Source organism: Segatella hominis (genome assembly GCF_004535825.1).
GTDB classification, from domain to species: domain Bacteria; phylum Bacteroidota; class Bacteroidia; order Bacteroidales; family Bacteroidaceae; genus Prevotella; species Prevotella hominis.
Genome location: NZ_SGVY01000029.1, coordinates 1 through 47,699, shown reverse-complemented (window position 1 = coordinate 47,699; position 47,699 = coordinate 1). Strand labels below are relative to the sequence as shown.

Genomic DNA, 47,699 nt, shown 5'->3' with positions numbered 1-47,699 from the left:
AGTTTTGCTTGTCTTCTTTTCGCAACACTAAGGTAAGTGAAAATTCTGACATGGCAAAATCCTGGGCAACTTTTTGTTGCTCAGGCACTTATAAATAATGTTAAACTATAGTGTTGCGGAATTAAGGAACAAATTGCGAATTTTTGAGTTATTATAAAAGAAACAAAACAAAATTAATAGTGAAATGAAGAAATTAATCATCTTTTCGCTCATGCTTTTCATGGTCTCATCAGTAGCCATGGCTCAATCTTCCAGCATGACCGACGACCAAGTGATGCAATTTGTGGTAAAGGAGCACGGCTCTGGAACCTCGAATGCACAAATCGTCACCAAGTTGATGCAACGCGGTGTTGATATTTCACAGATTCGACGTGTACGCACTCGCTATGAAAAGGAAGCCAAACAAGGCGGCCTTGCCAGCGCTACAGGAAAAGTCTCATCAAACGGCTCGCGCCTACGTACCAACAATGGTAAAACCCGTGAAGATTATGGGAAAGAGGCAGATAAAGAGGCCAGCAACTATAGCAACTATAGAATCAAAGGCCAGCGCGACTACTCCTATAATCATACATACGACAATCATGATGAAGAGTACATGGATATGCAGAATGAAATGTATGGCATCTATCCTGACTCTACACAGATGCTCCGCCATTTGCTGGCTGAACAGAAGTACAATCGCAAGAAGGTCTTCGGTCGCGACATCTTTAATAATAAGGAGTTGAGCTTTGAGCCTAATATGAATATCGCAACCCCACAGAACTATCGCTTGGGTCCTGGTGATGCTGTCATCATCGACATCTATGGTGCATCCCAGAAAACCATCGAGAGTACTGTTTCTCCAGATGGAACTGTTACCATCGAGGGGTATGGTCCGGTGAATGTCAGCGGCCTCACCGTTGCTCAGGCTAATGCAAGATTGCGCGGTACATTAGGTAGCAGATATTCTTCCAGCCATATCAAGTTGACAGTAGGCCAGACCAAGACCATTATGGTCAATGTGATGGGTGAGGTAAAGGCTCCTGGAACCTATACCCTCTCAGCCTTCGCTACCGTTTTCCATGCCCTCTACATGGCTGGAGGAACCAACGATCTGGGTACACTCCGTAATATTAAGGTATATAGAAACAACAGGTTGGTTACTGTAGTTGATATCTACGACTACATCCTCAATGGTAAGTTGACAGGCAATGTACGACTTGCAGACAATGATGTGATCGTAGTGGGTCCATACGACTGTCTGGTCAACATTACGGGTAAGGTAAAACGCCCGATGTTCTATGAGATGAAAAAGAACGAGAGCATCAATTCCCTGCTCAAGTATGCCGGCAATTTCACTGGTGATGCTTATAAGAAATCGGTACGTGTGAACAGAAAAACAGGAAGAGAATATGCTGTATTCAATGTTGACGAATTCGACTTTGTCAGTTTCCACATTGCTGATGGCGATTCTGTAAGCGTTGACTCCATCTTGCCAAGATATGCCAATACGGTAGAAATAAAGGGTGCTGTATTCCGTCCTGGTATGTACAATATCGGCGAACAGATCAACAGCGTTCGTTCTCTGGTAGAACATGCAGAGGGTCTTACTGAAGATGCATTCACCAATAGAGCGGTCATGCACAGAATGAAACCAGACCGTACATTGGAAGTTATCAGTATGGATATCGCAGGTATCATGAGCGGAAAGGTGGCAGATATTCCTTTGAAGGAAAATGATGTGCTCTTCATCCCTACCCGACAGGATAAACTGATAGAGCGAACCATCACAATCCGCGGCGAGGTACAGTATCCAGGAACCTACAAATATGCCGATAATGAAACCATTGAAGACTTCGTTCTTCAGGCTGGTGGTCTGACCGACAAGGCATCCACCGTGAATGTCAACGTAAGCCGCCGTGTTTCTGATGCCAAGGCATTGCAACCAGACAGTTTGATTGCCCAGACATTCACCCTCTCCCTGAAGGACGGTTTTGTCATTGATGGAACTCCTGGCTTTGTTCTGATGCCTTTCGACGAAGTTTCCATCCGCAAGAGTCCTGCATACAACGAACAGGAAAATGTGAGCATCGAGGGTGAGGTTATGTTTGCTGGTGCTTACACACTCACCAAGCGTAATTCCCGCATCAGCGACCTGTTCTACAAGGCAGGTGGAGCTACCAATGAGGCATATATCAAGGGAGCTCGCTTGATTCGTAGAGCCAACAGTGCAGAGAAAGCCCGTATGGAAGCGGTTCTGAAGATGCAGCGTGAGCAACAGCAGAAGAATCTCCTCCAGTTGGCAGCAAGCAGTAACAGCGGCAATCTCCAACAGGTTGCTGAAGGAGCCAAGAATGCAGAATTGGAGAAATTCAATGTTCCAGATGAATATCCTGTAGGAATCGACCTGGCTGCTGCGCTCAAGAATCCTGGTTGCGATGATGACCTGGTACTGCGTGAAGGAGACCGACTGGTCGTTCCACAATATACAGGAACCGTAAAAATCAATGGTGCTGTAATGTATGCCAATACTGTTGCCTATGAAAAGGGCAAACGAGCAAGCTACTACATAGACCAGGCTGGCGGTTTTGCTTCTGATGCCATCAAGAGTAAGTCGTACATCATCTATATGAATGGTAAGGTTGCCAAGGTTGGCCATGGTGCTAAAGTTCAACCTGGTTGCGAAATTGTTGTTCCTGCCAAGTTGAAGCGCAAGATGAGTATTGCAGAAACGATGAGCCTCGGTACAAGTATGTCGAGCATCGCAGCCATGATTGCCACAATTGCTAATTTGAGCAAGTAATATTCCAATGCAAATAACACCATCTATTGAAAAATAGCACCGCTTATTTGTTTGAAATTATTTAATTTATATTTAATAAAACTCCCCAGATTCGTCAGGAATCTGGGGAGTTTCTTTTTTATAATTATGTATGAATCTTATTCTGCAAAATCATTTTGCAAAGAGCAATAAAAAGGCGAGAAGTCAGGAGACCTCTCGCCGGAAATATAAAAATCTACTAATTAATCCAAGTTCAAGCTCTTCTTGATAGCCTCGATCTTCTCCATAGCAGCTGCTGTACAACGGTTATAGCAACCTGCGCACTTGAATGAAGGATCCTTTACCTCGATATAGAACTTAATCTTAGGCTCTGTACCAGAAGGGCGAACACTCACCTTGGTGTTATCATCACAGAACCACTGGAGTACATTGCTTGTTGTTGGCATGTCAAGTTTCTCTACACTGCCATCAGCATGCTTAGCCTCCAAGCTCTGGTAGTCCTTCCAAGTTACTATCTTGCTGCCACCCAACTCCTGTGGAGGGTTAGCACGGAAATCAGTCATCATCTGCTTGATTTCATCAGCACCCGTTTTACCAGGACGAACTACGTTTACAGTGAATTCCTTGCTGAAACCATACTCTGCATAGATCTGCATCAAGAGATCGTAGAGAGTCTTGCCCTGATCCTTAGCCCAAGCAGCGATTTCGCAAATGAGGCAGATAGAAGCAGGAGCATCCTTATCACGTACCTTATCGTATGGCAAGAAACCGAAACTCTCCTCACCACCACCGATATACTGCTGCTTGCCCTCAGAGATAGCAATCTCGCGTGCAATCCACTTGAAACCAGTGTAGCAGTCACGCAACTCTACGTTGTTCTTCTTAGCAATCTCAGCAATTACCTCTGTTGTAACGATGGTCTTCACGAGGAAGTCTGTTGGCTTCAACTTGCCCAACTTCTTCTTGTTCTCAATGATATAGTAGCAGAACATCATGGCGGTCTGGTTACCATTGATGATCATCCATTCGCCCTTGTCATCGCGGCAAACGATAGCAAGACGGTCAGCATCTGGGTCGGTAGCTACTACGAGGTCAGCATTCAACTTAGTACCGAGCTTCATACCAAGGGTCATAGCCTCAGCATTTTCTGGGTTAGGAGAAACAACGGTTGGGAAATTGCCATCTACAACCATCTGCTCAGGAACTACATTGATATTCTGGAAGCCCCATGAACGCAAGCAGAGAGGAACGATGACACGACCAGTACCATGCATAGCTGAGTAAACAATGTCGAGGTCCTTCTGACGATTGATGACATCCTGGTCGATCATGGCAGAATGAACAGCAGTCATATAGTCATAATCCATCTCACCACCGATAATCTTAATCAAATCCCAGTTAGCCTCAAACTTCACCTGATCGATAGTAACCTTGTTCACCTCCTCAATGATACCCGTATCATGTGGAGCCAAAACCTGAGCACCATCACTCCAGTAAGCTTTGTAACCATTGTACTCCTTAGGATTGTGAGAAGCAGTTACGTTCACACCAGCCTTAGCACCGAGCTCGCGGATAGCGAAAGAAATCTCTGGTGTAGGACGGAGGCTTTCAAAGAGATAAGCCTTGATACCGTTGGCAGAGAAGATAGCTGCAACAGTCTCTGCAAAGAGACGAGAATTGTTACGGCAGTCGTGACCTACCACTACAGAGAGGTTCTCCTCACCTGGGAAAGCCTTGAGGATGTAGTTGGCAAAGCCTTGAGTAGCCATACCTACAATATACTTGTTCATACGGTTGGTTCCTGCGCCCATGATACCGCGCAAACCACCTGTACCAAACTCCAAGTTCTGATAGAAAGCATCTACAAGAGCTGATTTGTCTTCAGCCTCGAGCATTGCCTTTACTTCATTACGTGTTTCTTCATCAAAAGCGGGAGTGAGCCACTGCTGTGCTCTTTCTTCACACTGCTTGATTAATTCTGCGTTATTAGCCATAGTCTGATTATATATATGTTATTAATAATTTGAGTACAAAGATATATAAATTATTTCATAAACCCAACAAGTTTGGAGTTTTTTTTGTATTTTTGCACTTTGAAACGGAAATGAAAATAGAATAAGGCTGATATTTTGCAATATTGTATTAGTTTTATGGTAATAATTTAAGATTAAAAAAATATGGAAATATATTATACGGGCGTTATCATCGCCATTTCCACCTTTGTAATAATAGGTATCTTTCATCCTATCGTGATGAAGACGGAATATTATACGGGCATCCGGTTCTGGTGGATATTCCTCGTTGCCGGCATTCTCTGCATCGGTGCAGCCTTTCTGATTGCCGATGTACTCTTCTCTGCCATTTTAGGCGTGATAGGTGCCTCCTGTCTGTGGAGCATCGGTGAACTCTTCGAACAGAGAGAGCGATGCGAGAAAGGCTGGTTCCCGAAAAATCCGAAACGGATTGGAAAGGGATATTACAGGGACGAGGAGAAAGTGAGGAGGAAAGAGTGAAGAATGAAGAGTGAAGAATAAAGAACGATCATGAAGACAGAACTGATATTGGTCGGAAAGACCGTAAACAAGCATTTTATTGCGGGCATCAAGGACTATGCTGAGCGCATCACCCACTATATGCCCTTCAATATTACAACTATTCCTGAGCTCAAGAATACGAAAAGCCTCAGCGAACAGCAACAGAAGGAAAAAGAGGGGGAAATGATTCTAAAACTCCTGCAGCCTTCAGATACCGTTGTATTGATGGACGAACATGGTCAGGAATTCCGCAGCATCGAATTTGCTAAGTGGATAGAACGTAAGCAGGCTACTGCCAGAAGACTTGTCTTCATCATTGGTGGTCCTTATGGTTTCTCGCAGGCTGTTTATGACCGTGCAAACGAGAAGATTTCCCTCTCCAAGATGACTTTCTCGCATCAGATGGTGCGCCTCATCTTCACGGAAGCGCTCTATCGTGCCTGTACTATTATAAAAGGTGAACCTTATCATCATGAGTAAAGGTAAAAAAGTAAAAAGGTAAAAAGGTAAAAAGTAAAAAATGGCAAAAGATAAATATATTGAGATAAAAGGAGCCAGGGCTAACAATCTCAAAAACATAAATGTCAAGATACCTCAAGGTAAATTTGTTGCCATCACGGGTGTCTCTGGTTCTGGTAAGTCATCGTTGGCTTTCGACACACTCTATGCCGAAGGTCAGCGCCGTTATGTGGAATCTCTATCTTCATACGCCCGACAGTTTTTGGGTCGAATGAGCAAACCAGAATGTGACTTCATCAAGGGATTGCCACCAGCCATCGCCATCGAACAGAAAGTTATTTCCCGTAACCCACGTTCCACCGTGGGCACCAGTACTGAAATTTACGAATATCTCAGATTGCTCTATGCACGCATAGGAAAAACTATCTCTCCTATCAGCGGACAGGAGGTAAAACGCCATACCACAGAAGATATCTTATCTTGTACCCGACAATATTCCAAGGGAACCAAGTTTGTTATCCTTTCCCCTCTTCACATCGCTGAGGGACGGAGCCTCAGCAAGCAGTTGGAGATGTATATCCAGGAAGGATATGCACGCATCTTGGTGAGAAACGAGTTCGAACGCATCGAAGACTTTCTGGATAAAGCCAATAGCGGCGAAATGCTTTCGCCTGAAGTAAGCATGAAGGATCTTCTTGAAGCCTCTGACGAAAAACTCAAGAAGCTGATGACTGAAACGGGGATGGAAATCTTTCTCGTGATAGACCGTTCTTCCGTAAGTGAAGAAAAAGATGATATCAGCCGTCTCATGGATTCTGCGGAAACGGCATTCTACGAGGGAGATGGCGCCTGCCGCCTCCTGTTCTTGCCAAGCAAGATTGCCTATGATTTTTCTACCCGTTTCGAAGCTGATGGTATGACCTTCGAGGAACCGTCAGACAATATGTTTTCCTTCAATTCTCCCTTAGGTGCCTGTCCTACCTGCGAGGGTTACGGAAGTGTAATCGGAATCGACGAAAAACTCGTCATCCCTAATACTTCCCTGAGTGTTTATGATGGTTGTGTAGTTTGCTGGCGAGGCGAGAAGATGGGTATGTGGCTCAAGGAATTTATCCGCAGAGCAGAACCCTATAATTTTCCTATCTTCAAACCATACTTCGAACTCTCTCAAAAAGAGAAAGATTGGCTGTGGCATGGTCTTCCTTCCGAGAAGGATCGTGAGCCACACGACAGGGTGAGCATTGACGAATTCTTCAGAATGGTGAAGGAAAACCAATATAAGATACAGTACCGCGTGATGCTCAGCAGATTCCGCGGCAAGACGATTTGTCCAGATTGCCACGGCACTCGCTTAAAGAAAGAAGCCAACTACGTGAAGATTGGCGGCAAAAGTATTACTGAACTCGTGGAGATGTCTATCACCAATCTCAAGATCTGGTTTACCAAACTGGAACTGACCGAACACGAGAAATGCGTGAGCAAAAGACTTTTTGCCGAGATTACCAACCGTCTGCAGTTCCTGCTGGATGTGGGACTCGGTTATCTCACGCTCAATCGTCTTTCCAACTCCCTTTCAGGAGGTGAAAGCCAGCGCATCAACCTGACCACCAACTTAGGTTCTTCACTTGTAGGAAGTGTCTATATTCTCGACGAGCCAAGCATCGGTCTTCACAGCAGAGATACAGCACGACTCATCAAGGTGCTGAGAGAATTGCAGCAATTAGGAAATACGGTAGTCGTCGTAGAGCATGACGAGGAAATCATGCGGGCTGCCGACTACCTGATAGATATCGGTCCGGATGCTGGTCGTCTGGGCGGTCAACTGGTTTATGCAGGTCCTGCTTCTGAGTATTCTACTACCGACAAGGAAGCCCAGCAGAAGCTCTTGGAGAAATACCCTGATAGTTACACCATCAAGTATCTCACCCATCATGAAAAGATAGAAACACCAACAAGCCATCGTGCCTGGAACCGTTTCATCGAAATCAAGGGTGCCAGAATGAATAACCTGAGAGGCATCGACGTCAAGTTGCCACTCAATGTTTTTACGGTGGTGACAGGTGTCTCTGGTTCCGGCAAGAGTTCACTCATCAAGGGAATCCTCTTCCCTGCCATGCGCCGCCATTTAGACTTGGTGGCAGATGCACCAGGTGAGCACTTAGGCTTAGAAGGCGATGTCAACGCCATCAAGCATGTGGAGTTTGTGGATCAGAACCCTATCGGTAAAAGTTCCCGCAGCAACCCTGCCACCTATCTGAAGGCATACGATGCCATCCGTTCGCTCTTTGCCAACCAACCGTTGTCAAAACAGATGGGATTCACTCCTGCCTATTTCTCCTTCAATGCTGAGGGAGGAAGATGTGAAGAGTGCAAGGGAGCAGGTTATGTAACAATCGAAATGCAATTCATGGCAGACCTGGTTTTGCAATGCGAAGCATGCAAAGGCAAACGATTCAAGCACGATATCCTTGAGGTACAATACGGAGGTAAGAATATTAATGATGTGCTCAACATGACCGTGAACGAAGCTATCGAATTCTTTGCAGACGAGAAGAACCAGCACAATAATGGTGACTTCGATTCCTGCCGCGTCATCGTCAGCCGTTTACGCCCTCTGCAGGAAGTCGGATTAGGCTATATCAAGCTCGGACAGAATTCAAGTACGCTTTCTGGTGGAGAAAACCAGCGTGTCAAACTTGCCTTCTTCATCGGTAAGGAAGATCAGGAACCTACCCTCTTCATCTTCGACGAGCCTACCACCGGTCTGCACTTCCATGATATCAAGCGACTGCTTCATGCTTTCAATGCACTCATTGAGAGAGGGCACTCACTGGTTGTCATCGAGCATAATCTTGATGTCATCAAATGCGCCGACTATATCATCGACCTCGGTCCTGAAGGAGGTGACAAGGGTGGCAACCTGGTTGTTGCCGGTACGCCAGAGGAAGTGATGCAATGCAAGAAGAGTCTTACAGGACAATTTCTGGCTCAATTGCTTGATAAAGAATAGAATATCGCATGATTAAGTATAAAATATTGTAAAAAAGTAGCAGAATACTAAACTTTATGCGTAACTTTGCATCCAAATATGCAAATAAAAAGTTGAATATAAATAAAATCAAAGATATGAAAAGATTTATCTTAGCGCTGACAATGCTTGTTGCCATGGTAGCAACAGCAAGCGCACAGGCAGAAATCAAGTTTGATAAAGTGGTACACAACTTTGGCAACTTCAGCGAGAAGTCTCCTGTACAGAAGACTACTTTCACTTTCACAAACGTAGGCAATAAGCCATTGATTATCAATCAGGCCATCGCCAGTTGCGGCTGCACTATTCCAGCCTATACCAAGCAGCCTATCGCACCAGGTCATAAAGGTCAGATTACTGTAACATACAATGGCAAGGGTATGTTCCCTGGTCATTTCAAGAAGTCTATCACCGTTCGCAGCAATGGCAACGTTGAGATGACACGCCTTTACATCGAGGGTGTCATGGTGGAAGAACAGAAATAAATCTGATTGCACTGAAACTAAAAAATGATATTTTATTTTTCTGGTACAGGAAATACCCGCTGGGCTGCCATCAAATTGGCAACAGCTACACATGAGCGACTGATTGATATTGCCGAAGAAATGAGGCTCATCAAAAAATCAGGCGCCCAATATACTGAGCCGTTCATCTTAGAAAAAGATGAACGGCTTGGTTTCGTTTTCCCCGTTCATGGTTGGAGGGTTCCAAGACTTGTCAGGGAATTTATAGCTAAACTTCAGGTCAATCTACCAACTGAAGAAGTACACCCCAACCATGAATCGCCAGTTCCAAGCCCCGTTTACGCCTATGCTGTCTGTACGGCTGGTGACAGTATCGGACTGACCATAGAGAATCTCAACGAAACGATTGCCTCCAATTCTTCCTTATCGAATATCGGAGTGCATGAGGTAGCCTCTTCCTTCTCTCTCATCATGCCTGAGTCATACGTAGGATTACCTTTCATGGATGTCGATCCGAAGGAAAAGGAGATTCGGAAAAAGGAGAAGTCAGCATTGGAACTGGAAGAAATCAGCGAGGAGATTTTCAATCGTAAGGAAGGTATCTGCAGATTGGTAAAAGGTCCTATTCCATGGTTTTTCACCAAGGTTGTGGGTGGTTTCTTTGAAAAAGTTCTCATTACAGACAAGCGCTTTCACGTCACAGCAGACAAATGTGTGAAATGTGGCATCTGCGCCCATGTCTGTCCCGTTGGAGATATTGATGGCGGTAAAGGGAAAATGCCTGTATGGCTGCATCATGACGACTGCCTCACATGTTTCAATTGTTACCACCATTGTCCGCACCATGCCATCGAGTTTGGTCACCAGACCCAGAAGAAGGGACAATATTATTTCAAATAAAGAATTCTATCAAACAAATAAAGTTATCATTTAGCATTCAAATAAAGCATCAATCAAACGAAATTAGCATTAATAATTAAAAATCATTATATGAAGAAGATTTTACTTAGCATTGCATTTGCTCTGATGGGCATCGCAAGCGGCTTTGCTGCAAAAGCATACTCTGGCATTATCACTGTTACCCAAAGCGACGGAACAGAATTGAACGTCAGAATATATGGTGACGAACATTTCAATTGGCTCACCACAGAGGACGGAGTTCTTCTTGTACAAGAAGGAAACAACTACTATATTGCAGAAACTACCTCATACGGCACATTGAAAGCTACAAAATTTATTGCCCACAATGCTAACAAACGTGTGCCTGCCGAAATCAAAGCCATCAAAAAGCAAAACCATTCCCGCTTTAGAAGTTATGCCATTGAACAAGCATCAACAGCAAAAGCGATGGGCACAGGAAACAACGGAGTGAAGTATTTTCCACACAGTGGCAGTCCAAAGGCATTGGTTATTTTGGTTGAGTTTTCTGACACACCCTTCCAAAGTGGAGAGAAAGCCAAGAATGTATTTGAGCACTTCCTCAAAGGCAATGTTGAGGACGACTTACCCGATGGATATGAAGCATATACAGGTTCATACAAGAATAAGAACTTACGCAACAAAGGAAGTGTTTCTGACTATTTTTACGACATGAGTAAGGGCTCATACACTCCACAGTTTGATGTCGTAGGTCCTTATAAACTCAATCATTCTTCTCTTTACTATGGACAAGGTGACAAAGACAACACCTATGCCCTTGTCAGCGATGCCTGTAAAGCAGCCGATAAAGATGTTGACTTTTCACGATATGATGCAGACGGTGACGGAATGGTAGATCTCGTGTATATCATATACGCAGGCTATCCTGCCAGCATGTCGGGCAATCCAAATGACATTTGGCCAAAGTCTGGACCTGGTGATGGCGGTTTCGGAACCTATGACGGCAAAAAGGTCTGCAGATATGGAGTTCATGCAGAACTCAACTTTGGACGGGAATTGAACCAAAAGAACGGTTTCTTACTTAGCGGAATCGGACTGTTCTGCCATGAATTCTCTCACACGCTCGGTCTGCCCGATCTTTACCCTACTGTTGACGCATCAAAAGTAGATAACCAAAACCCAGAAATGTGGGATTTGATGGACGGAGGAGAATATACTTTTAATGGCGGCTACTGCCCTACTCCTTATTCACCTTGGGAAATGGATGCCATGGGATGGGCTACACCTGTAGAATTAGGAGATGAAGCCAAACAGGTTACATTAAATTCCTACTATAAAGAGAGAACTGCTTACAAGATTAATGGAGAAAATGACGAATACCTTCTTATCCAAAATATCCAAAAAGGCGGATGGTGGTATGGGATTGCACATGTTTACAACACAGGTATGCTGATTTGGCGAATTGACTATGGCACTAAAGATGTCAACCTTTTTGACAATCCCAATAACAACATAGGCAAACCAAAAGTCATGATTGTTCCTGCTGATGGTTATGTAATCTCTGACTACAACCATGGTGATGGCAAAAAATGGACAGACGCTCAATACAAGGCAAGTCTCCAAGCCGATCCATTCCCAGGTACTAAAAATGTGACTGAACTTTTGAGTGTCGAACTCAACAACAGCACATTGAAAAAGCCTTTCTACAACATCAAGGAGACCGACGGCGTCATTACCTTCGATTATCTCAAGGACTTTGCTACAGGTATCGACAGCCCTGTCATCCAGCAGAATCAGGAGAAGGATACACGTATCTTCACCCTCGATGGTCGCTACTTGGGCACAGATGTTAGTCAGCTCACCAAGGGAGTTTACATCATCGGAAAGAAGAAGGTTATCATCAAGTAAGACACATAATTCTTTACAATACATTTCAAATGCGAATTCGCTATCCAGCGAATTCGCATTTTTTGTTTACCCCACTTTCATTTTTCCCTGCCCACGGAAAAATTTGCGCTTGGGCAAGGAGAAATTTTTCCTTGCCCAAACTCTATTTCCTCACTCAGTTTATAAGAAGGCAAATCTGCAGAAAGCCTACGAATTATTTTAACAGAGTTTATTTTTCATTCCTATACACAAAAACTTTCTACTGAAAAAAAATAGCAGAATCTTTTGGCTACTTGCTCAAATTATATTATCTTTGCATTCAATATGAGAATAGATATTATCACTGTATTACCGGAAATGCTGGAGGGATTCTTCAATGAGTCTATCCTGGCACGTGCACAGAAGAAGGGTCTCGCAGAGATTCATCTCCATAACTTGCGTGATTATACATTAGATAAATGGAAACGAGTAGATGACTATCCATACGGAGGAAGTGCCGGCATGGTGATGCAATGCGAACCTATCGACCGCTGCATTACAGCCCTGAAGGCAGAACGCGAATATGATGACGTCATCTATGTTTCTCCAGACGGAGAGACTTTCAACCAGAAGATTGCCAATGAGATGTCGATGCAAGGCAACCTCATCATCCTCTGCGGTCACTACAAGGGAATTGACCAAAGAGTGAGAGACCATCTCATCACCCGTGAGATTTCTGTAGGCGACTACGTATTGACAGGTGGCGAACTTGCTGCAGCCATTATCTCTGATGCAGTAATCCGTTTGGTTCCAGGAGTCATCAGCGATGAACAAAGCGCTCTCTCCGACTGTTTTCAGGACGACATTCTTGCAGCCCCTATCTATACCCGACCAGCAGACTATAAGGGTTGGAAAGTTCCTGAGATACTGCTGAGCGGAAATGAGGCTAAAATTCGCCAATGGGAATTCGACCAGGCCATGGAAAGAACCAGACGCCTGCGCCCTGATTTATTGGAAGAATAAAGATGCATTGGAATAAATCATAAAGTTGAGTCTTTGAGATAAAAAACAAATAAGTCATTTAGCATGACTGTCTGAAAGAGACAGCATGACTAAATGACTTATTTTTATTTGAAATTCTGGCAGAATCTCTCTCCCAAAGTGAAGCCTTCTTCGTATAACCGTTCCAATTTGAGAGTATCTTTCTCAATACGTCCCACCTCAAGCGGACGAAGCGGGCGAATACATGTGATCTTACCCGCAGCCTCCAGGTCATCTACAAGTTGGATCTGTTCATTATATACCTTATGACGATGACTCAGAGCAACACGAAGACGAGGATAGTTCGTATATAAATAAGGTATCTTGCGATCCTTCCCATAATCACGCCACCCTTTGTTGCGGGTCAGTATCACCACATTATGCTCATATCCCATATCGATGGCGTGCTGAACAGGAATACTGTCGGCAATACCACCATCCAGCATTGGGATACCATCCACATTCACAATCTTGCTGACATAAGGCAAGCTGCTTGAAGCTCTGACGACATCCAGAGCACGCTGCTTATCATGAGTTTCAGAAAGATACATGGCATGCCCCGTCAGACAATTGGTCGTTACCATCTCAAAACCTTCCGCATGCTGGAAAAAAGTATCAAAATCGAAAGGCAACAACTGGTTGGGAAATTTATCATAAAGCAACCGGCGGTCGAAGATGCAACCTTGAGTAACCAGATGCCGAAGACCGATATATTCATACCGATCCAAGTAATCGATATTGGAAATACGGGCACGACGGGGTTGGCGACTGATATACGACATACCATTGCAAGCACCTGCAGAAACAGCCACCGTATATGGGAAATACAAATCGTGTTTCATGAAGGCATCCAGTACCCCGCTTGTAAACACACCTCTCATTCCGCCTCCTTCCAAGACCAGTCCCGTTTTTCTTTCCATCTTCATACCATTTACCTGTTTTTTTATTCATTTTTGCACAAAAAGCGGGCTTTTATTATTAATTATTTATAAATTCTCACTTTTTATACGATTTTGCTTGCAAAGATAAGCATTTTTTGGGAAATAATCACTAACTTTGCACCAAAATATAACAAAAAACTAAAAATATGTTTAGTAAGGACACTTACATTCAGCGCCGCCAAGAGCTTAAGAAGCTTGTAGGTGAAGGCGTAATTTTGATTTTCGGAAATAACAATTCACCTTGTAATTTCCCTAACAATGGATACTATCCATTCCGTCAAGACTCTACTTTCCTCTATTATTTCGGACAGCAGCGCGATGGTCTGGTAGGTGTAATCGACATTGACAACGACATCGAGACATTGATCGGTGACGATATAGATATTGAAGATATCGTATGGTATGGCAGCGTGGAAAGCGTACACGACTTGGCAGAACAGGTTGGTGTCCACAACTCTGCACCTATGAAATCTCTGAAGACTATCTGCAATGATGCCATGTCTAAGAAGCGCAAGATTCATTTCCTGCCTCCTTACCGCTTTGACATCAAGCTCCAGATATTCGATCTCCTCGGCATCCATCCTAACCAGCAAAAGGAAGAGGCCTCTATGGATCTCATCAAGGCTGTGATAAAGATGCGCTCTACCAAGACTCCTGAGGAAATCGAGGAACTGGAACGTGCTGCAGTTATTGGTTACAAGATGCATACCACTGCCATGAAGTTGACTCGTCCAGGAGTAACAGAGAAATTTGTAGGCGGACAAGTTGACGGAATTGCCAACTCTTATGGAGCAATGGTCAGTTTCCCTACTATCTTCAGTCAGCATGGTGAGATTATGCACGGCAATCCTTCCATGAGCATTCTGGAAGCTGGCAGACTGGCTCTTTGCGATGCCGGTGCCGAGACCATCAACAACTATTGCTCTGACAATACACGTACCATGCCTGTAAGCGGCAAGTTTACCCAGCGCCAGTTGGAAATCTACTCTATCGTTGAGGCTTGCCACGACTATGCACTCGAAGTTGCCAAGCCTGGTGTGAAATACGCAGATGTTCACTTTGCAGTATGCCGTCTGATGTTTGACAAGCTCAAGGAGTTAGGACTTGCCAAGGGTGATACAGAAGAGGCTGTCAAGGCTGGTGCTCATGCCATGTTCCTGCCTCACGGATTAGGTCACATGATGGGAATGGACGTACACGATATGGAGAATTTCGACCAGATCAATGTAGGATTCGATGAGGAAGTTCGTCCTAACCTGGAACAGTTCGGTACCAACTGCCTGCGCATGGGTCGCCGTCTCGAAGAAGGTTTCGTCGTAACAGATGAACCGGGAATCTACTTTATCCCTGCCCTCATCGACGACTGGAAGGCTTCAGGTCATTGCGCAGAGTTTCTCAACTTCGACAAGTTGGAAACCTACAAGGACTTCGGAGGTATCCGTATCGAGGACGATTTACTCATCACCAAAGACGGTTGCAGATTCTTGGGCAAAGACCGCATCCCTTATCATCCAAAGGATGTAGAGGACTACATGGCAGCCAACAGATAAGCAATTCCCTTGAAGAGAGATAAAAGAAAGAACAACATTATTAATATAAAGAGAAATTTTAATGAAGAAAACATTGATCGCAGCAGCATTGATGGCATTGGTTGCCACAGGTGCAAGCGCAAAGACCGCTACTGATTCAGCAGCTATCGCAAAGAACAAGCCAGTATTTACAGTGGTAAAGGAAAACCCTATCACCAGCATCAAGGATCAGAACCGCAGTGGTACGTGCTGGGCTTATTCTACTCTCAGCTATTTTGAGAGCGAGATTTTGAAGAAGACAGGCAAGACATACGACTTGAGCGAGATGTTCGTTGCCAACAAAACATACATGGACCGCGCCACAATGGCTGTCAGAATGCACGGTGACGTGAGCTTCTCACAGGGTGGTAGCGCATACGATGTACTGTATGCTTTGAAGCACTATGGTATCGTACCAGAGAATGCAATGCCAGCACCAGGTACATTGACAGGTGACTCACTTGCCAACTTCGGTGAGTTCTTCGATGTAATGACACCATACGTAGAAGCTGTTGCCAAGAGCAATGCTAAGAAAATTTCTTCTGCTTGGAAGAGCGGTCTTCAGGGCATCATCGACTCTTACATCGGTAAGACTCCAGAGAAGTTTACCTATCAGGGCAAGCAATATACTCCACAGTCATTCTGCGAGAGCCTCGGTTTGAATCTCGATGACTATGTTACCATCACCAGCTATACCCACCACCCAATGTGGAGTCAGTTTGCTGTTGAGGTACAGGACAACTGGCGCTGGCCTATGAGCTACAACGTTCCAATGGAAGACATCTGCAAGATTATCGACAACGCAGTCAACAACGGTTATACTATAGCTTGGGGTGGCGACGTAACAGAGGATGGTTTCACTCGCAAAGGTCTCGGTATCGCTTACGATGTAAAGAAGGTTCGTTCTATGGCAGGCACCGATGCAGACCACTGGTTCAAGCTTTCAAAAGACGAGAAGAAAGAGAAGTTCGACTCACTGGGTGTCAACGCTCCTGAGGTTGTACCAACACAGCAGATGCGTCAGGAAGCTTTCGATAACTGGGAGACTACCGATGACCACGGTATGCACATCTATGGTATCGCAAAGGACCAGAATGGTAAGGAGTACTACATGGTGAAGAACTCATGGGGTGAGTATGGCGATTACAAGGGAACCTGGTACATGACCAAGGCATTCGTAGCATACAAGACTATGGACTTCATGGTAAACAAGAATGCCATCCCTAAGGATATCCGCAAAAAACTCGGAATCTAAGGATAACAGGAAGAAAAGAAACTTAGATAAATATTTTAAAAAAGGCAGCAATCCATCAGGTTTGCTGCCTTTTTTTGCATAATTCATGCTTTTTCTGCTATTTTCAAGTTAAAACATTTCTATTTGTCGTTTTATTTTTGTAACTTTGACGGCAGAAATAAAAAATAATTAAGATGCATTTTAAATGGAATTATGAAGCACCTACACCAGAGCAAGAAAAAGCAGCAAAGGAACTGGGCGAAAAGCTAAGCATCAGCCCAATCTTAGGACAGCTTCTCATCCAAAGAGGCATTACGACAGAATCGGCAGCCAAACGGTTTTTCAGACCCCAGCTTGCCGACCTGATCAATCCATTCCTCATGAAGGATATGGACATAGCCGTTGACCGCCTCAATGATGCGATGGGACGCAAGGAGCGCATCCTTGTCTATGGCGATTACGACGTAGATGGATGCACTGCCGTAGCTTTGGTCTATAAGTTCCTGCAGCAATTCTATTCCAACATCGATTACTATATCCCCGACAGATATGACGAGGGATACGGAGTCAGCAAAAAAGGAATAGACTTTGCCAACAAGACAGGTGTAAAACTAATCATCATCCTTGACTGTGGCATCAAAGCCATCAAGGAAATAGAATATGCCAAGTCTCTTGGCATAGATTTCATCATTTGTGATCACCACGTACCAGACGAGGTGATGCCTCCTGCTGTGGCTATTCTCAACCCTAAACGTCCTGACGATACCTTTCCGTTCAAGCACCTTTGCGGATGTGGCGTAGGCTTTAAATTCATGCAGGCTTTCGCCAAGAACAACAACATTCCGTTCTCCAGACTCATCCCGCTGCTCGACTTCTGTGCCGTAAGCATCGCAGCCGACATCGTACCTGTTGAGGAAGAAAACCGTATCCTCGCGTTCCATGGTCTCAAGCTGCTCAATACCAATCCAAGTATCGGCTTGCGTTCCATCATTGATATCTGCGGACTCAATGGTAGAGAAATCTCAATGAGCGACATCGTATTCAAGATCGGTCCACGCATCAATGCTTCAGGAAGAATGGAAAACGGCAAATTGAGCGTTGACCTGCTGGTAGAAAGAGATTTTGCTACTGCCATCCGCATGGCAAAACACATCAATGAATACAACGAACAACGTAAGGACATCGACAAGCAGATGACGGAGGAAGCCAATGGCATTGTGTCAAGACTTGAAAGCCAGAAGCACAACTCCAGTATTGTGCTCTACGATGAGGGATGGAAAAAAGGAGTCATCGGCATTGTTGCCTCAAGACTCACGGAAATCTATTTCCGCCCTACCGTCGTTCTGACCAAAGATGGTGACATGGCAACAGGCTCCGCACGCAGTGTAACGGGCTTTGATGTCTATTCTGCCATCAAGAGTTGCCGCGATATTCTCATGAATTTCGGTGGACATACATACGCTGCCGGACTTACCCTCAAATGGGATAAGGTAAAAGAATTCAGAGAAAGATTCCAGAAATATGTAGAGGAGCATATCGCTCCTGAACAGACAGAAGCCTTGCTTCATATTGATGCGGAGATTGATTTCAAAGACATCACCAAACACCTGTACAGCGACCTGAAACGGTTTGCACCTTTTGGACCAGGCAATCAAAAACCGATATTCTGCACAACCAAAGTGTATGACTATGGTACAAGCAAAGTGGTAGGAAGGGAACAGGAGCACATCAAGCTGGAACTTGTGGACTCAAAGTCGAGCAGCGTGGTCAACGGCATTGCCTTCGGACAAAGTGCTGCAGCACGATACATCAAGAGCAAACGGAGTTTCGACATTGTATATACCATAGAAGACAATATCTTCAAGAAGAACCAGGTACAACTGCAAATTGAGGATATCCGTCCGAACAACAGTGAGAAATAGGAAAACTCCTGATTTCTGACTCCATCAGACCCAAATGACTAAATGACAGATAAATTTCAAGAGATATTGCGAACATACTGGGGGTATCCTGACTTCCGTGGCATACAGAGAGACATTATCGAAAGTATATCACAGGGTAAGGATACCCTCGGTCTTATGCCTACAGGTGGTGGTAAATCTATCACTTTTCAGGTTCCTGCACTTGCCCAGGATGGCGTTTGCATCGTGATTACGCCCCTCATAGCCCTCATGAAAGACCAGGTTACCCACCTCAAGGAACGCGGTATCCTGGCAGATGCTATCTATGCCGACAAATCCAGAAGAGAAATCATACAGACACTTGAGAATTGTATCTTTGGCGGTGTCAAGATTCTGTATGTCTCTCCGGAAAGACTTTCTACGGATATTTTCCAGACCAAATTACGCCATATCAAAGTAAGCTTTATCACAGTGGATGAAGCCCACTGCATCAGTCAGTGGGGATATGATTTCCGTCCTTCTTATCTGAAGATTTCAGATATCAGAAAGTTGAAACCGGGAACACCTATCCTGGCACTTACTGCCACGGCTACCCCAGAAGTCGTAGATGATATCCAGAACCAACTCCAGTTTTCTGAAAAGAATGTGTTCAAAATGAGTTTCGAACGCAAGAACCTGGCATATATTGTACGCATTACGACCGACAAGCATGGCGAAATGGTTCATATCCTGAAATGTGTACAGGGTTCTGCCATCATCTATGTTAGAAGCCGCCGCCGTACGAAGGAAATAGCAGAAATCCTCAATAAGAACGGCATCCCTGCCACTTTCTATCATGCCGGACTTGACCCTGCCGTAAAGGATGAACGACAGAGAGAGTGGCAGGAAGATCAGATAAGAGTGATGGTTGCTACCAATGCCTTTGGTATGGGTATCGACAAACCCGATGTAAGGATGGTCATTCATATAGATTGCCCAGACTCTCTGGAAGCTTATTTCCAGGAGGCTGGTCGTGCGGGTAGAGATGGCAACAAATCATACGCAGTACTACTCTATGATGCCAGCGATGAACGCAAACTGACCAAACGCATCAACGATACCTTTCCAGAGAAAGAACTGATCAGGGATATCTACGAACACCTCGCCTATTTCTTTCAAATAGGTGTGGGGAGCGGTTGTGGAAAAACTTTCGAATTCAACATAGAGAAATTCAGCTATATCTATAAGTATTACCCAACAAAAGTAGATGCAGCTTTGAGAATACTGGAACAGTGTGGTTACATTCATTACGAAGACAATCCCGACGGGAAAGCCCGCCTCATGTTCAACCTGAACAGAAGCGACCTTTATCTTCTGGATAATCTGTCTGAAAATGAAGACCAGGTTGTCACGGCTCTCTTACGCATTTACGGAGGACTCTTCACTGATTTCGTATATATCGATGAATCCCTGATAGCCCAACAAGCAGAGTTGAGTATCCAGCAGGTATATTTCGCATTGAAATGCCTTGCCACCAAACATATCATCACTTTCGTTCCTCGTAGAAAAATCCCGTTTATCACCTATACCCGGGATAGAATTGATGGAGATAAGGTCGTCATCACCCAAGAAGCATACGAAAACAGAAAAGAGCAATTCGTAAAACGTATCAGCAGTATGATAGCATATGCACAAACAGACTTTATCTGCCGTTCACGACAACTCTTAAGGTATTTCGGAGAAGAAACCAAGGAAGATTGCAAGCAATGCGATGTCTGTCTGGAACATAAAGATAACGATTCTGTAGCCAAACAGATGTTTGAAAAGGCGAAAGAAAGTATTCTCCAGATATTAGGTGATCAAAAGAAACACCACATTACAGAATTGAGAGAAATACAAGTACCGAGCCAGCAGTTAGAAAATGCTTTAGAAATGCTGGTATCAGAAAACCAGATACATATAGACGGCAGTTATATCTATCTGTAAAGCTAACAAAAAAGGATAAACAACAAAAAGAGATAAACAACAAAAAGGGAACGACCCCTCGCGGACCATTCCCTTTCCAACATTATGTACGAGAAAAAAATTAGTTATTTTCAGGACGAAGTTTACGAACTGTAACACCAGCCTGCCACATTTCCTTGTTGCGCATAGCCTCGAGTTCAGCGTTCAACTTCTCACGGTAATCAGCCTGAGAGTTCTTGTCGATAGAAATCTGAGCCTCATTACCAGTCTTAACAGAGTAATACAACCACTCCATAACAGGCTTGATAGCCTCACGGAAACGAGGAGCCCAGTCAAGAGCACCACGCTGTGCAGTTGTAGAACAGTTAGCATACATCCAATCCATACCCTTCTCACCGAAGAGAGGGCCAAGGCTCTGAGTCAGTTCCTCAACAGTCTCGTTGAAAGCCTCAGATGGAGAGTGACCGTTCTCACGAAGTACATCGTACTGAGCCTCCAAAAGACCCTCGATAGCACCCATCAAAGAACCACGCTCACCAGTAAGGTCAGAAGTAGCCTCACGCTGGAATGTAGTCTTGAACAAATATCCTGCACCGATACCGATACCGAATGCAATAGTCTTTTCCTCTGCTTTACCAGATGCATCCTGATATACAGCGTAAGAGCAGTTCAAACCACGACCCTCGCAGAACATTGTGCGGAGAGAAGTACCAGAACCCTTAGGTGCAACCATGATAACATCAATATCCTTAGGTGGAACTACGCCTGTGCGATCGCTCCAGTTGATAGCGAAACCATGTGAATAATACAAAGTCTTACCTGCTGTGAGGTGTGGCTTAATTTTTGGCCAGCAAGCAATCTGACCGGCATCAGAAAGCAACATACAGATGATAGTACCCTTTTCTGCAGCTTCCTCGATAGAGAACAAAGTCTTACCAGGAACCCAACCATCCTTCAGACACTTCTCATAGGTTTTACCCTGACGCTGTCCAACGATGACATTGAAACCATTATCGCGAAGGTTACAAGCCTGACCAGGACCCTGGATACCATAACCGATAACTGCGATAGTTTCGTTCTTCAATACTTCACGTGCTTTCTCCAATGAAAATTCATGACTGGTGACAACAGTTTCCATTACGCCACCGAAATTCATTTCTGCCATAATTATTTTTGTTTTGTGCGGCTTGCCGTTGTGGAGCCGCGGGTTTAACTTGTCCATACGGATGCGAGCTAATTCTTATCCAAAGAATGCCTGTTTGATCCGTCCACCCCCTATCCAAGAGGGCGGCTCTGGGTTTATTTTCTTATCTGGGTGCAAAGGTAATAAATCAATATGAAACTACCAAATTTTTCTTTCATTTTTTTATAAATTTCGCTTTACTTCTTACAACTTCGACTTCTTTTGCGTCATTTTTGCAGATTTTTGTTATCTTTATGCAATATTCTCCCTCATTTACTTCCTCCTCGTAGAAATTAAGACGGTCGCCCTGATGACTCTCTGCCACGTATGCAATTTCAAATCTCTGCAAAAAATGGGTCTTGTAGTAATCCAAGTCGAATAAATCAAGAATATGTTCGATATATTTCACTGAATTGATATGTCCATTGACATCTACATCATTATAATAGGTGTCGATACTGCGCACAAACTTGGCATCGGCAGACATCTTGACACGAGAACTGGCTGCTATAGGACATTCTTTCTCTTCCTCGAGATACTCCTTGATAAGTCCATCATGGATGGAGAATATATCTACCGGCTGTCTGGTCTCAGTATCTATCATCGCCCACACACTCTTGCCATAGCCATATACCTTCTCCTCTTCTTCATCAGCAGCTGGCTTACCACATATCTTGAAATCACGGGCTGTAAAATACTTCATGGCATTCTCCACCCAGGTCTCAACATAGAACTTGTCATACGACTTAGGCATCTCGGTCATCTCTATGGCCAAGCGACTAAGCACCCAAGTCTTATGTCGTGGCATGAGATAGTTCATGCCATAACCACGGTCGTTGCTATGAAAATCGGCTGCATTCAACAAATGATTGCCCAAATGCCCCATAAACAGGTGACTGGAAAAGTCACAATGAAAAGGTTCCGAAAGGAACTCGTATCTTCCTACTTTACTTAATAATTCCATATCTTATACGAAAAAATGCCTTCTTGTTTTTAAATTCTTTGCAAATCTACAATTTTTTATTGAGAATGCCAAAGAAAAAATCGAGAATTTCTTCTGCTAACGGCGTTCATAAAAACAAACGAGCTACAACCGTAGAACAACTGTCTTACGATCGTAGCCCGCTTATCCCTATATTTCTCTATCTCTGTTATTCCTCCGCACTCTGCTTCAGATAATCAGAGATAGGCTCATCGAAACTTCTTGTTACTGCAATACGGCCTGAGCGAGTATATTGCAAGAGACAATCAAAACTGTTCAACTTATGGAACAAGTCTGCAATATCCTCTGTCAAACCAGCCAAGAGTACCGTACTGTAAGTTGGATTAACCTCCATCATACGAGCATCATGCTTACGGATCGTACGGGAAACCTCAGGGTTTTCCAGCAGAACAGGAGTTGAAATCTTGAAGAGAGCCACCTCATGGATGAAAATCTGATCATCCGCATAGTAATCACTCTTCACGACATCGATTTTCTTCTCTATCGCCTTGTTGATTTTCTCTATCTGCTCAGGATCACTCCATACCGTAATGGTATATTTGTGGATATTCTTGATGCTGCTGGCCGATACGTTCAGGCTCTCGATATTTACTTGTCTGCGGGTGAATACTGCGGTAATCTGATTCAGGATACCCGCAATGTTCTCTGAATAAACAAGCAATGTATATAATTTCTTGTCACTATTATTGTCCATCTTATTTTTCCTTTCTAAAATGTCTGTTACACTTTACTTTGAAAATGCCGGTTACACCTTATTATATATATATGAATCGAGAACTTTAGTAATGAAGTTCCAACTGCATTTCATCAACACTCTTGCCAGGCAAGGTCATCGGAACGATGTCCTCATCTTCCTTGATGGCGCACTCCAGAAGGTAAGGCCCCTTGGTAGCAATCATCTTCTCCACTTTCGCCTTCAGATCCTTGCGGTCGATGACCACATCGTAAGGAATGCCGTAAGCCTTGGCTATTTCCTCATAACGAGGGTTCAGCATGTGGGTAAAGGAGCGACGGCCTTCAAACATCAGGTCTTGCCACTGACGTACATTGCCAAGATAATTGTTGTTCAGGAGAATCATCTTCACAGGTGCCTGCTGCTCCATGATCGTACCCAATTCCTGGATATTCATCTGGAAACCGCCATCACCGAAGAAACAGCAGATGGTTCTGTCTGGAGCACCAAAGGTTGCACCGATAGCAGCAGGAAGACCGAATCCCATTGTTCCAAATCCACCACTGGTAACAATACTCAGTTTCTTGGTGAACTTGAAGTAGCGGCTACTGATCATCTGGTTCTGACCTACGTCGTTCACGAGAACAGCCTCATTATGGGTAGCTTCCGTCACCACATTGGTCACCTCGCCCATCAGCAGAGGACCCTCTGTAGGATGGATATCCTTCTCGATTACCTTCTCCTGCTCCTGCTGGCGATAAACCTCGAATGAATCTCTCCACTCACGGTGAACATTCTTATTCAGCAAACGGGTAATTGCCGGCAAAGTCTGCTTACAGTCACCTATCACAGCAACATCCGTCTTGATGACCTTGTCAATTTCAGCCTTGTCTATATCCAGATGGATGATTTTAGCCTGCTTAGCATATTTAGAAGGAACACCAGTAATACGGTCGCTGAAACGCATACCAATAGCTATCAGCACATCACACTCCTGAGTCTTCATGTTGGTAGCATACGAACCGTGCATACCGAGCATACCCATATTCAACGGATGATTGCTTGGTAAAGCAGAAAGGCCGAGCAGTGTACGACCTGCAGGAATATCAGCCTTCTCCAGGAATTCAATCAACTCATTGTGAGCACCGCCCAATTCCACGCCATGACCTACCAGTGCAAATGGACGCTTGGCATTATTGATCAATTCGGCAGCCTCCTCTACAGCCTTGGCATCTATGGCAGGATAAGGATTGTAAGAGGTAACCTTCTCACATTTCACAGGTTCCCACTCACAAGTAGCAATCTGGGCATTCTTGGTAAAGTCGAGAACGACAGGACCCGGACGACCACTGCGGGCAATATAGAAAGCACGGCTCACAGCCCAAGCTACATCCTCAGGACGACGAATCTGATAAGCCCATTTAGAGATAGGTTGGGTAACACCCACCAGGTCAACCTCCTGGAACGCATCCGTTCCCAAGGCACCCACGCCTACCTGACCAGCAATAACCACGATAGGTGTAGAATCCATCATGGCATCAGCAATACCAGTCAAAGTATTTGTTGCTCCAGGACCACTGGTCACGAGTGTTACGCCCACTTCGCCACTGACTCGAGCATAGCCCTGTGCAGCATGAGCAGCAGCCTGCTCGTGACGTACCAAGATGTGATCAAACACCTTATTTTCTCCTCTCGTGTAACCATACAGTGAATCAAACACTGGCATGATGCTTCCCCCCGGATAACCGAAAATGGTCTTTACACCCTCAGCTTTCAGGGAGCGCATCAACGCTTCTGCTCCTGTTATTACTTCTTTTGCCATTATTATTATATTTATTTCAAAGGAATGGGAAAATTCCACGCTATATCCAAGCAGAATATCCCATTACCTTTCTACTGAAAAGTTCAAAAACTATATATTTTCATCTTAATCGATAATTCTTACACCGCCCTTGTCTGCAGAACTTACACTCTGAGCGTATGCACGCAAAGCCTTGCTTACCACACGGTTACGCTTCAAAGGCTGCTGAGGACGGGCTGCCAATTCTTCATCAGACAACTTCACGTTGATAGAACGGCTTGGAATATCAATGACAATGATATCACCATCCTTGATCTTACCGATATTACCACCTGCAGCTGCTTCTGGAGAAATATGCCCGATACTCAAACCGGATGTACCACCAGAGAAACGACCATCAGTAATCAGGGCACACTCCTTGCCCAAATGGCGACTCTTGATGTATGAAGTAGGATAAAGCATCTCCTGCATACCAGGACCACCCTTAGGACCCTCATGAGTGATAACCACACAGTCACCAGAGTTTACCTTTCCATCAAGAATCCCCTCACAAGCATCCTCCTGAGAATCGAAGCAAACAGCAGGACCCTCAAAGTGCCAAAGTACAGGATCCACACCCGCAGTCTTCACTACGCAACCATTCTGGGCGATATTACCGAAGAGAACAGCCAGACCACCATCCTTGGTGTAAGCATGTTCCAAGTCACGGATACATCCATTCTCGCGGTCTGTATCAAGACTCTCCCACTGAGCATCCTGACTACCCATTTGAGTAGAGAATTTTCTGCCAGGTGCAGAATGATAGATTCTATCTGCCTCTGGATCAAGCTCAGAACCAGTGATATCATATTTCTTCATCTGCTCATCGAGTGTCTTTCCATCAACACGCTTTACGCTACCATTGATCAAGCCACCCTTGTTCAACTCATTCAGGATACCCATGATACCACCCGCACGATTGCACTCCTGAACACTATATTTCTGAGTATTTGGAGCCAACTTGCAGAGACAAGGAACCTTACGGCTCAACTGGTCGATATCCTCCATCTTGAAGTCAGTACCAGCTTCCTGAGCAACAGCCAAAAGATGAAGCACCGTATTGGTACTACCACCCATTGCGATATCGAGAGTCATTGCATTGAGGAAAGCATCACGTGTTGCAATATTACGTGGCAATACGCTCTCATCACCATCCTCATAATAAGCATAAGCATTCTTCACTACCTGACGAGCAGCATCCTTGAAGAGTTGGATACGATTCTTGTGGGTTGCCAAGATTGTACCATTTCCTGGGAGACTCAAACCAATAGCCTCAGTCAGTGAGTTCATAGAATTTGCAGTGAACATACCCGAACAGCTACCACAACCAGGACAAGCACATTGCTCAATCTGCTTCATTTCCTCATCAGAAACACTGGTATCAGCACCCTTAATCATAGCAGTAATCAAGTCAGCATTCTCACCCTTCCAACGACCAGCTTCCATAGGGCCACCAGAGCAGAATACAGTAGGAATGTTCAAGCGCATAGATGCCATGAGCATACCAGGAGTCACCTTATCACAATTAGAGATGCAGATCATGGCATCAGCCTTATGAGCATTGACCATATACTCTACAGAATCTGCGATAATGTCACGGCTTGGCAAAGAGTAAAGCATTCCGTCATGACCCATAGCAATACCATCATCTACAGCGATGGTATTAAATTCGGCTGCATAGCAACCCATTGCCTCTATTTCCTTCTTGACAATCTGACCGATTTCATGAAGATGAGTATGACCAGGCACAAACTGTGTAAAGCTATTCACAATAGCAATAATTGGTTTGCCAAACTGCTCATGTTTCATACCTGCAGCTACCCAAAGTGCACGGGCACCTGCCATTCTTCTGCCTTCAGTACAGACGCTACTTCTTAATGGATGTTTCATATTGTTTTTATATTTTCAATTTTGACTGCAAAGATACTGAGAATTTATGTAATAACCAACAAATTTCACATAAACTTTCATTTTATTGCGAATTTCGTAACATAAATCAACGATTTGCTTTCGATTTATCACAGAAACTACACATTTTCGTTAGAATTGAGCATTCAAATAAACTAAAAACACAAAAACTATAACCTAAATCTTCTATATTATTTCACTCCTCCTTGGTTTGTACCTCACATCAATTATGAACATACGATCACAGGAATAGAAATAACATCCGATGGAGCACAAAAAAATCCTCAAGGCAAAAAACCTTGAGGATTTATATGTTTGATAGAAAAAATTCTAATCAATGCGTTTATTACTCAGCAGCGCTGTTGTCGTTGAAAGTAGAAACGCGGTTAAACTCAACCTGCTTGAAGAGCTTGTCTGTTGCGCCCATACCCTTAGTTGTCAAACGATTAGCAGCAATCTTGTACTTCTTAACCAATACATTCTTAACTGCATCAGCACGCTTCTCTGAAAGCTTCTGGTTCAACTCCTTAGGACCCTCTGGAGAAGCATAACCCTTGATCTCAACGTTAGCCTCTGGATGATTCGTCATATACTGAGCGATCAACTCGATGTTAGGCATCTGGCTCTTCTCTACGTTAGACTTGCCCTGCTGGAACAATACAGTAGGCTGCAAGTTTGTAGCTGTAGCTGGCTTTACATACTTAGGCTTCTTGTTGCACTCGTCAAGAGCGTTCTGAAGATCCTTGATCTGCTTGTCCTTAGCTGAGAGCTGAGAATCCTTGTTATTCAAATCGTTGCGGAGGTTGTTGATCTGGCTGTTCAAACCATCGATCTCAGACTGATCACGGAGCTGAGCGATTGTGAAGTTGTGAGAACCGTTAGAGTTCTTGAACTTGTAGATGAAACCAGCGTTCAACTGGAAGCCAGACTTGTTGATGTTATAAGCAACACCCTCATAACCATCACCATTCAAAGCCCAGTTCATAGATGGCTCTACATAGAACTGCCATGCCTTGTCAGCACCGAAGTTAACTGCGAAATCGATACCAGCCTTAGAAGTCAAAGCATTCCAGTTATCTGTTGTACCGAAAGAGTGTGCCCAACCAAGACCATAAACAGGGATAACCTCGAATGTACGTGGCTGACCCTTGTAACCAGCAAACCAGTTGCTCAAGTTTACAGTACCAATCAAGCTTGTGTTCATATAACGAACTTTAGTCTTTGATGGATATGCGTTGTGATCGTTGAAGTAAACATTGCTCTCAGCAGCCAAACCGAATACTGGAGTAAACCAACGACCGATACGAAGACCAGCATTTGAGTTGAGGTTGTTCAACCAACTGTGATTTGTAGTCTTTGTCATTACACCGCCATTAACGCCGATGTAGAAGTTGTCAAAAGTCTTGCTTTCAGTAACAGTCTGAGCTGATACTGATACTGCCATAGCTGCGGCAGCAAACAATAAAACTAACTTTTTCATGTCTCTCTAAAATTTATTAAATAAAATTATTAAATATCACTATAATTCTTCATGCAAATACTGCACAAATACTTATTTCGAGTGCAAAGTAATAAAAAAAAACTTTAACTACCAAATATTTTCCACTAAATTTTGCATTTCAACCTATAAAACATGCAAAAAAGCCAATATTCATTCCTTTTTCGGACAATCCTATCAGTTTTCTTGCATATTCTATATCGGTTTTATGAGATATATGCACATCTCATGAAAGGTATCCTTTCAGAAAAAAATCTACAAGGCCCAGACATTCGATTGGCGAGGACCTATTTCGATTTCCTTTTGAGTCAAACCGGACAGTTTCAGCTTCAGTGTTCGCGGCAAAGCATTGACAATTTTCAGCCATACCTTTCCCGACTTACTGTCTTTCACGACACTGACGCCCACATAGCGTTTCAAGACCTCCGGCAACTGCAAATCAGAAGCGATATAAACGTCACCACTATGTACGGAGAACATCTTCTGCACCTGATAGCTTTCTGTCGCGCGTACCTTATTATTATTAAAGTACATCATATCCGGATTCCAGTTGGCATAACCATCCTTGCAAAGCAGAGGTGCATAAGAGGTCATTTCCACCACATCGCCATTACGTTCCACACTACAGAGATGAATACCTTCTGCCAAGGCACGGTCCACCTCATTATTTCCATTGGCTGCATATTCACCGAGATATACCTTAGGCATACTACGGTCATAATGGTCGTAATAGTCCTGATGATTGATAAACCAACCTGGCTTTTCGTAATAATGCTCATCTACCGCATCAATATACTGTCGGTTTTCCTTAGCAATCTTCCAGCCTTCCACATAATCTGAAGAAGGATAATGGAAAGGTCCTACCGTTCCCACCACCTCGATATCAGGATATTTCTGCTTCAATGCCTTGCATATCATCAGATAACGCTCCTTGAATGTCGTAGAAATCAGGTCTTCGTTTCCGATTCCAATCATCTTCAGATTGAAAGGAGCCGGATGTCCTGCATCAGCACGCATCTTGGCCCATGAAGAAGTGGCAGGATCTCCATTCGCCCACTCCACCAGGTCGAGTACATCCTGTACATACTGTGGCATCTGGTCCATCGGAATACCTCCCTGCTGTCCGCAGAGTCCTTGCGCATTAGACTGTGAATTCTGACAAGGTACACCCGCTGCCAATACCGGCAATGGCTCTGCACCCATATCCTCGCACCATTGGAAATACTCATAGAAACCGAGTTGTCTGGTCTGATGATAATTCCAGATATTTCTGGCTGGTTTGCGATCCTTCAAGGGTCCTACCGTTTCCTTCCAATGATAGATATTGTCCAGACCCTGTCCATGCAACATACAACCGCCAGGGAAACGAACAAACTTCGGTTTGAGTTCTGCGATTTTCTCTGCCAGATCCTTGCGGAGTCCGTGACCTTTATAAGTATCATGAGGTTTCAGACTCACGAGATCAATACCCACCTGAGTCTCTCCCTTTGGAATAAGGGCCAAGCGGATGCCTTTACCCTCTTCGAGATTTCCCTGATATTTATCAGTAATGACCAGTTGCGCCTTATATTCAGACCACTCATTGCCAACAACCTTCACCTTAGCCTGTGATATAACATCCCCCGCTTCATCAACCAAAGCTACCATGAGTTGCTTATTCTTTCCATTCAGGCAACGAGCATACAAACTCACGTCATAATAAGAAGCAGCATGCTTTCCTTCCTTCTTCGCATCACGAGCACCTCGCAGGATAGAAATGCCATCCCATCCTATATTATAAATAGGTGTAGCACCCAACACCGCATAGTGAGGATTATTTTTGCTCACTCCGTTTTCTACGGAAACAGAAGACAAGTCCACTCCCTGCCAAGCAGTCGTTGCATTCCACGAATGCTTTCTATCATCCTTGTTGTATTCAAAATCACCGTTTTGAAGAAGTTCGGCACACAATCCGCCATCAGCAGCCCGACTGATATCTTCAAAGAAAATACCAATCAACTTATCTGAGATACGCTTCGTTTGTTTTCCGTCAACCACCAACTTCGCCTCTATCCTGTCGCTCTCATCCATCTGAGTAAGAACAGCCTTTTCACCATGCATGGCAACCTGTCTGTCATTATATTCCTTGACAAGCGCAGCCAGTTCCTGATTTGTTTTTGGAATCTGACGGTTATTTTCCCGATTCTCCTCATCCAAGGCCTTAAACCAAGCACGGATATAATTCAGGTGAACAGCAGGTATTTCAAACTCATCACCCTTCTGCATTTTACCATTGATCAGTACCGAATCCTTATCCCATAGGATTTCATCGGCAGAAGCTTCCAAGGAATCTTCCACAAAAGTACGGAAATCCTGAGAAGCCTGCACGTAGCGTTTTCCCTTTGCCGTCTTGATATAGATATCAAAATTACCATTTTCCATCTGGTAAGCAACAGGAGATTTCACTCCTTTCTCGGCTACAATGGGATAATCCTGCGGGCGCCATGTCACTAAATCTTCGGAATAAGCCACTGCAAACTGCGGAAATAATTCTCCCACACTCCACAAGGCACGCCAAGTTCCATCATTGGCCTGTACAACAGAGGGACTGTACATCTTCTTACCCGATCCCCAAGGACCATAATCAGAAGCACAAAGTTGTCCTACATCGATCCATTTTTCATTATCTGTCAGATACGCCAAATGTAATCCCTGGGTAGGATCAGGAGAATACAGGAACACCTGACAGGTCGTATCCTTACCCATCACGGAATAGGCAGGAGCATTCTGCTCATCCCAGAAGGCAGGATTACCCTTAGGATTCAACTTGCCACTCGCCATCAACGAGGTAAAGGAAAGTATAGCTGTAGAAGCCAATAAAATTTTATGGTTCATCTTCATTGATTTATGTTTTTAATAAGAGATATATCTACAAAAAAAGGGGCCGAGTGCATCACTGCGCCCTGCCCCGACCAAATTAGAGAGTTATAAAAAATCAAGTATTTGTTAAGCTTACTTGTTTCGCTTACAAGTATAAGTTGTTTGATACTTGTATTTTTTTTAGCATGGGGCTGCCTTGTCTGTAATAGCTATCAGACTCAGACCTCACCCCTACTTATAATATTCTTTTTTGCCAGCAGCGAGGGTATTCTTCATCAAAGAACAGATCGTCATCGGTCCTACACCACCAGGAACCGGTGTGATGAAAGAACATTTCTCTGCTACTTCATCAAACTTCACATCACCATTGAGACGGAAACCGCTTTTTTTAGTTGCATCAGGTACACGCGTTGTACCCACATCGATCACAACAGCACCCGGCTTCACCATATCAGCCGTTACGAAATCCGGTCTGCCGATAGCAGCGATGATAATATCAGCCTCACGACATTCCTCCTTCAGGTTCTTGGAATGAGAATGACAGACCGTTACCGTAGCATCACCATACTGCTTTTGCATCATCAGTTGAGCCATAGGCTTGCCAACGATATTGCTACGTCCGAGCACCACGCATTTCTTGCCACTGGTCTCGATATGATAATGCAGCAACAAGGTAAGAATACCCAATGGAGTGGCAGAAATGAAACAAGGAAGACCGATTGCCATTCTACCCACATTGACAGGATGGAAACCATCCACATCCTTGCGATAGTCTATCGCCATCGTCACCTTCTGCTCATCAATATGCTTAGGCAAAGGCAACTGTACGATGAATCCATCCACATCATCATCCTGATTGAGTCTGTCAACGCAAGCCAGAAGTTCCTCTTCTGTTACGTCATCTTCAAATCGGATCAGCGTAGATTTAAATCCACACTTTTCACAAGCCAAGACCTTGTTTTTCACATAGGTCTCACTACCTCCGTCGTGCCCCACGAGCACGGCCGCGAGATGAGGTTGCTTGCCACCTTGCGCTACTATCTGCTTCACCTCCTCGGCTATCTGTTCCTTGATGGCGGCTGCTGTCGCCTTTCCGTCGATTAGCTGCATTTGATTCAATATTAAATGTTAAGTATTTAATCACATTCCCGGCATCTTAGGCATACCTGGCATACCCTTCATGCGGCTCATCATCTGTGCCATCTTGTTGCCAGTCATCATCTGCATCATCTTGCGGGTCTGATCGAACTGCTTGATGAGCTTGTTCACATCCTGGATATTGGTACCAGAACCCTTGGCGATACGCTGACGGCGGCTGGTATTCAGAATACCAGGATTTGAGCGCTCCTTAGGAGTCATACTCTGGATGATAGCCTCAACCCCCTTGAAAGCATCCTCAGGGATATCAACATCGCGGATAGCCTTGCCGACTCCAGGAATCATGCTGGCCAAATCCTTGATGTTACCCATCTTCTTGATTTGCTGAATCTGAGCATAGAAGTCATTGAAGTCGAACTGGTTCTTGCGAATCTTCTTCTCCAACTTCTTAGCCTCCTCTAAGTCAAACTGCTCCTGAGCACGTTCTACGAGTGAAACCACGTCACCCATACCGAGGATACGGTCTGCCATACGAGCTGGATGGAATACGTCGATGGCTTCCATCTTTTCACCAGTACCGATAAACTTGATAGGCTTGGTTACCACTGTACGGATACTGAGTGCAGCACCACCACGGGTATCACCATCAAGCTTGGTAAGTACAACGCCATTGAAATCCAAGCGATCATTAAACTCCTTCGCTGTATTGACAGCATCCTGACCAGTCATGGAGTCAACAACAAACAAGGTTTCATCCGGGTGCAAATGATTCTTCAGATTACTGATCTCATTCATCATCTGCTCATCGATGGCAAGACGGCCGGCAGTATCGACGATGACCACATCATTGCCATTGGTCTTAGCCTGCTGGATGGCATGATCAGCAATCACGCATACATCCTTGTTGTCAGGCTCAGCATATACAGGAACTCCCACTTGCTCACCTACCACCTTCAACTGGTCGATAGCAGCAGGACGATATACGTCGCACGCTACGAGCAATGGTTTCTTTCCCTTCTTGGTCTTCAGCATATTAGCGAGCTTACCACTAAAGGTAGTCTTACCAGAACCCTGCAAACCACTCATCAGGATAATAGCAGGATGGCCTTCGAGCTTCAAAGGAGCCTCTTCGCCTCCCATCAACTCAGCCAACTCATCGTGTACCAACTTCACCATCAACTGTCCTGGCTTCACGGCAGTAAGCACGTTCATACCCAGCGCCTTTTCCTTCACAGAGTTGGTAAACTCCTTGGCAACCTTAAAGTTCACATCGGCATCCAAAAGTGCACGACGTACATCCTTCATGGTTTCAGCCACGTTGATTTCAGTTATCTTACCTTCACCTTTCAATATTTTGAAAGAGCGCTCTAATCTATCACTTAAATTTTCAAACATGTTTAATTCTTCTTTATATTTTGGCTACAAAATTACAACTTTTTTCCGAATTTCCATGTATAATTTATCATAAAAAATACCAATTCAAGAACATCATGCCTTGTTTTTTGGGCAATCGAGTATATTATAGCCATTTTATCACCTCTATTTCAGGGATTTCCCATCATTTTCCTCCAATTCCGGGACACTTTCCTCTTCTTTTTTCATACCGGGAGGAGAAAGCTGTATCTGCTTGCCCGTAGCCTGTTCATAGGCAGAGACTATCGGGTCTTTCTTGTCATATTCACCCAATATTTTCCGGGCATTCCGCAGATGTTTCTGGTCGCGACGACCACGACTGTCCAACATATTCCCCAAGTCAATACCGATACCAGTAGTTCCAGAGCCTATCATACTTGCAGCCTGCTGCACCTGGTCTTCCATATCCTTGACATGCTGCTGGTCTTTACCCCAGACTTCCACAGTTCCCAACTGCGTACTCTCAGGAATCAGAAAAACCGTATCAGGCAGTTCCTTCAGATAAACCGTTGTCTTCAAAAAGCCCGACTTAGAAACCGTAGCACTATCAAACTGATACTTCATAGACCAGTATCCCCGATAGTCCGTACGCGCCCAATGGTTATTGTTGGTATGGATAAGAGCCTCCCTGATAGGCACATGATCCTCCGCATTGGCAACAACACACGTCTTCTGCGCCATCACCTCCACGAACATCACGAATGCCATCAAGACCCATATAATCAATCTCTTCATAATCGTAACATTTAGTTATCACAAAAGTACATAATTACTTGAAAACGACCAAACATAAACACAGAAGTTTAAAAAGTTTAAGGAGAATTAAGGGAGAACACACAAACAAAAAAAAGAGCAAGGTCATCAAAACGCCTTGCTCTTATATACGATTCTATCAATCACAATATGATAGAGAATTCCTTATTCATTTTCAGCCCCAGTAGTACCACTCTTCTCAATACGCTTAGCCTCCTCAAGCAACTTGATGGCATCCACATACTGAGCAATACCCTGAGCCACTTCCTTGGCAGCCTTCATGGCTAAGACCACAGTCTGAGGACGGTGAACCACATCACCACCGGCAAAGACACCACGACGGGTAGTCATACCAAACGGACGATCAACAACCTTAACATAGCCCTTCTCATCCACCTCAATACCAGCTGTAGTAGAAACGATACGGTTTGCAGGACGAGAGCCGATAGCCAGATAGATTCTATCAAATTTCTCTACCTTCTCCCCATCAGGCGTGTTCAGCACACAACTGCCCAAGCGTCCGTTCTTACCTTTCAGGAAAGCCTCAACAGTAGTTTTCCACTCAAACTTCACACCTTCTTTCACAGCATCCTCATATTCGCTCTGAATGGCAGGCATCTCCTCCTGAGTCTTACGATAAAGCACTGTCACATCAGCACCCAGACGAATAGCCGTACGGGCGGCATCCATGGCCACATTACCACCACCGATCACACCCACTTTCTCGCCATCACGCAAAGGCACCATATCTCGTGTCAGGGCACCCTCATTGTAAGCATTCACATTATGGAGGAAATAAGTACTCTGACTTACACCATGCAACTTGCTTCCAGGAGTAGAATCCATATTCTGAGGCACACTCGTACCCGTTCCCATAAAGATCGCATCATATCCTGCACGGAAAAGACTGTCGATAGTTACATTGTTCTCGCCTACCATACAATTGGTAATAAACTGAACGCCCAATGCCTCGATCTTGCTCACCTCATCGCGCACCACACTCTTTGGCAGACGATACTCAGGAATACCATACATCAAGACACCACCCGGTTCAGCCTGACCTTCAAAGATGGTTACATTGAAGCCCTGACGAGCCAAATCACCGGCAACCGTCAAGCCAGCCGGACCTGAACCGATGACAGCCACACGACCACGAGTTTTCTGAGGAAGTTTCTCACGAGACAACTTCATCTTCGTATCGAAATCAGCAATAAACTGCTCCAGTTTACCAATCTGTACCGGTTTACCCTTCTTGCCCAAGACACAATGACCCTGGCATTGCTTCTCATGAGGGCAAACACGTCCGCAGATAGCAGGCAAGTTACTCTTTTCATTGATGATAGACATGGCAGCTCCCATATTACCCATCGACAACTCGTGTACGAAATCAGGAATGTCATTTTCTATCGGACATCCTTTACGGCACTGTGGGACCTTACAATGAAGACAACGCTTAGCCTCCTCGATCGCCTCACGGGTAGAAAAGCCCTCGTTTACAACCTGGAAAGCAGCTGCTGGCTCATTGGCAGCAGAAACAGGAGCATCCGTAGCCTTGTTATTCTGTTGTTCAATCTGTTCACTCATAATATTTTTCTTTTTTTTGATATTGAACTTCACTACTCTTCATTTAGATAGTTTGCGGGTGCAAAGTTACGAATCATCAATGCTCCTTGATTTCAATATCCTCCCTTACATGGTTACGAATCTTCGTCAGGAAGAGCTTCATGCGTTTGGCATCCTTGTGATCGATGATATCTATCAACTCTGCCAACTCTTCACGTATCTGAGAAACCTGTCCCGAAGTATAAGGATTGAAAAGGATTTCCTGCAAGAGATAATCATCCTCATTCAACACACCCTTGGCTATCTGCATGTGGCGCTTAAAGGTAGTACCAGGTGCATCTTGATGCTTCATCACAGCCGCAAAGGCAAAGGTGCTGACAAAAGGAATACTCAGCGAATATGCCACCGTCTGGTCGTGCTCATCAAAAGTATATTCATGCAGACTCAATCCCAACTTCTGATACAAGTCCTTAAAGAAGATCTTGCCCATGTAGTCACCCTCCTTGATGATGACCGCATTCTCCTCTGAAAGTTGATTCAGATTGGCAAACGTAGGACCAAACATCGGGTGCGTACTGACATAGCGGAATCCGCTCTTCTCATAAAACTCCTGTAAACCCGTCTTCACGGAAGCTATATCACTGATGATACAATCCTTCGACAAATGAGGCAACACCTCTTCGAAAGCAGACAAAGTATATTTCACCGTCACCGCATTGATGACCAGTTCCGGACGAAACATCTCTACTTCCTCCATCTTGGTAAAACGGTAACAGTTGTAGGTAAAACGAAGGCGCTTAGCATCCTTCTCATACACTGCCACCTCATGATCGAAGCTGAGCAGGTCGATGAAAAAACTTCCCATCTTACCTGCTCCCATGATTAATATTCTCATTTTAATTCTTCACTCTTCGTTCTTCACTCTTCACTTAAATATTACTTCTGATTCAAAATTTCCAACTGCTGGCGAACACTTTCCTCATGGATATGCTCGAAGATCTGGGCAGCAAACTCAGAGCTCATACCACAAAGGGCAGCCTGTGCACCGCGCTTGTCCAGAATTTCATTGTAACGGTTGGTCTGTACGATGGTCATATTGTGCTCCTTCTTGTAAGTACCAATCTCACGGCAAACACGCATACGCTTAGCCAAGAGATCCATCAGCTGGTTGTCCAACTCATCAATCTGACCACGCAACTGATGCAGACCTTCAGTAGAATAATGCTCATCACGAACCACCAAGAGACTCAGGATGTAATCCAGAACCTCAGGAGTAACCTGCTGCTTAGCATCACTCCAAGCATCATCAGGCTGGCAGTGACTCTCCACGATCAAGCCATCAAACCCAAGGTCCATTGCCTGCTGACAAAGTGGAGCGATCAAATCACGACGACCACCGATATGGCTTGGGTCACAGATGATAGGCAACTGTGGAATGCGGCGATGCAACTCAATAGGAATCTGCCACATAGGAAGATTTCTATAAATCTTTTTATCAAAGCTGGAGAAACCACGATGGATAGCACCCAACTTCTTGATACCAGCCTGATTGATACGCTGGAGAGCACCAATCCACAGCTCCAAATCAGGGTTTACAGGGTTTTTCACCAATACCGGTACATCCACGCCTTTCAAACTGTCAGCAAGAGACTGCATCGCAAAAGGATTGGCAGAAGTACGTGCACCGATCCATAGAATATCGATACCATACTTCAAGGCCAGCTCCACATGCTCAGGTGTAGCCACCTCAGTAGCAGTCAGCATACCGGTTTCCTCCTTCACCTGCTTCATCCAAGGCAAAGCAACCTCACCATTTCCCTCAAAACCGCCTGGTTTGGTGCGAGGCTTCCATACACCAGCTCTAAACATATGGCAACCCTTGGCAGCCAACTGTCTTGCTGTTGTCATAACCTGCTCTTCTGTCTCTGCAGAACATGGACCTGCAATCACACAAGGGCGTTCCTGATCACTAGGAAAATTCAATGGTTCTAATTCTAATTCCATAGTCGTATATTTTTATTGTTTTTATTTCTTTTCAAACACACTCTTGATTCTTTCAAGCGCCTCCTTCATTTTCTCATCCTTAGCACACAAGCTGATACGAACATAACGCTTTCCGTTGCTTCCAAAGATGAAACCAGGGGTGATAAACACACGGGCTTCATGGAGCACCTTCTCCGTCAAATCCTCTACATCTGCATACTTTTCCGGAATTTTTCCCCAGAGGAACATACCCACCTGATTCGGATCGAACTTGCAATCGAGCACCTTCATGATTTCTTCTGCGATATCACGGCGACGGCGATAGTTCACGATATTATACTCATGATGCCATTCATCGCTATTCGTATTGAAAGCCTCCGCAGCAGCCAACTGAATACCACGGAACGAACCGTTGTCGATATTACTCTTCACTTTCAGGATCCAGGAGATGAAAGTCTTGTTGCTGGAGATCATCGCCACACGCCATCCCGGCATATTATGGCTCTTGCTCATAGAATTAAACTCGATGCAACAATCCTTTGCACCAGGCACCTGCATGATACTCATCGGATGCTCATTCAGCACAAGCGAATAAGGATTGTCATTCACCACCACGATATCATGCTTCTTGGCAAATTCCACCAATCTTTCGTAAGTTTCCATGCGGGCATTTCCACCCGTTGGCATGTTCGGATAGTTGGTCCACATCAGCTTCACGCGACTCAAGTCCATCTTCTCCAAGGCTTCAAAGTCCGGTTGCCACCCATTGTCCTCACGCAGATCATAATAAGTAATCTTGGTTCCAAGAATCTTGTTGATGGCAGTATAGGTAGGATAACCCGGGTTTGGAATCAGCACCTCATCGCCCACATTGCAGAAGGCAAGCGTTACGTGCAAAATACCCTCTTTGCTACCGATAAGCGGCTGGATTTCCGTAGCCCAGTCAAGATCTACATTATACCATCGCTTATAGAAACCCGCCATCGCCTTACGCAACTCAGGTATGCCCACGGTAGGCTGATAACCATGTGCATCAGGGCGCTGTGCTACCTCACACAATTTATCAATGGTCTGCTTAGAAGGAGGCATATCCGGACTTCCAATAGCAAGACTGATAATATCCATTCCTTCGGCATTCAACTTAGCCACTTCCTTCAGTTTTCTACTGAAGTAGTATTCTTGAATTTCCGTTACTCTATTCGCTGGCTGTATCATTTTATCTAATGTTTATTTTTAATGTTCAATGTTTCATGTTAAATTGCAAGAGCATACGAATTTTTCACTCTTTCTCCTCATATTCCCCTAACACCTTGATTTTCTTCACCAGAGGAGTAATTGCATCAATACTCTGGCGGTATCGGGTAAGGTTGTCGAAAGTCAAATCGACATAGAAGAGATACTCCCATTCGTGTCCGATATTAGGCAAAGACTGAATCTTCGTCAGATTGATATCATAGAAACTCAAGATGGTGAGCACTTTGGAGAGAGAACCCTTATCGTGAGAGAGGCTGAACACGATGCTCGCCTTGTTGGCTTTCTCTATCGGACGAAGCAATGCAGCCTTCTGCGGATTGCAAACCACGAGAAAACGGGTAAAATTGTGCGGATTATCGTGGATGCCTTCCTGCAGCACCTTCATGCCATACATCTGAGCAGCATAAGAAGAGCAGATAGCCGCCCACCCTCTCACATGGTGTTTAGCAATATAAGCTGCCGAACCCGCCGTATCCTCAGCCTCCACCGCCTTCAAGTCGGGATGGTTGGCAAGAAACTTACCGCACTGCATCAAAGCTACAGGATGAGAGTGAACCTCTTGGAGTGTACTCCAATCATCCTCGGGAAGACAACAGATACTATGTTCGATGTGCAGCCTATGCTCACCCACCACAGTAGTACCACTCTGTCGTAGCAACTCATAATTGTGAAGCAAACTGCCAGCAATGGTATTTTCGATGGCAGTGATGCCGATGACAGTAGGATCACGCTTGATGTTCTCAAACACCTCTTCGAAGGTAGCACAACAAATCAACTCTATCTGCTCGCCCTCGAAATACTCATGTGCAGTAATGTCATGAAATGATCCTAACTCACCTTGTATTGCTATTCTCTTCATTGCCTCTTTTTCTTTTATTAGTTTGAATATCCTCAAGACTCATCCAGAAGAAGACTCTTACGAAAAACGGTCCTGCTCCATATAGAGCGGGACCGTTTCGATAGATTTCTTAATCTTATATCCTAAGTTGAAATTTACACGCAACTTCCCGCTTTACAATTGCTTGCAAAGTAAAAGTAAAAGCTAAAATAGTACGCATTAAACTTCATATTCTTTCTTGTTTTAATTGTTTGATATTATACGCTTGCAAAAGTAGTGTTTTTTTCTGATACCACCAAACAAATTGATAGTTTTTTCTACATTTTGCTTATATTTTTCGATAAATCCCCTACTTTCAACCGATTTTTATCATAAAAATACGTTTTTTATCTACAAAACTTGTATTTTATCTGCAATGTTCCTTACCTTCGGCTTTAAATTCCCCCGTCACAGCATCCGCCTCCTGAGGATTCATTTCCAGGTAACTCTGCATATCTTTCTCCGCATTCACCTTGTCACCCTTCGCCAGATAGATTGCACCACGCTCTTTGAAAGCGATGGCAGAGAATGGGTTCACGTCTATTACCTTATTATAATAGGAGATAGCATCATCCATCTTTCCCTGAGCCAGCAGAATACGAGCCTCCAGGAGAAGCACCTCCTCTACAGGCTCCTCCAACTGTTCAAGAAGCCAGGCAGCATCTTCCTCTGCACCCTTCACATCACCCAACTTCAAAAGCGTTTCGCCACGCAGCAATCTGGATTGTACCGCCTGCGCCAAACCCTCCTGCTGTTTTTCAGCCAAAAGAATACTCTTCGTCAGCATGGCAATGGTATTGATCACATCACCCTGTCCCAAGCAAGCCTTGGCATACAGGAATAGCAGGTGAGCATCATCCTTGTCGATGAGCATCCCCTTCTCACAGGCATGTGACATCGCCCCATAATCCTCCATCATATAAGTCACCTCAGCCATACGAACAAAAATCTGCTTGTTATCCGGCTGAGCCTCCGACAACTTGCGAAGCTGATCATAAGCCTGCGCGAGTTCACCTTTCTGGATAAGAGCCAGAGAAAGAAAATCACGCACCTCCAAAACATCCTGATCCTCTTTGGAAGCATCCCCCTCTTCATCTACCTGTTTAGCCTGCAACGCATTGGTCAGACACTTGATGGCATAATCCATCTGTCCCTGATGCATCGCCCGCACACCATCATATTTCAGCACCTCGAAATCCTTGGCAGACTGATCTTCCTTCTTATCTTCAGACGACTCACTTTTGCCGCCAAAAAAACGCTTAAAAAATCCCATAAAGTCTATGTTTAAGTCAATGATTATTTTAATAAAAAACACGTTTAAATTCCAATTCTACTGGAAAAACCCTTGCAAAAGTAATGTTTTTCCACGATTATTCCAAATTTTTACATCAATACTTTGTCGTTTTAAATAATATTCATACCTTTGCAGTCGAAAAAGAAAGAAGAAAATTAATTTTAATTTATATAATTTTTCAAAACAAAGAATAATACGACGACATGAAAAGTTTATTTTTGATGATTGCCACCTTGTTGGTTAGCGGATTCGCAAAGGCACAAACCAACGCACAGGTCCTGTATGATTTCGGTTCTGACCGTAAGTTCGTAACCCTCACCCTTGAAATGTTCAAGCAGGACAAATGGGGTAACACCTATTTCTTCGTGGATCATGATTTCAATCTGAATCAGATGACAGACCCAAATACGGGCAACAAGTACGCACACAACATGTCACAAGGTGGTACTTATACCGAGATTTCTCGCGCCCTCAACTTTTGGCAGAACTCTAAATTGAAGAATTTGAGTCTCCATGCCGAGTATAATGGTGGTATTTATAAGGATTATCCTATCAACAATGCATGGCTTTTCGGTGTAGAGTATTTCATGCACGACAAGAGTTTCAAAAACACATTGACTTTGCAGGCACTCTATAAGACGATTCGCAAAACAGAGCAGAATGTCCCAATGCAGTTTACTGCAGTATGGGGTTGCAAGGACATCTTTGGCGTAAAAGGTTTGAACTTTAGCGGTTTTGCAGATTTCTGGTGGGAGAACCACAGTTCATTCAAGGACAAGCATGGCAATTTGAAGTTTAACGATGAGGGCGAAGTAGCTTACACCGCCGAGCATACCGTCTTCACATCAGAGCCACAGCTTTGGTATAATGTAGGTCAGCACTTCGGTTGCAACAATCTCAGCGTAGGTGGCGAGGTAGAGATCAGCAATAATTTCGGTTCCAATGCCGGTTTCATGGTTCGACCATGCTTAGGCGCCAAGTGGGAATTCTAACACACAAAAGAAATTTTGATATAAAAAAACCATGAAGCCTGCCAGATTTGCTCTGGCAGGCTTTCCGTTCTCATCCAGACCACCCTCGTAGCAGATGCCGATTCTCATTCTTGTTCTTCTTCAAATTGATCTGAATCATTTTCTATTAATTTAATTTTAGTAACCAGATGCAATGAGGGCTACCGCGGATTCACCATCTGTTGCATCGCCAACCGTTCTGATTGACAATGCAAAGGTACGAAATAAAAAATCCCCAATGTCGTTTAATGTCACTTAATGTCGTTTAATGTCATTTAATGTCACGATAAAGTTGATTTTTTTTCAAAATTGCGGTTCTCCGAGGTGTTTCTTTTTATCCAACGTGTCAATCGACGCAGCTCAGAAACAAGTCATTTTCGACCTGCAAACAAGTTATTTCCGATCTACAAACAAGTCATTTCCAATTCGTAAATAAGTCATTTCCGACCTCTAAATAAGTTATTTGCGACCCTCCCCTTTTGAACGTTCATCCGCACATTTCTTTCCGATAGCCAAGCGCTTTCTGTAGGCCTCGGTAAAGCCCTTGATAGAAGTATCCAGGGTGATGTAAGACTCGATCTGAGGAAGATCATTGATCGGACAGCTCATTTTAGAGTTGAGCGACTGAAAAAATGATGGACGATGAAGGGCGTCCATTCCCTTTTGATTAACTTTCATTTTGTAGGTTTTAATTATTTTGTTAAAAATTTTGCGCCTCCTTTCTAAGTGCCATTAGAGTGAACCTTAGGTGAAGCTTTGGTGAATAGTGAGGCTTTTACCCTACTTTTTATACGAAATAAGGTATAAATAAGGGTATTATAACTATCTGATTATCATTTCTTTATATCTTTATATACGCGCTGTCTATATATATTAAAAAAGAAAGGGTTCACCACTTGCCCGAAAAAGTGAACCCTGTAAAAAAGGGTTCACACCTCTAAAAGGCATTTTTTTGAGGGTGGAGACCTGCCGTTTATGGTTATTGTTTTTGTATTCATTTTTTATTTTAATTTTAAAACGTGCAGCAAAAGTAGGTAGAAATGATTTTTTTGGCGAGAAAACGGCAGAACAGATGAAAGCCGAATATAGGGAAGTTATTAGTTTGCTCCGCAAGGGGTATTTCATTCGAGATGTTGCAAAGTTGAGTGGTAAAGGGGCGTGAGTACGGTACAACGAGTGAAGCGATTAATAAAAGTACAATCATCGCAATAATACTATTGATTTTACGTTCTTTTCAAAGAAAGGGGTTGTGTGAGAGTTGTTTAAAGGCTAAAAGCATTACCTTTGTAAATAATATCAAAACAGAGTATAATGGAAGAATGCCTTTGAGGTCACCCCTCAACTTGACTCTCTTTCTTCACTTAAAGAGACGGAAGGTCTGAAATACGTCATACTTCCAAACAGTGAAAAGGAAATGAGGCTTGACTCTGATTTTATAAAGGGAATGCCTGCTCTATCCAAGGAGTTTTGGTCTGGAGGGTTGAAGGCAGGGCGTTACTTCACGGAAATTGGTTACAACAATCAAGTTGAGAAATTAAAAGAGAAAGTGATGTCAAGAGTTTGCGATATTGATGCTTACTTCGAGAAATGGCATGGATGCCATTGTCCGAACCTTGTAAAATGGGATGGGGAATTGATTGAAAGAAGATAAAGTTGTACTTCCTGCGGATTGCAAGTCCGCAGAGACTAAAAAGAACATCAAATGAGATACATTGATTTTAGCTCAGTAAAGGAAACAATAGGGAAGATTTACTTTGGTATTTGTATTTGTGTTTTTGCTTATACCGTTATTGGTGTACCTATACTATTAGGTATGCTGAAAAAGCATGGTGTGAAAACAGAAGCCGTCATTACACCTAATACTTCGTCTTGGCTCCATCGCTATACTACGAACTGTTATCTGTATGAGTTTCAAGTCGGAGATAAAACTTATGATGGAAATTCGCTTGTGGAGGAAGGTGATTATCGCAAGATTGGCACCAGGGTACAAGTGCTATACTTGGATTGGTATCCTTCTTTCAACAGACCTACGTATTATTGGGATGATTAATCGCTTTCTGCGGATTGCAAGTCCGCAAGGCTCAAATAAACACAATTATGGAAGAAAAGATAAAGCTAAGAGATAAACTTGCAGATATTGCTTTGCAATGGCAAGCAATTTTTGGAGTTGCACCGTCTATTACAAGTTCCATTTCTGAATATGATGCAGCAATGTTGGTTGGTATGTCAGAAAAAGAATACTCTGATTACATGAGAGATAAAACTTCTGTTGCCAAAGGGACGGATTTCATTTATAGAAATATAAGGTATCAAGTAAAAGCCAATCGCCCAAGCGGTAAAAAAGGAAGTAAAGTAACGATGGTTCCCAAAGCCTCGAACTACGAATGGGACAGGTTAATTTGGATATTATATGACAAGGACTATGTAATGCAAGAAGCATGGGAATGGTATATGAAAGACTATAAAATGGCGTTTGAAAACAAAAAAAGATTATCTCCCGAAGACTACAGAAAAGGGCACTGCCTGTATCATAGATAACAGAAAATCGTGGATTCAAAAAACCACAAAAACGAATAGCTTTATGATAGAAAAAATAATGTCTAAACTTGGAATGGTCGTTTTATGGTGCATTGTCATCATATATGGCATAGGTGTCATCACTCATATCTGCTCAGATATTATCGGTGTTGTCGTGCTTGTCATTTTGGCTGTTATATCGATTGCTTTTGTTCTCTTTGCCAAAAGATACAAAATATGGTTCAAGAGGCGAGTCAAGATGCTTAGTACGGTTTGTGAGAAGTCGCCCGATGATTCTTACATCATGCCCGAAGAAAAGTTTACCGAATCTTTTGATTCTGCCAACTTCTTCATACAGTACAAGCCTGAGACGAAGGAGTTCTTTTTCAGCAGCTACTATTACCTTATTTTTCCTGATTACGTTAAGACTTGGAGCAAGGCGGTTAAGGAGATCCAAGCACTTGTTTCTAAGGAAGCGCCTAAAACAAAAGTCGAAGTAAATTCTGTAGGTCAGATTGGCAAGGACTTCACGCTGATAATGTCTCCAAAGGATGCCAAGAAAAGTTTTTTGTTGTCCTTGGCTCATTTGTGCATCCGTCTGAGAAAACAACTTCCATGCAACAATAGAATATTGATATACAAGTTCTATTTCAAGATAAAGGTGTTCGACACGGTTTGCTATGGCGAGTTTGATTGCGTGAGAGTATCAAGGGCTATTACAATTTCTGCGGATGGCAACTATTGCGTAGCTAATGTCGAAATAGATGGTTGCTTTCCAGAAGATTTCATCAAACACAATCCTCCGATGTCCATCATCCTGCAATATGACTTGTATTCGATAGAAACCAATATGTTGGTTAGCAAAGAGGAATTCGATGCCTATTGGGAGAAATGCAAGGATTTATGCGAATCATAATCATTGGAGAACGGTGAGGAGCTATTTTATTTGAAAGATTCCGGGGCAACTGTTTGTTCTCTACGAGTTAAAAAACTTCTTATAAGTAACACTATCTCAAATGTCTCTTTTGAAGACTTGGATAAAGGGTGTAGTCTATACAAGAGTAAAATGTCACATGACAGGTCAATAACATCATCCCCAAGCGTTACAGTTGACAGTTTCCAAAAACGATTTTTTTTGCTGTACAGATAACAAATAACAGATAACAGATAACAGTTTCCATAAACCATTTTTCGTTTCAAGCGTTAAATATTACTATTTGCACGGATAAATAAGTTAAAAAATGTGTTTTTTTCTGGATAGCAAAGAAAAAAAAATAGTATTTTTGTGATATTAAGTCAAACCGTAAAATAACATGAGTATGAAAAGACTATTTTTTATGTTTCTTGCCCTCTTGTTGTGTGTAATGGTACAAGCACAGGACAATGTTGAAATTACCTTAAACAACGGAAATGTGGTTAAGGGAGTCACAAAAACTTTATTTATGCTTGATGATGGTGATGTCGTTGTTACTAAAGATTCCAACTCTAAAGAAAAGAAAGAATACAAATCTACAGAGATAAAGAGCATTAAGTACTACGATTCAAAATCTAAAAAGTGGATAAAGTTCGTTCCGCTTATGGCGCAAAAATCATTGCCAAGCGTTTGGAACAAAAATCCAAAACCATACAAAACTCCGATATTCCTCAAACCTGTGTATGAAGGGGAAAATGTGTCTGCCTATATACACTATATCTCAACAATAACAAATACCAAAACATTACATTTGGAAGGCACAAACTATGTTTTCTATTTTAAGGTAAAGAATGAAGATGTGGCAAAGGGTTATTGTATGGGAAGTAGTATTGGTGCGAAAATGTTGCTTAAAATTGTATTTAAGCCATATCCTGTGATGAAAGAAACTGTGTCTAATTTAGATACGAAAGAATTTTATAAAGATCCTATTTCGTTAATAAGGACTTTTGATAGTCTGTTGAAATAGAATATCTGTTTTAAGTATTCTAACTGTGTATAATTGTCATAAGGCAAAGTGATTTTTCCTTATGACAATTATTTTCATCCTTGAAAAGAAATATACTATAAGAGTTCATATCTCTACATGTTAAATTATTAATTGCTGATAACTATGAGACTGAAGCCAAAACTCCTCAATGCAATAATATTAGGATTGACAATGTTCCTTTCAATGCAAACCACTTGTGCTGCTTGCAACCCATCAATGGCCATTCAGCAAAAGAAAGTGGCAACTGTTGGCAAAAAGAGGGTTGCCATTAGCAAAAAGAGAGTTGTCAAGAGCAAGAAGAGAACCTATCGCAAGGCTTCGGCGCGTAAATATTCGCATAGGGAACTGAACGCCATTATGCGGATACTTGAGCGGAAGTTCCTGTCGGAAGA

General features: G+C 43.6%; 38 protein-coding genes and 1 pseudogene. 20 read left to right on the top strand and 19 right to left on the bottom strand.

Annotated elements, in window-relative coordinates:
- Nucleotides 1-184 precede the first annotated feature (184 nt).
- On the top strand, nucleotides 185-2,782 hold the full coding sequence (locus tag EXN75_RS11030) for a polysaccharide biosynthesis/export family protein (RefSeq protein ID WP_134843859.1): 2,598 nt from the start codon (nucleotides 185-187) through the stop codon (nucleotides 2,780-2,782).
- 221 nt (nucleotides 2,783-3,003) lie between these two features.
- On the opposite strand, the gene EXN75_RS11025 is transcribed toward EXN75_RS11030, so the two are convergent.
- The gene (locus EXN75_RS11025) at nucleotides 3,004-4,755 is read right to left on the bottom strand and encodes a phospho-sugar mutase (protein ID WP_134843858.1); all 1,752 of its coding nucleotides are present in this window, start codon (nucleotides 4,753-4,755) and stop codon (nucleotides 3,004-3,006) included.
- A gap of 183 nt (nucleotides 4,756-4,938) precedes the next feature.
- On the opposite strand from EXN75_RS11025, the gene EXN75_RS11020 reads away from it, so the two are divergent.
- From EXN75_RS11020 to trmD, 7 genes are all read left to right on the top strand, one after another.
- Nucleotides 4,939-5,274 (top strand): DUF4491 family protein, encoded by a 336-nt coding sequence (locus tag EXN75_RS11020; protein ID WP_134843857.1) that lies wholly within the window; start codon nucleotides 4,939-4,941, stop codon nucleotides 5,272-5,274.
- A 30-nt stretch (nucleotides 5,275-5,304) separates the two neighbouring features.
- Nucleotides 5,305-5,775, top strand: a complete 471-nt coding sequence (rlmH, locus tag EXN75_RS11015) for a 23S rRNA (pseudouridine(1915)-N(3))-methyltransferase RlmH (protein ID WP_118117122.1) — start codon at nucleotides 5,305-5,307, stop codon at nucleotides 5,773-5,775.
- A 40-nt stretch (nucleotides 5,776-5,815) separates the two neighbouring features.
- Nucleotides 5,816-8,764, top strand: coding sequence for an excinuclease ABC subunit UvrA (gene uvrA / locus EXN75_RS11010; protein WP_134843856.1), 2,949 nt, complete (start codon nucleotides 5,816-5,818; stop codon nucleotides 8,762-8,764).
- A gap of 116 nt (nucleotides 8,765-8,880) precedes the next feature.
- Nucleotides 8,881-9,267, top strand: coding sequence for a DUF1573 domain-containing protein (locus EXN75_RS11005; RefSeq protein ID WP_134843855.1), 387 nt, complete (start codon nucleotides 8,881-8,883; stop codon nucleotides 9,265-9,267).
- Nucleotides 9,268-9,291: 24 nt separating this feature from the next.
- Complete coding sequence (locus tag EXN75_RS11000) at nucleotides 9,292-10,146, top strand: EFR1 family ferrodoxin (RefSeq protein ID WP_134843854.1); 855 nt, start codon at nucleotides 9,292-9,294, stop codon at nucleotides 10,144-10,146.
- A gap of 90 nt (nucleotides 10,147-10,236) precedes the next feature.
- The gene (locus EXN75_RS10995) at nucleotides 10,237-12,033 is read left to right on the top strand and encodes a M6 family metalloprotease domain-containing protein (RefSeq protein ID WP_134843853.1); all 1,797 of its coding nucleotides are present in this window, start codon (nucleotides 10,237-10,239) and stop codon (nucleotides 12,031-12,033) included.
- Between the two features lie 303 nt (nucleotides 12,034-12,336).
- Entirely contained in the window at nucleotides 12,337-13,014 is a 678-nt protein-coding gene (gene trmD / locus EXN75_RS10990) for a tRNA (guanosine(37)-N1)-methyltransferase TrmD (RefSeq protein WP_118117118.1), read from the top strand.
- 104 nt (nucleotides 13,015-13,118) lie between these two features.
- On the opposite strand, the gene EXN75_RS10985 is transcribed toward trmD, so the two are convergent.
- Nucleotides 13,119-13,958 (bottom strand): patatin-like phospholipase family protein, encoded by an 840-nt coding sequence (locus EXN75_RS10985; protein ID WP_134843852.1) that lies wholly within the window; start codon nucleotides 13,956-13,958, stop codon nucleotides 13,119-13,121.
- 161 nt (nucleotides 13,959-14,119) lie between these two features.
- On the opposite strand from EXN75_RS10985, the gene EXN75_RS10980 reads away from it, so the two are divergent.
- From EXN75_RS10980 to EXN75_RS10965, 4 genes are all read left to right on the top strand, one after another.
- Nucleotides 14,120-15,523 carry an aminopeptidase P family protein gene (locus EXN75_RS10980; RefSeq protein ID WP_134843851.1) on the top strand — a complete coding sequence of 468 codons (1,404 nt, stop codon included), beginning with the start codon at nucleotides 14,120-14,122 and terminating at the stop codon, nucleotides 15,521-15,523.
- A gap of 61 nt (nucleotides 15,524-15,584) precedes the next feature.
- Nucleotides 15,585-16,796: a C1 family peptidase gene (locus EXN75_RS10975; RefSeq protein ID WP_134843850.1), complete on the top strand. Its 1,212-nt coding sequence runs from the start codon at nucleotides 15,585-15,587 to the stop codon at nucleotides 16,794-16,796.
- Nucleotides 16,797-16,969: 173 nt separating this feature from the next.
- A complete protein-coding gene (gene recJ / locus EXN75_RS10970; protein ID WP_134843849.1) occupies nucleotides 16,970-18,697 on the top strand; it encodes a single-stranded-DNA-specific exonuclease RecJ in 1,728 nt (575 codons plus the stop codon).
- A gap of 42 nt (nucleotides 18,698-18,739) precedes the next feature.
- Nucleotides 18,740-20,641 (top strand): RecQ family ATP-dependent DNA helicase, encoded by a 1,902-nt coding sequence (locus tag EXN75_RS10965; RefSeq protein ID WP_134843848.1) that lies wholly within the window; start codon nucleotides 18,740-18,742, stop codon nucleotides 20,639-20,641.
- A gap of 100 nt (nucleotides 20,642-20,741) precedes the next feature.
- On the opposite strand, the gene ilvC is transcribed toward EXN75_RS10965, so the two are convergent.
- The 16 genes from ilvC to EXN75_RS10885 all read right to left on the bottom strand — a co-directional run bounded on the left by ilvC (nucleotide 20,742) and on the right by EXN75_RS10885 (nucleotide 41,798).
- Nucleotides 20,742-21,785, bottom strand: a complete 1,044-nt coding sequence (ilvC, locus tag EXN75_RS10960; protein WP_118117152.1) for a ketol-acid reductoisomerase — start codon at nucleotides 21,783-21,785, stop codon at nucleotides 20,742-20,744.
- Between the two features lie 193 nt (nucleotides 21,786-21,978).
- Entirely contained in the window at nucleotides 21,979-22,767 is a 789-nt protein-coding gene (locus EXN75_RS10955; protein WP_134843847.1) for an acyl-[acyl-carrier-protein] thioesterase, read from the bottom strand.
- A gap of 187 nt (nucleotides 22,768-22,954) precedes the next feature.
- The gene (gene ilvN, locus EXN75_RS10950; RefSeq protein WP_022111276.1) at nucleotides 22,955-23,500 is read right to left on the bottom strand and encodes an acetolactate synthase small subunit; all 546 of its coding nucleotides are present in this window, start codon (nucleotides 23,498-23,500) and stop codon (nucleotides 22,955-22,957) included.
- Between the two features lie 85 nt (nucleotides 23,501-23,585).
- On the bottom strand, nucleotides 23,586-25,301 hold the full coding sequence (ilvB, locus tag EXN75_RS10945) for a biosynthetic-type acetolactate synthase large subunit (RefSeq protein ID WP_134843846.1): 1,716 nt from the start codon (nucleotides 25,299-25,301) through the stop codon (nucleotides 23,586-23,588).
- Nucleotides 25,302-25,406: 105 nt separating this feature from the next.
- A complete protein-coding gene (gene ilvD, locus EXN75_RS10940; protein WP_134843845.1) occupies nucleotides 25,407-27,209 on the bottom strand; it encodes a dihydroxy-acid dehydratase in 1,803 nt (600 codons plus the stop codon).
- A gap of 364 nt (nucleotides 27,210-27,573) precedes the next feature.
- The gene (locus EXN75_RS10935) at nucleotides 27,574-28,707 is read right to left on the bottom strand and encodes an OmpA family protein (RefSeq protein ID WP_134843844.1); all 1,134 of its coding nucleotides are present in this window, start codon (nucleotides 28,705-28,707) and stop codon (nucleotides 27,574-27,576) included.
- A 273-nt stretch (nucleotides 28,708-28,980) separates the two neighbouring features.
- The gene (locus tag EXN75_RS10930) at nucleotides 28,981-31,599 is read right to left on the bottom strand and encodes an alpha-L-arabinofuranosidase C-terminal domain-containing protein (RefSeq protein WP_342776609.1); all 2,619 of its coding nucleotides are present in this window, start codon (nucleotides 31,597-31,599) and stop codon (nucleotides 28,981-28,983) included.
- A gap of 216 nt (nucleotides 31,600-31,815) precedes the next feature.
- A complete protein-coding gene (folD, locus tag EXN75_RS10925; RefSeq protein ID WP_134843843.1) occupies nucleotides 31,816-32,694 on the bottom strand; it encodes a bifunctional methylenetetrahydrofolate dehydrogenase/methenyltetrahydrofolate cyclohydrolase FolD in 879 nt (292 codons plus the stop codon).
- Nucleotides 32,695-32,724: 30 nt separating this feature from the next.
- The gene (gene ffh, locus EXN75_RS10920; RefSeq protein WP_134843842.1) at nucleotides 32,725-34,077 is read right to left on the bottom strand and encodes a signal recognition particle protein; all 1,353 of its coding nucleotides are present in this window, start codon (nucleotides 34,075-34,077) and stop codon (nucleotides 32,725-32,727) included.
- 144 nt (nucleotides 34,078-34,221) lie between these two features.
- Nucleotides 34,222-34,830, bottom strand: a complete 609-nt coding sequence (locus EXN75_RS10915; protein WP_134843841.1) for a hypothetical protein — start codon at nucleotides 34,828-34,830, stop codon at nucleotides 34,222-34,224.
- A gap of 183 nt (nucleotides 34,831-35,013) precedes the next feature.
- On the bottom strand, nucleotides 35,014-36,432 hold the full coding sequence (locus tag EXN75_RS10910) for an NAD(P)-dependent oxidoreductase (protein WP_246031373.1): 1,419 nt from the start codon (nucleotides 36,430-36,432) through the stop codon (nucleotides 35,014-35,016).
- A gap of 76 nt (nucleotides 36,433-36,508) precedes the next feature.
- Nucleotides 36,509-37,306 (bottom strand): prephenate dehydrogenase/arogenate dehydrogenase family protein, encoded by a 798-nt coding sequence (locus EXN75_RS10905; RefSeq protein ID WP_118117107.1) that lies wholly within the window; start codon nucleotides 37,304-37,306, stop codon nucleotides 36,509-36,511.
- 41 nt (nucleotides 37,307-37,347) lie between these two features.
- Nucleotides 37,348-38,415, bottom strand: a complete 1,068-nt coding sequence (locus tag EXN75_RS10900; RefSeq protein ID WP_134843840.1) for a bifunctional 3-deoxy-7-phosphoheptulonate synthase/chorismate mutase type II — start codon at nucleotides 38,413-38,415, stop codon at nucleotides 37,348-37,350.
- 21 nt (nucleotides 38,416-38,436) lie between these two features.
- Complete coding sequence (locus tag EXN75_RS10895) at nucleotides 38,437-39,609, bottom strand: pyridoxal phosphate-dependent aminotransferase (RefSeq protein WP_134843839.1); 1,173 nt, start codon at nucleotides 39,607-39,609, stop codon at nucleotides 38,437-38,439.
- Between the two features lie 64 nt (nucleotides 39,610-39,673).
- Nucleotides 39,674-40,507, bottom strand: a complete 834-nt coding sequence (locus EXN75_RS10890) for a prephenate dehydratase (protein WP_022111264.1) — start codon at nucleotides 40,505-40,507, stop codon at nucleotides 39,674-39,676.
- Nucleotides 40,508-40,892: 385 nt separating this feature from the next.
- Nucleotides 40,893-41,798, bottom strand: coding sequence for a tetratricopeptide repeat protein (locus EXN75_RS10885; RefSeq protein ID WP_134843838.1), 906 nt, complete (start codon nucleotides 41,796-41,798; stop codon nucleotides 40,893-40,895).
- Between the two features lie 224 nt (nucleotides 41,799-42,022).
- Between EXN75_RS10885 and EXN75_RS10880 the strand changes: the two genes are divergently transcribed.
- Entirely contained in the window at nucleotides 42,023-42,811 is a 789-nt protein-coding gene (locus EXN75_RS10880) for a DUF5020 family protein (RefSeq protein ID WP_134843837.1), read from the top strand.
- A gap of 477 nt (nucleotides 42,812-43,288) precedes the next feature.
- Here the strand turns inward: EXN75_RS10880 and EXN75_RS10875 are convergent, their stop codons facing one another.
- A complete protein-coding gene (locus tag EXN75_RS10875; RefSeq protein WP_134843836.1) occupies nucleotides 43,289-43,507 on the bottom strand; it encodes a hypothetical protein in 219 nt (72 codons plus the stop codon).
- Between the two features lie 376 nt (nucleotides 43,508-43,883).
- On the opposite strand from EXN75_RS10875, the pseudogene EXN75_RS18265 reads away from it, so the two are divergent.
- From EXN75_RS18265 to EXN75_RS10840, 7 genes and pseudogenes are all read left to right on the top strand, one after another.
- A pseudogene (locus EXN75_RS18265) lies at nucleotides 43,884-44,041 on the top strand (helix-turn-helix domain-containing protein); the annotation flags it as partial.
- A 202-nt stretch (nucleotides 44,042-44,243) separates the two neighbouring features.
- Nucleotides 44,244-44,480 (top strand): hypothetical protein, encoded by a 237-nt coding sequence (locus tag EXN75_RS10865; RefSeq protein WP_134843835.1) that lies wholly within the window; start codon nucleotides 44,244-44,246, stop codon nucleotides 44,478-44,480.
- Between the two features lie 162 nt (nucleotides 44,481-44,642).
- Nucleotides 44,643-44,879 (top strand): hypothetical protein, encoded by a 237-nt coding sequence (locus EXN75_RS10860; protein ID WP_134843834.1) that lies wholly within the window; start codon nucleotides 44,643-44,645, stop codon nucleotides 44,877-44,879.
- A 47-nt stretch (nucleotides 44,880-44,926) separates the two neighbouring features.
- Nucleotides 44,927-45,367 carry a hypothetical protein gene (locus EXN75_RS10855; protein WP_134843833.1) on the top strand — a complete coding sequence of 147 codons (441 nt, stop codon included), beginning with the start codon at nucleotides 44,927-44,929 and terminating at the stop codon, nucleotides 45,365-45,367.
- Nucleotides 45,368-45,410: 43 nt separating this feature from the next.
- Nucleotides 45,411-46,262, top strand: coding sequence for a hypothetical protein (locus EXN75_RS10850; protein ID WP_134843832.1), 852 nt, complete (start codon nucleotides 45,411-45,413; stop codon nucleotides 46,260-46,262).
- Between the two features lie 403 nt (nucleotides 46,263-46,665).
- Entirely contained in the window at nucleotides 46,666-47,286 is a 621-nt protein-coding gene (locus tag EXN75_RS10845; protein WP_134843831.1) for a hypothetical protein, read from the top strand.
- Nucleotides 47,287-47,430: 144 nt separating this feature from the next.
- Nucleotides 47,431-47,699: hypothetical protein (locus tag EXN75_RS10840; protein WP_134843830.1), on the top strand; the 269-nt coding region annotated here is incomplete at its 3' end.

Bases quoted from the DNA above. Each gene is read 5' to 3' on its own strand.
- EXN75_RS10935 (WP_134843844.1), bottom strand. From the start codon at position 28,707: ATGAAAAAGTTAGTTTTATTGTTTGCTGCCGCAGCTATGGCAGTATCA.
- EXN75_RS10965 (WP_134843848.1), top strand. From the start codon at position 18,740: ATGACAGATAAATTTCAAGAGATATTGCGAACATACTGGGGGTATCCT.
- rlmH (WP_118117122.1), top strand. From the start codon at position 5,305: ATGAAGACAGAACTGATATTGGTCGGAAAGACCGTAAACAAGCATTTT.
- ilvC (WP_118117152.1), bottom strand. From the start codon at position 21,785: ATGGCAGAAATGAATTTCGGTGGCGTAATGGAAACTGTTGTCACCAGT.
- EXN75_RS10915 (WP_134843841.1), bottom strand. From the start codon at position 34,830: ATGAAGAGATTGATTATATGGGTCTTGATGGCATTCGTGATGTTCGTG.
- EXN75_RS11025 (WP_134843858.1), bottom strand. From the start codon at position 4,755: ATGGCTAATAACGCAGAATTAATCAAGCAGTGTGAAGAAAGAGCACAG.
- EXN75_RS10975 (WP_134843850.1), top strand. From the start codon at position 15,585: ATGAAGAAAACATTGATCGCAGCAGCATTGATGGCATTGGTTGCCACA.
- uvrA (WP_134843856.1), top strand. From the start codon at position 5,816: ATGGCAAAAGATAAATATATTGAGATAAAAGGAGCCAGGGCTAACAAT.
- ffh (WP_134843842.1), bottom strand. From the start codon at position 34,077: ATGTTTGAAAATTTAAGTGATAGATTAGAGCGCTCTTTCAAAATATTG.
- EXN75_RS10885 (WP_134843838.1), bottom strand. From the start codon at position 41,798: ATGGGATTTTTTAAGCGTTTTTTTGGCGGCAAAAGTGAGTCGTCTGAA.
- trmD (WP_118117118.1), top strand. From the start codon at position 12,337: ATGAGAATAGATATTATCACTGTATTACCGGAAATGCTGGAGGGATTC.
- EXN75_RS11000 (WP_134843854.1), top strand. From the start codon at position 9,292: ATGATATTTTATTTTTCTGGTACAGGAAATACCCGCTGGGCTGCCATC.
- EXN75_RS11020 (WP_134843857.1), top strand. From the start codon at position 4,939: ATGGAAATATATTATACGGGCGTTATCATCGCCATTTCCACCTTTGTA.
- EXN75_RS10900 (WP_134843840.1), bottom strand. From the start codon at position 38,415: ATGGAATTAGAATTAGAACCATTGAATTTTCCTAGTGATCAGGAACGC.
- EXN75_RS10930 (WP_342776609.1), bottom strand. From the start codon at position 31,599: ATGAACCATAAAATTTTATTGGCTTCTACAGCTATACTTTCCTTTACC.
- EXN75_RS10995 (WP_134843853.1), top strand. From the start codon at position 10,237: ATGAAGAAGATTTTACTTAGCATTGCATTTGCTCTGATGGGCATCGCA.
- EXN75_RS10845 (WP_134843831.1), top strand. From the start codon at position 46,666: ATGAAAAGACTATTTTTTATGTTTCTTGCCCTCTTGTTGTGTGTAATG.
- EXN75_RS10955 (WP_134843847.1), bottom strand. From the start codon at position 22,767: ATGGAATTATTAAGTAAAGTAGGAAGATACGAGTTCCTTTCGGAACCT.
- EXN75_RS10895 (WP_134843839.1), bottom strand. From the start codon at position 39,609: ATGATACAGCCAGCGAATAGAGTAACGGAAATTCAAGAATACTACTTC.
- EXN75_RS10875 (WP_134843836.1), bottom strand. From the start codon at position 43,507: ATGAAAGTTAATCAAAAGGGAATGGACGCCCTTCATCGTCCATCATTT.
- EXN75_RS10860 (WP_134843834.1), top strand. From the start codon at position 44,643: ATGCTGAAAAAGCATGGTGTGAAAACAGAAGCCGTCATTACACCTAAT.
- recJ (WP_134843849.1), top strand. From the start codon at position 16,970: ATGCATTTTAAATGGAATTATGAAGCACCTACACCAGAGCAAGAAAAA.
- EXN75_RS10880 (WP_134843837.1), top strand. From the start codon at position 42,023: ATGAAAAGTTTATTTTTGATGATTGCCACCTTGTTGGTTAGCGGATTC.
- EXN75_RS10865 (WP_134843835.1), top strand. From the start codon at position 44,244: ATGAGGCTTGACTCTGATTTTATAAAGGGAATGCCTGCTCTATCCAAG.
- EXN75_RS11005 (WP_134843855.1), top strand. From the start codon at position 8,881: ATGAAAAGATTTATCTTAGCGCTGACAATGCTTGTTGCCATGGTAGCA.
- EXN75_RS10855 (WP_134843833.1), top strand. From the start codon at position 44,927: ATGGAAGAAAAGATAAAGCTAAGAGATAAACTTGCAGATATTGCTTTG.
- ilvD (WP_134843845.1), bottom strand. From the start codon at position 27,209: ATGAAACATCCATTAAGAAGTAGCGTCTGTACTGAAGGCAGAAGAATG.
- EXN75_RS11030 (WP_134843859.1), top strand. From the start codon at position 185: ATGAAGAAATTAATCATCTTTTCGCTCATGCTTTTCATGGTCTCATCA.
- EXN75_RS10985 (WP_134843852.1), bottom strand. From the start codon at position 13,958: ATGAAGATGGAAAGAAAAACGGGACTGGTCTTGGAAGGAGGCGGAATG.
- ilvB (WP_134843846.1), bottom strand. From the start codon at position 25,301: ATGGCAAAAGAAGTAATAACAGGAGCAGAAGCGTTGATGCGCTCCCTG.
- EXN75_RS10850 (WP_134843832.1), top strand. From the start codon at position 45,411: ATGATAGAAAAAATAATGTCTAAACTTGGAATGGTCGTTTTATGGTGC.
- folD (WP_134843843.1), bottom strand. From the start codon at position 32,694: ATGCAGCTAATCGACGGAAAGGCGACAGCAGCCGCCATCAAGGAACAG.
- EXN75_RS10980 (WP_134843851.1), top strand. From the start codon at position 14,120: ATGTTTAGTAAGGACACTTACATTCAGCGCCGCCAAGAGCTTAAGAAG.
- EXN75_RS10910 (WP_246031373.1), bottom strand. From the start codon at position 36,432: ATGAGTGAACAGATTGAACAACAGAATAACAAGGCTACGGATGCTCCT.
- ilvN (WP_022111276.1), bottom strand. From the start codon at position 23,500: ATGGACAATAATAGTGACAAGAAATTATATACATTGCTTGTTTATTCA.
- EXN75_RS10905 (WP_118117107.1), bottom strand. From the start codon at position 37,306: ATGAGAATATTAATCATGGGAGCAGGTAAGATGGGAAGTTTTTTCATC.
- EXN75_RS10890 (WP_022111264.1), bottom strand. From the start codon at position 40,507: ATGAAGAGAATAGCAATACAAGGTGAGTTAGGATCATTTCATGACATT.